The organism is Leifsonia sp. NPDC102414 (assembly GCF_044765685.1).
Lineage (GTDB): Bacteria > Actinomycetota > Actinomycetes > Actinomycetales > Microbacteriaceae > Leifsonia.
Map to the genome: position 1 here is coordinate 1505865 of NZ_JBIWKN010000001.1, position 56428 is coordinate 1562292.

Sequence of the window (56428 nt, forward strand, 5' to 3'; positions counted from 1 at the left end):
ACGGCCAGCATCACGGTGTCGCGAAGCGAACGGGAGAGGCGGTGGTCGTCGCGGGTGGTGTCGCGGTCGGCGCCGTGGTCGGCGGCTCCGCGGTCGTTGGTGTCGTCTGGTGTGCTGTTGTCAGGCATTGCGCCTCCTCAGTTCGATCCCGGCCGCTGCGACGCGACGCAGGTGCTTCTTGTGCACGGCCTGCCTGGTGACGCCGAGCGCGTCGGCGATCTGGGTCCAGGTCCAGCCGTCGCGCAGGGCGCGCTCGACTTCGGCGTCTTCGAGCCGGTCGGCGAGCTCGCGGAGGGCCACGACGGAGGCGAGTCCGTCTGCTGCTCCGCCGATGGGTGCTGGTGTCGGTGTGGGTCCCATGAGAGCAACTTAGGTTGCTTATCCGTCGTTGTCAACTTAAGTTGCTAAAACGGTCTGGAGGGGAGTCGCGCGCGTGGCGGTTCCGTGCGCGAAAGCGCAGGACGACGCAGCAATCGTGCATCCCGCGCGACGTAGACTGAAGAAGTGACAGCGTACGTCTCGGCTTTCGACCTTTTCTCCATCGGCATCGGCCCATCGAGTTCGCACACCGTCGGCCCCCTCCGGGCGGCCCGCACGTTCGCCGAACGCCTCGTCACGGACGGCCTGCTGGATCGCGTCAGCCAGGTCACCTGCACCCTCTACGGATCGCTCGGCTCCACCGGGATCGGCCACGGCACTCCGGATGCGGTGCTCGCCGGCCTCGCCGGGCTCGAGCCGGAGACCTGCCGGCCCGAGGACGTCCACGGCGTATGGGCGGGACTGACCGAGGGCTCGACGCTGCTGCTCGCCGATCGCCGCGCCATCCCGATCGCGCGCGACGACATCGCCTTCGAGCCGCGCACGCGCCTCCCCGGCCACCCCAACGCGCTCACGATCACCGCCTGGGGTGCCGGTGACGACGGGACGGTGGATGCGTTCCCGCTGCTCGAAGAGACCTACTACTCCATCGGCGGCGGCTTCGTCCGACGCGATGGGGAGGAGGCGGAGCTCTCGGCGCGGGCCGCGCATCCCCTGCCGTACGACACCGCGGAAGAGCTGCTGCGGCTGTGCGAGGCGCTCGACATCCCGATCTGCGAGGTGGCACGGCGCAACGAGGCGGCGATCCACGGCGAGGACGCGACGAGGGAACGCCTCGACCTGATCTGGTCGGCGATGGCGGAGTGCGTCGCGAACGGTCTCGCCGGAGACGGCACCCTTCCCGGCGGCCTCGGCGTCAAGCGGCGGGCGGCCGCGATGCGCGAGCACCTGGAGTGCGTCGGCGACGAACCGGGCCGCGACACGTCGATCGAGTGGCTGCACGCGTTCGCGCTCGCGGTCAACGAGGAGAACGCATCCGGCGGTCGCGTCGTGACAGCGCCCACCAACGGCGCAGCGGGGATCGTCCCGGCTGTCGCCCACTACTACCTCCGCTTCGTTCCTGGTGCGTCGGCCGACGGCATCCGGAAGTACCTGCTGACGGCGACCGCCATCGGCTCGCTGTTCAAGGCGAACGCGTCGATCTCCGGCGCCGAGGGCGGCTGCCAGGCCGAGGTCGGCTCCGCCTGCGCCATGGCGGCCGGGGCGCTCTGCGCAGTGCTCGGCGGCACGCCGCGCCAGGTCGAGAACGCGGCGGAGATCGCGATGGAGCACCACCTCGGCCTCACCTGCGACCCGGTCGGCGGACTGGTTCAGATCCCGTGCATCGAACGCAACGCGATCGCATCGTCCACGGCGGTGTCCGCCGCGCGACTCGCCCTGCACGGAGACGGGTCGCACCTGGTCTCGCTCGACACGGTGATCGAAACGATGCGGCAGACCGGCCTCGACATGTCGACGAAGTACAAGGAGACCAGCGAGGGCGGCCTGGCGGTCAACGTCATCGAGTGCTGACCGCGGGCGCGGTGACCGGCGGGATCGGCCGCCGACGCGAGCGCGTTACGTCGCGTTGCGGGAAGGCTGCCTGGATGCGCGGCCCCTGGTTAGCGTTGTGCCGTGACTCGCGCATCCGGACCCATCGCATCCGTCGGCAACGCTGACGCACACACGGGCGCACGCGCCGGCGGCAACGCTGGTGCTACCGCCGCAGCCGGCACCGAGGCCAGCGCAGGCGCCGCCAGCGCCGCGACCTCCACGACCTCCACGACCGGCAGCGTGCTCGGCGCCGCCCTCGCCGGACCGCTCGTCTCGACTCAGTGGCTGGCCGATCACCTCGGCTCCGACGGCCTGGTGATCCTGGACGCGACGGTCGTCGCTTCCACCAGACCGGACGGATCGCCTGTCTCCATCAGTGGGCTGGACCAGTACCTCGTGGACGGCCACATTCCCGGCGCCGTGTTCGCCGACCTTCTCGACGTCTTCAGCGACCCACGCGGTGCATACCCGTTCACCCGTCCGAACGCTGCTGCGTTCGAGGCCGCGGCGGAGTCGGTGGGAGTCGGCAGCGACACCACTGTCGTCGTTTACGACGCGTCGGTCGGCCAGTGGGCCTCGCGCCTGTGGTGGCTGTTCCGCGCGTTCGGACACACGAACGTTGCTGTGCTCGACGGCGGCGCGGTGAAGTGGAGGGCCGAGGACCGCCCGCTCGAACGCGGGCACGTCGAGCCACGGCCGACGGACGGCTTCCTCGCCGAGGAGCGGCCGGGCGCGTGGGCGTCGAAAGAGGACGTGGCGGCGGTGCTCGACGGCACCGCGGATGCGACCCTCGTCTGCGGCCTGCCGCCGAAAGAGTTCGCGGGCGAGACCGGCAATCGCCGTCGCCTCGGCCGCATCCCCGGCAGTGTGAGCGCCCCGGCCGCGCGACTCGTCTCCCGCGAGACCAACGCGCTCCTGCCGGCGGCCGAACTGCTCCGGACGTTCGCGGACGTGCTCGCCTCCGACGCGCGAATCGTCACCTACTGCGCGGCGGGGATCGCCGCCGCGGCGGACGCGCTCGCCCTGGCGGTGCTCGGCAGGGACGACGTGTCCCTCTACGACGGATCGCTCAACGAATGGTCGGCCGACCCTGGCGCACCGCTGGAGACCGAGGCCGCGTAGTCCGGGCCCTCCGTTCCGAAGGAGATCGGGCGCGCGAGCGACCGTTTCTCCTTCCCGACGGAGAACGCGACGGCGTGTCGTCCGGGATCTCCGTCTGGACGGAGGTTCGGATACGAACCTGAATCCACGCTTCGGATTCACCGAACGTGCTTCGTGCGAACGGTATGCGTGCATAAGCTCGCATCATGAGTCTCACTGACATCCCCCTCACCACCATCGACGGTGAATCCACGTCTCTCGGGGCATACGACGGTCAGGTCGTCCTGATCGTGAACGTCGCATCCCGCTGCGGGCTCGCGCCCCAGTACGAGAAGCTCGAAGCGCTGCAGAAGACCTACGGCGACCGCGGTTTCACGGTCATCGGCTTCCCGAGCAACCAGTTCCTGCAGGAGCTGTCCACGACGGACGCGATCAAGGAGTACTGCTCGACCACCTGGGGCGTCACGTTCCCGATGATGGAGAAGATCAAGGTCAACGGCAAGTCGCAGCACCCGCTGTACACCGAGCTGACGAAGACCCCGGATGCGGCGGGCAAGGCCGGCAAGGTCAAGTGGAACTTCGAGAAGTTCGTCGTCCTCCCGAACGGCGAGGTGCACCGCTTCCGCCCGACCGTCGAGCCGGACGACCCGGCGATCGTCGGCCTCATCGAGGGCGCGCTGGCCGAAGCGGCCTGACACGGCTCGACGCGGCCTGGCGCTGCGTGGCCCAGCTCGGCGGGACCTGACGCCGCGCCGGTGCCGTCAACCGTCAGGCGCGCCGGAACCAGCGACCGCCGACGCGCTCGGTGAGGCGCCACGGCCCCGTATCGGCGAGGCTGTGGATGCGGTCCACCGCGTGCTCAGCGATCGGGATCGCCTGGTCGACGTCGTCCGCCATGAACCGCACCGTCACTCGAGCCTCGCGGGAGACCACATCGAGGCTGCTCGCTTCGACCAGGGTGAGTTCGGCCACCGCCTCTGCGGCAGCGGGGACGACGGCATCCGGCTGGACGCCGGGGTGGAGGAGACCGACAGCGACGATGACGCGGAACGATGGCATCTTTCGAGAGTACGCGAGCGCCGCATCCCGATTTTCCGGCAGTCGAGGCGTACCCTGTCCTCGATCGAACCGCGTGATGGGGGCGCAATGATGCGAATGGATGAAACGACGACGAACGTGAACGAACAGCGACTGCGGGGGCAGGACATGGATGCGCCGGACCACGGCCGCCACGGACACCGCCATGGCTCGGCCGGCTCGGGGGGCGCGACCGGCTCGGTTGGCGCAGTGGTCTCGGCGCCCGGCGATCTGAGCCGCGAGCAGATCGACGAGTTGGTCGACCTGCTGCGTGAGCGACGACGCGGCGATCAGGCGGAGGCGGAACGCCTCGCCGAATCACTCGGCATCGTGCTGTCGGCCCGCTCCGACGCGACCGCGGACGACGAGCACGACCCGGAGGGGCCGACGCTCTCGTCCGAGTGGAGCCGGTTGCAGGCGCTGCGCGGAGAGACCAGCGACGACATCACGGCGGTGGATGCGGCCCTCGACCGGGTGAGGCTCGGGACGTTCGGCTCGTGCACCCGGTGCGGCTCACCGATCGGCGTCGACCGGCTGCGGGCTCGCCCGACAGCCGAGCTGTGCATCGGCTGCGCCCTGGTCGTCGACAGCTAGGGCGCCGTCGACAGCTAGGGCGCGACGCTCACCGCGTGGTGCACATCCTTCGGCGCGAGCACCCTCTGCAAACCGGGTGCCCCACGCCCGCAACGCACGTCATCGCCACCGCACCGCAACACGCGTCAGCGCCGCCCAGCGCCCGCCCTCGCCGCGCGATAGACGGCTTCCGTGCGTGACGAGGCTCCGACCTTCCGGAGGATGCTGGACACGTGCACGCTGGCGGTCTTGGCGCTGATGTACAGGCGTTCGCCGATCTGCTTGTTGCTGAGGCCCTGCTCGATGAGGGCGAGCACCTGGGTCTCCCTGTCGGTGAGCACCGGTTCGGCCCCCCTCGCGGTGACGTGTCTGGCAGGAACGGCGGAGGCGACGAGGTGATCCGCCGCATCCACCAGCAGGCCGAACCCGAGAGCGTCGGCGAGCTGCCGTGCCCCGGCGGCCGCGTGCTCCGCCGCCGCTCGATTCCCCGCGACGGCGTTCGCCTGCGCCAGCCGGAGCAGGGTGTACGGGCGGAGATGCGCCGGGGCGCCTGCACCGCGTGCGGCATCGACCGCGTGCTCCCACGCCGCGACGACCTGCGCCGGCAGCTGGCCGAGCACTCCGGCGAGCTCCGCCTCGATGAGCGGCGCCCACACAGGGAAGGTGGGCCAGGTACTGAGTTCGGCGAGAACGGCGAGCAGCGCTCGCGCCGCAGACGGAGCGTCGACGACCGCGGGGCCGTCGCTGGCGACACCGCCAGGACCGGTGCCAGGACCGATGCCGGGACCGGTGCCGGGGACGCCGCCGGCACCGCTATCCGGCACACCACCGGGAGCTGTGGCCCCTTCGCTCGCGCCGAGCGCCGAGAGGGCACGGGCCGCCGCCGCGAGCAGCGGCAGGTCGTATGCGGGGATGGAGCGGCGTGCGTCCGAGAGCACGACGCTGGCGTCGCGCCACGCGGCCGCCGCGTCTCCGCGTGCGACCTCGATCTCGGCGGCGACGCGGGCGAATCCGAGGCGGGACTGCATCTCGATCTCGGCCTGGACCAGCATCCCTTTCCGCCAGCGGCGCAGCAGGTCTTCCGCGCGCTGAGTGTCGCCGCGCCAGAGCGTGAGCCAGAGCTTCATGCGCTGCAGGTGCACGCGGAACCCGGGCGGCGGGTCGAGTTCGAGAGCGGGGTCGAGCATGTTTTCTGCGAGGTCGAGCTTGCCGAGGGCGAGGAGCGGTTCGACCGTGTTGGAGGCCAGCATCACGCCTGAGGTGCGTTCGACTCCGCGGAGCTTCGCCTGCTCGACGCCGGCCTGGGCGATGCGCACGGCGTCGTCGAAGCGGCCGAGCAGGTTCATCACGTCGGAGGCGTTGACCGCGTTGCGCAGGAGCGGTCCGCTGTCCGTCCCCGCCAGCACGCGGGCGGTGTCGAGGTCGGCCAGCCCTTCCTCGATGGAGCCGTCGTTGACGAGCACGGTTCCCCGGATGGTGTGCGCCACAGAACGCCGGGCGCTCGCCTCGTCGGCGGCCTCCGTGATCGACAGGGTCGAGGTGCGGATCGCCTCGTCATAGCGGGCCTCCAGCATCAGCCGGCCGGCGACCTCGGCGAGGAGCTGCGCGCGCAGGCCGTCGCCGGGGTCGTGCGGAGCGATGGCGAGAGCCCGCTGCAGCAGGTCGACCGACCCCGGCCTGCTGAGGTTGGCGAGGTACTGCGCCTTGTCGCGCAGCAGCCGCGCGTGCCGGTCTGGGCTCAGGCCGTCCGCGTCGTCGAGCGCGACGTTGACGAGCGCGAGGGCGCGCTCGCTGTCTCCGGCGTTGCGCAGCGCCGACGCGGTGCGGGACAGGAGTTCCGTGCGGCTGCGCCCCGCGAGCTCCTCCGCACCGTCGACGCGATCCCACAGCTCGAGCGCCCTGTCGCCCATCGCGGCCGCAGCGCTGTACGCGTAGGAGAGCCGGGACTCCTCCATCGCTTCGAGCGAGGCGATGAACGCCCTCCGGAGGTCGTGAGCCGCCATCCAGTGATACGAGATCTGGCTGGCCGAGCCGCCGGCCTCCTCGATGGCGACCGCGTACCTGGTGTGGAATCGCGTGCGCTCCCCCGGAAGCAGGTCGGCGTGCACCGCCTCCCTGACCAGCGCGTGCCGGAACGAGTACTCGGTGGTGTCCGCGGCGAGGACATGCGCGACGACGGCCTCGCGGGCGGCCGCATCCAGGTCGTCGGCCGTTCCGTCGAACACCGCAGCCAGCAGGTCGTGCTCGACGCACACGCCGCCGGCGGAGAGCAGCCGGAGGAGTCGCTGCGCCGGCTCGCTGAGCCGTTCGTAGCGGGCGAGGAGGAGGTCGCGGAGCGTCTCTGGCAGGTCCTCCCCCGTGCCGAGGTGTTCGATGCCGATCAGCTCCTCGACGAAGAACGGCACCCCCTCGCTGAGCTGGTAGACCTTCTCGACCGTCGCAGCATCCGGTGCGCAGCCGAGGATCTGCTCCGCCTGCGTTGCCACCTGTGCACGGCTCAGTCGTCCGAGTTCCCAGCGGGTGGCGCGCCGGGTGCGATCGAGCTCGGGGAGGTAGGAACGCAGCGGGTGGCCGCGCAGGACTTCGTCGCTGCGATAGCTGAGCAGCAGCAGGAACCGCCCGCGCTCCATCATGCGGATGACGAACCGAATCAGCTCCAGGGTGGCGGTGTCTGCCCAGTGGATGTCCTCGACGGCGACGACCAGTGGATGCGCGGCCGACACGTTCTCGAACAGGACGGTGACGAGCTCGTACAGTCGCTCGGCGCCGGTGCGCGCTGGCACGGCGTCCGTCGAGGCGAGCTCGGGAAGCAGCACGGACAACACCCCTGCACCCTGTCCCGCGGCGGAGAGGACCGCATCCAGCCCGATCGCGTCGACCAGTTGGCGGAGGATCGCGGTGAACGGGGCGTATGGAGCGCCGTCGGTGCCCAGGTCGACGCTGCGACCGGTGAGCACCGTGGCCGTCGAGGCAGCGTCGGCGAGGAACTCTGCGATCAGCCGCGACTTGCCGATCCCGGCTTCGCCGCCCACGACGACCGCCCGCGGCTGCCCGTCGGCGACTGCGGCCAGCTCGTCGTGCAGCGCAGCGAGATCGGACTCCCGTCCGATCAACGAAGCGCTCGACGCCGGTGATCGCATGAACTGATCTTGCCATCGACCACCGACATTCGGAGGGGTCGCCGACGGGCGTTCGCGGGCGGCGGATTGCGGGGTGGGAAGGGCGGCGCTGGTCACCGGGCGAGGTGCTGGAGTTCGCGCTCCGTCTGGCGGGGTACGGCGTCCGGCTGCGTCGTGCTGGGCTGCGTCGTGCTGGACTGCGTCGAGCCGGGCTGCTGCGTGCTGCTCCGGGGCACGGCCGGGATGGCGGACGGCCGTGCCGCTCTGGCCTCAACCCGTTCCGCCTTTCGTGCGCGCGCCGCGTTGCGACGGGCCGACCAGCCCGTCTCCCTGGCCTCGCCGGGGGCGTCGGAACGCCGCGTGGCCTTCGCCCCATCGCCGTCCTGTCCGTCGTCTGCCGCGCGGATCACGCGCAGCAGTTCCAGCTCTCTGATGTGCGCCGCCGTCTCGGACGCCCGCACCCTGTCTGCCACATACTCTTCGAGCAGCATCGTCGTCTTCCCCTGTCTGCTGTCGTCTCTTTCTCGGTGGTTCGACTCTCGTCTCTAAGGCAGAGCGCGGACATCGGGAAGATGCCCTATTTCGGTTCGCCGTGGTCCTCGACAGACGGCAGAGGACGGGTGGATGCTGGGCACATGGCAACCATCAACGAGCTCACGCCGCCGTATCGGGTCGGCTATTTCGTGGGCAGTCTCTCGACGCACTCGATCAACAGACTGCTGGCCAAGGCGCTGATCGCCCTCGCTCCGGCGGATCTGACGTTCACCGAGATCCCGATCGGCGAACTGCCCCTCTACAACAGGGATCTCGACGGTCACTTCCCGCAGGTGGTGCTCGACTTCAAGGCGACGATCGCCGCCCAGGACGCCCTGCTGTTCGTGACGCCGGAGTACAACAGGTCCATCCCCGGTGCGTTGAAGAACGCGATCGACTGGGCGAGCCGCCCGCACGGCGAGAACGTGATCGCGCGGAAGGCGACGGCGGTGATCGGCGCATCCCCCGGAGCGATCGGAACCGCCGTGGCGCAGCAGCAGTTGCGCAGCGTGCTGAGCTTCCTGCAGGCGCCGCAGATGAACGCGCCCGAGGCGTACATCACGCTGCGGCCCGGCCTGATCGCCGAGGACGGGACCGTCACCGATCCAGGAACCGAGGCGTTTCTGAAGAGCTACATGGACGCGTTCTTCGAGTACATCGAGCGCGTCCTCACCGTGGTGCCGAAGGCGCGCTGACCCCGCGGCGGGCGGGCCGGATGTTGTCTCCCGCCCCCGGTGACAACCGCACGGCCTCGACGACGGAGCCGAGGGCCAGCAGTGCGATGATCACGAACGCTACCCGGTATGCCCCTGCCGGCTCCTGCAGACCGGTCAGCCGGGCGAGTGGTTCGCCGAATCGCAGCGCGACGGCTCCGACGGCCACGCCGAGCCCCGCGGCGATCTGCTGCACCGTCGACGCGAGCGTGTTGGCCGCGGTCATCTCGGCGGAGGGCACATCGGCGAAGGCGATCGTGTTGTACGCGGTGAAGCCGGTGGAGCGGGTCATGCCGCTGAACACGAGCAGCGTGACGACGAGGGCGATCGGCGTCAGCGGAGCGATGAACGCCGAGAGCAGCATGCTGAGCACGGCGCCCGCCGTCGACACGATGAGCACGCGCTTGAACCCCCACCGTACGAGCATCGGGGTGGTCGCCGGTTTGATGACGAGGTTGCCGACGAACAGGGTCAGGACGATGGCGCCGGCCTGAACGGGCGACCAGCCGAGCGCATCCTGGAAGAACAGCGGCAGCAGGAATGGCACCGCCGAGATGGTCAGCCGGAACAGCGACCCTCCCGCGTGCGTGACCCGGAACGTCTCGATCCGGAACGCCCGCAGATCCAGCAGGGGATGCGCTGTCCGCAACAAGTGCAGGACGGCCCACCCCGTCAGCAGCCCACCCGCGACGCCTGCGGCGATGGTCGCGACAGCGGGCGCGGCCGGGTCCGCCAGCAGGGCGCCGAAGACGACGACGCCGCCGACGCCGGTGAACGTCAGCGCGAAGCCCGCCCAGTCGAGCGGCACCCGCTGTCGTTCGGTCTCGCGCGGGGTGAGCCGGATGGCGGCGATGAAGGCGACGACGCCGAGCGGCACGTTGAGCAGGAAGATCCACTGCCAGCTCGCGAAGGTGACGAGGAGCCCGCCGACCAACGGGGCGACGATCGGAGCGGCGAGGGCCGGCCAGGTCAGCCACGCGATGGCGCGCACCAGGTCCTTCTTCTCGGTGACCCTGAGCACGGCGAGCCGCCCGACGGGCACCATCATCGCCCCGCCTGCGCCCTGCAGCACGCGCATCGCGGTGAGCTGCACAAGATCCGAGCTCGCCGCGCACAGCACGGATGCGACGGTGAACACGGCGATCGCGCCGGTGAACACTACGCGTGCGCCCAGCCGCTGGGTCAGCCAGCCCGAGATCGGGATGAGGACGGCGAGGGTCACGAGGTATGCGGTGATCGCCACGCCGACCGTCGCAGAGTCGATGCCGTACGCCCGCCCGATGGTCGGCGCTGCGGTCGCCAGGATCGTGCCGTCCAGGTTCTCCATGAAGAAGGTGCCGGCGACCAGCAGGGTCAGGGCGGGCTGCCTGCGCTCGTTCATGCTGAGTCGCTCGATTCGGAAGGAGAACCCGCACGACACGCCGCCGGCGGCTCCGTTCGGAAGGAGAAAGCGGCGCGCGGCGGCCGATTCTCCTTCCGGACGGTCGGGGTGGGGTGAAGGTGGGTGCGGTGAGGGTGGGTGGAGCGCGCGGGGTGGGCTGGGGTCACCGGCCGCCCTCGAGCTTGCGGTGGCGCTGGGCGATGGCGGGCGCGCCGTACGGGTAGTCGTCGGTGCGTGGAGCGCTCACGTCGGTGAGGGTGGCGACCTGGGCGTCTGTGAGGGTGAGGTCCGAAGCGGCGAGGTTGTCGGTGAGCTGGTCGACGGTGCGCGCGCCGAGGATCACGGACGTGACCGCAGGGCGGTCGGCCAGCCAGGCGAGCGCGACCTGAGAGGCGGACGCGCCTGTCTCCTTCGCGACGGCGGCGACCGCGTCGATGACCTCCCAGGTGCGAGGGTCTGCGTTGCGCTTGTCCCACGCCTCCATGCCACGCTTCGGGTCTTCGCCGAGGCGGGTGGCTCCGGTGGGGTTCTGATCGCGGGTGTACTTGCCGCTCAGCCAGCCGCCCGCGAGCGGCGACCACGGCAGCAGGCCGATGCGCGCATCCAGTGCTGCGGGAACCACCTCGTGCTCGATGCCGCGCACCAGCAGGTTGTACTGCGGCTGCAGCGTGACCGGCGCTGCCCAGCCGTTGGCGCGAGCGAGCTGGACCGCCTTGGTGAGCTGCCAGCCGAGGTAGTTGGAGAAGCCGTAGTACGAGATCTTGCCGTCGCGGACCGCCTGGTCGAGGAAGCCGAGCGTCTCCTCGAGCGGGGTCAGCGCATCCCACGCGTGCATCTGGTAGAGGTCGATGTGGTCGACGCCGAGCCGGGAGAGGGAGGCGTCGAGGGCCGCGCGGAGATGGGTGCGGGACAGGCCGATGTCGTTGGGCCCCTCCCCCATCGGGAAGCGGCCCTTGGTGGCGATGACGACCTCGCCGCGGCGGCCGGGGTTCTGCGCCAGCCAGCGGCCGATGATCGTCTCCGAGGTGCCTGCGCTGTAGACGTCGGCCGTGTCGATGAAGTTGCCGCCGGCATCCAGATAGGTGTCGATGAGGAGGTGGGAGGTCTGTTCGTCGGCTTCTGCGCCGAACGTCATCGTTCCGAGGGCGAATTCCGACACGATCGTGCCGCTGTTTCCGAGAGTGCGAAGTTCCATGGTTCGACGCTATTACCGTGGCACGCGTTTGCGAACCGTTTGCCGTGGACTGGTGGAGAAGTCCTCAGGATGGCGGGCTGTGGAGGGATCGGCACCGCACGTGCCACGCTGGACGTATGCCAGCGCCGCTCCGCCTCGTCCTCGTCTCCGACACCCACCTCCCTGCGCGCGCCCGCACACTGCCACCGCAGCTCCTCGCGGCGATCGACGACGCCGACGTCGTCATCCACGCCGGCGACTGGGTGGATGCGGCCACCCTCGACCTCCTGGAGGCCCGCTCGAAGCGCCTGATCGCCGTCTACGGCAACAACGACCACGGCGTGCTGCGCGAGCGACTCCCCGAGGTCGCGACGGCGGAACTCGGCGGCCTCCGGTTCGCGGTCGTCCACGAGACGGGACAGGCAACGGGCCGCGAGCTGCGCTGCGAGACGGCCTTCCCCGATACCGACGTCCTGGTATTCGGCCACAGCCACATCCCGTGGGACACGACGGCGCCGAACGGACTGCGCCTCCTCAACCCCGGCTCCCCCACCGACCGCAGGCGACAGCCGGAGTGCACGTTCATGACGGCGACCATCGCCGACGGGATGCTCGACCAGGTGCGGCTCGTCGCGATCCAGCGCTGACACCCCGTCGGCGACACTCCACCGGCATCATTCCACCGGCACCAGGAACCCGTCCACCACCAGCGCCCGCACCGCGGGCACCAGCTCCGCCGACAGCGCCCCCTCGTCCACCTCGAGCAACTGCGCGAGCGCAGCGACGATCGCCGCGACGCTCAGCTCGCCGTCGCACGCCCCGACCAGCGCGATCAGTCCCGTGTCGCCCTGCACCGTCCGGCCGAAGCCGCCGCCCTGGCGCAGCAGCATCGCCGTCGGGGCGTCGTCTCCCGGCCAGAAATGCCGCTCCTCCGTCACGTCCCCCGCCACCGCGTACCGGTGGGATGCGAACGCCTCGTCGCCGAGCGCGGCCTGCCAGTCGTGCGCCGCGAGGCTGTCGCCGAGGTGCACGCCGAGTCCTGCCTCGTTCGAGCCGAGCGCGCCGTGCCTGCGCTCCAGCCTGCGCAGCGTGGTCTCGCCGGCGATCGGGCGGCGCAGCAGCACGTAGCCGAAGCCGACAGAGCGCACGTTCCGCTGCTCGAAGTCGTCGAGCCAGGCGGAGGTGAGGCTGTCGAACGCGTCGGTGCCGTGCCTCGTCCCTCCGTCGCGGATCCAGGTCTCGGCGTAGCGGGCGGCGTCCTCGACGTCGCGCTCGATCACCCACGCATCCACCGGAACCTCCGACGCGTCGATCCAGCCCGAGACCCTGTCGAACGCGTCTCCCGCGCCATCCCCTCGGTACTCCCAGTTGGCGAGGAACTGCGCCACCCCGCCCGGCGCGAGATACGACCCCGCCGAGCGCACGACAGCCTCGACGAGCGCGTCGCCCACCATCCCGCCGTCGCGGTACTCGTACTGCGGCACGCCCCCCGCGCGCGGCGTGATGACGAACGGCGGGTTGGACACGATGTGGTCGAACGTCTCACCCTCGACCGGGTCGAACAGGCTCCCGAGGCGGAACTCGACGCCCTCGATCCCGTTCAGCTCGACGTTCAACGCCGCGAGCTCCAGCGCCCGTTCGGAGATGTCCGTGGCGACGACGTGGTTGGCGTGGCGGGAGGCGTGCATGGCCTGGATGCCGCATCCCGTGCCGAGGTCGAGGACGCGGTCGACCGGGTTCTGCAGCATCAGTCCGCTGAGGGTGGTGGATGCGCCGCCGACGCCGAGCACGTGGTCGACCGGAAGCGCGTGACCGAGGGCGAGCTCGCCCAGGTCGGAGACGATCCACCAGTCGGCGGGGCCGCGCGCGTCCACGAAACTGTACGGGCGCAGGTCGACTGCTGCGGAATAGCGTCCGCCCCCGGTCCCGCCCACCAGGCCGAGCGCGACCGCGCCGTCGACCCCGAGGGCGGGGAATGCATCCGCGAGGTCGGCCGTGTCGACGGGACGACCGAGCAGGAAGAGGGTGGCGAGCGTGGCCAGCGGGGTCGTCCCTGTGCGGCGTCGCTCGGCGTCGAGTGCGCGAGCGGCAGGGACGCGCTGACCGCGGTGCAGGGATTCTGCCGCCTCCGCTCCCCACAGTGCGCTGGTGGTGGAGACCGTGTACCCCGCAGCGGCGAGGTCGGAGCGGAGGGAGGCGATGGTGGATGCGGTCACCGGACTATTCAAACGCATCGCGCCGAAACGGATCCCACCTCGTGGCTCGCACCAGCCTGCGGAGCACAATGGAGGCATGGTCCGCAAGAGAGCGATCGTGTCAGGGTCCGTGCAGGGCGTCGGTTTCCGGTGGAGCGCCAGGGAGGCCGCCCACCGGCTGGGCGTCGCCGGGTTCGCCCGCAACCGGGCGGACGGCAGCGTGGAGGTCGAAGTGGAGGGGGACGACCAGCAGGTGCAGGAGATGCTCGACTGGCTGCGCACCGGCCCGCCGGGCTCCGAGGTGGTCGACGTCGCCGTGTCGGACGCGACGCCGGACGGAGACGACGCGTTCCGCATCCGTGAGAGCGTGTAGCGCCTGCACCTAGGGGCGCGGCGGCTGGAGGGTCACAATAGGAGCATGACCCGTGCCACGCTGCTGACCATCACCGCCCCGACCGGCCCTCGGGAGGCTGGTTCCCTGGATACCAGGGATGCAGGCTTCGTGCTCGCAGACTTCGACGCGCCGCAGGTGCGCATCACCGACCTGAGCGTGACCCGCGGAGACGGCGTCTTCGAGACGGTCGCCGTGATCGCCGGACACCCCCAGGCGCTCGAACCGCACCTCGCGCGGCTTGCCCATTCGGCGGAGCTGCTCGATCTGCCGTCCCCCGCGCTGGACGTGTGGCGTGCTGCGGTGCTGGCCGGGGTAGCCGACTACCAGCAGCGCAACGGCGGTGACGGCGAGCTATTCGCGAAGCTGATCTACTCGCGCGGCGTGGAGGGCACGGGAGCCCCGAGCGGCTGGATCTTCGTGGACGAGGGCGAGGACTTCTCCACCGCCCGCCGCGGCATCCGCGTGGTCACGCTCGACCGCGGATACCGGCACGACGTCGCGGAGACCTCACCGTGGCTGCTCCAGGGCGCCAAGACGCTGTCGTACGCCGTCAACCGCGCGGCCCAGCGCGAGGCCGTGCGACGTGGCGCAGACGACGTGATCTTCGTCAGCTCGGACGGCTTCGCCCTGGAAGGGCCGACGTCCAACGTCATCCTGCTCTCCGGCAACACGGTGCGGACCCCGCAGACCGACCAGGGCATCCTGGCCGGCACGACCCAGGCGAGCGTCTTCGAGTTCTTCGCCGCCCGCGGCTTCGACACGGTCTACGAGGAGATCGGCGCGGCGGAGCTGACGAGCGCCGACGCGCTCTGGCTCGTCTCCTCCGTGCGCCAGGCCGCTCCCATCACCGCGCTCGACGGCCAGACGTTCCCCGTCGACGCCGCCCTGACGGACGCTCTCAACGACTTCCTCCTCTCCCGCACCACCTGAACGGACGAGCTGCCACTGCCTGTCGCGAAACCCGCCGGCTCCGCGACAGTCACCGGCATTTCGCGACCATTACGGGCGAATTCCGGGGAGAGCCGCGCTGCGTTTAGGCTGTACGCACTGCTGTGGAGGGGAGGACGTACGTGGCAGGTCAGGTTCCGACGAGCATCGAAGTGCTGCGCCAGCAGGCGCGCGACGAGCTCTCCGCGATCATCGAGCACCGCTGCCGCGCCGGCGAGGACCCGTGGCAGTTCATCCCGGATCTGCCGAGCGTCGACCAGCAGGTCGTGATCGGCCTGCGCGCCAGCGCGATCGACCGGTTCGACCTCGCCGATGAGCAGTCCCGCGCGCACCACCCCTCGGCGGGACGTGCCGTGTTCGCCCGCTTCGAGTACGACGTGCTGCGCAGGATCGCGCTCACGCATCCCGAACTGAGCGAGGCGGTCTGGGAGCTGCTGGACCGGCTGGAACGGGCGTAGCCCCGCCCTGTTCAGCCCGGCCCGGACAGCCCGGCTCTGTCAGCCAAGCGCCTCGGCTGTCGTCACCGGCAGATCGCAGACGAAGTCGTGGCACAGGTACGCCGCAACCCTCCCCCCAGTGGATGCGCGCCCGGCGAACAGCTCGAACCCCTCTGCCGCGAACACCTCGGCCCCCGCATCCCCGACCACGGCCGTGAGCGCGGTGTCCCTGCGCCGCACGGCGCCGAGCAGGTCGGCACCGCCCGCATCCACCGTGTCCGGCAGCACGACCACCAGCTGCTCCGGCTCCTCGGCCAGCCGCACCATCAGCTCAAGCGCCGCGCCGAACGCGCTCGGCGTGGCGACCGCCTGGGCGGCGACCACGCGCATCCCTTCGCGGGCTGCTCGCTCGTAGCGGCGCTCCCCCGACAGCAGGAACAGGGTGTGCGCCGCCGTCGCCGCCGATGACAGACCGGAGGGGTATGCGCCCTCCGAGGGATCGACGCGGATGGCCATGCCGTTGCTCTGCAGCACGGGGTCGCCGCCGCCCGGCGTCTCGAACGCGCAGTCCGCGTCCCCCGCAGCGTCGATGCAGAGGTCGACGAGGTCGCGTGCCGCCGTCGCGTACTCGGCGTCTCCGGAGGCGAGAGCCAGGTCGAGCAGGCCGGAGGCCAGTCCCCCGTAGTCCTCGAGGGTCGCCGCCGCATCGGAGACGCGGGCGCCGAGGGAGGCCCGGACGAGCATCCCGTCTGCGCTGCGGTGCCGCGCGAGCAGGTCGTCCGCCGCCGTGCGCGCGGCGACCATCCAGGCGGGACGGTCGAGCGCGAACGATGCTCTGGCGAGCGCCCCGATCGCGAAGCCGTTCCAGCCGGTGAGCACCTTGGCGTCGATCGGCGGCGGGTCGAGCTTCGCCCGTTCGGCGACCGGCAGCCGGTAGTACGCGCCCTCGACCCTCGCTCCGTCGATCGTGCTCTCCGAATCCTGCGCGGACGCGAACCCGCCCTCCGGCCGCCGCAGCACGCCGAGCAGGAACGCGGCGATCCCGTCCGCCGCGGACTCCGCCCAGGCCGCTCCGGTCTGCTGCCAGGCCGTGGCGTAGCAGCGCAGGAGCAGCGCATTGTCGTAGAGCATCCGCTCGTAGTGCGGCTCGCTCCAGTCGCGGCGGGTGGCGTAGCGGAAGAATCCGCCGTCCACGGTGTCGCGCAGCGGCGACTCCGCCATCAGCCGCAGGGTGCGGGAGGCGAGCTGTCGGCCGCTCTGCCTGGCGAGCAGGAAGCCGAGCACGGGAGCGACGGGGAACTTGGGCGATGTCCCGAACCCGCCGAAGCGTTCGTCCTCGGCCGCGGCGAGCGCATCCACCGCGCCGTCGAGTGCGCGGGAGTCCGGCAGTTCTGAGACGGCTGTCGCTGCGGTGGATGCGGCGGCGAGCGCTGCCACGACCGCCGCCGCGTTGCTCTCCACCTCCGCACGGCGTTCCGTCCACGCATCCCACACCGCGTCGAGCACCTGCCGGAACGACGCCCGCCCCTCCATGGCCAGCGGAGGGAAGTACGTCCCTGCGAAGAACGCACGCCCGTCCGGGGTCGCGAACACGGTCAGCGGCCAGCCGAGGTTGCCGGTGAAGGCGCTCGCCGCCGACAGGTAGCCGGCGTCGACGTCAGGATGCTCCTCCCTGTCCACCTTGATCGCCACGAACCGTTCGTTGAGGAACGCCGCGAGGTCGGGGTCGCTGAAGCTCTCCCTGGCCATCACGTGGCACCAGTGGCAGGTGGCGTATCCGATGGAGACGAGCACGGGGACGTCCCGCCTGCGCGCTTCGGCGAACGCCTCAGCGCCCCACGGGAACCAGTCGACCGGGTTGTCCGCGTGGGCGCGCAGGTATGGGCTGATCGCATCCGTGAGCCGGTTCGCCATGCCGCCACCCTAGCCCCGCGCACGGCAGCGCGGGGCGCGCGATGTCGCACCCTGCTGCACGGCTTCCGGTTGCCTGTCAATGGGGATGCTCGTGCGGCGCGCGAGCGTATCCTGAGGGAAGTACCCCAGACCCTGGCACGCACATCCAGCGAGGAACGGGGTCATCATGGCGGCACGGATCGTGGCAGCGCCGATCGTGGCAGGGCCGGCGGGCGCGACGCACACGGGCGAGGCAGGCGACTACGGCGTTCTCGCCGCCAGCATCAAATCGTCCGGCCTGATGCGCAGGCGCTACGGCTACTACTGGACGAGGCTCATCGCCGTGCCCGTCGCGACGATCGCGGCCATCGCCGCGTTCATCCTGATCGGCGACACCTGGTGGCAGCTGATCGTCGCCGCGGCGTTCGCCTTCATCTTCACTCAGATCGCGTTCCTGGGTCACGATGCTGCGCACAGGCAGATCTTCCGCTCCGGACGCTGGAACGACTGGACGAGCCTGGTCGTCGGCGACCTGTTCGTCGGCATGAGCTACGGCTGGTGGCAGCACAAGCACACGCGCCACCACGCCAATCCGAACCGGGAGGGCGTCGACCCCGACATCGACCTGCCTGTCGTGGTGTTCACCCCCGCGCAGGCGTCGACGCGGCGCCCTCTCATGCTCTTCGGCGGCGCCGGACGGTGGGTGATGGGGCATCAGGGCTGGTTCTTCTTCCCCATCCTGCTGCTCGAGGGGCTGTCGCTGCACGCGTCGAGTGTGCGGCGGGTGCTCTCCAGGGAGCCGGTGAAGCGGCGCCCGGTGGAGCTCGCGTTCCTCTCCGTGCGCATCATCGGGTTCGTCGCTCTTGTGTTCTGGGTGCTGTCCCCCGGGATCGCCGCAGCGTTCCTCGGCGTGCAGCTCGGGCTGTTCGGCGTGTACATGGGCATGTCGTTCGCGCCCAACCACAAGGGGATGCCGATCGTGCCGCACGACGCCCGCCTCGACTTCCTCAGCAGGCAGGTGCTGACCAGCAGGGACATCCGTGGCAGCAGGACGCTCGACTTCCTGATGGGCGGCCTGAACTACCAGATCGAGCACCACCTGTTCCCGTCGATGCCGAGCATCCACTTGCGGAGGGCAGCGCCGGTGATCCGCGCGTTCTGCACGGAACACGGTGTCGGATACACCGAGACGGGGCTCGGCGAGTCGTACGCGATCGTGCTGCGCTACATCAACAGGGTGGGCCTGGGCGAGAAGGACCCGTTCGCCTGCCCGCTGCTGGAGCAGCGTGCGGCGATCACCGACCCGGCGTGGTCCGCGGCGGCGGCACCGGCGGCGGCGGCCGATACCCCCAGGCCGTAGCGGCGCGCATCCACCAAGGATGCGCGCCCGCCGCGCCCGCTATGCCCGTCGCGCCCGCTACGCCGTGCGCCTGGCCGCGTCGGCCACGTGCAGGTTCTCCGGCCTGGCGAGGCCGAGGTGGTCGCGGAGGGTCGTGCCGTCGTACTCGGTGCGGAACAGCCCTCTCCGCTGCAGCTCAGGCACGACCAGGGACGTGAATGCCTCGAACTGACCGGAGAGGAACGGCGGCAGGATGTTGAAGCCGTCGACGGCGCCGGACCCGAACCAGGCTTCCAGATGGTCGGCGACCTCGATGCCAGAGCCGACGACCGCGGCGGCGGGAACGGTGTGCGCCGCCAGCAGCTGACGGTACGTCACGGGATGCTCGCCCCCGATCCGCCTGCCGGTCCTGGTCTGCACGGCCTCGAGCAGCCGCTGCCCGCCCTCGGCGAACCTGCGGGCGACCCGCAGCGGCACCTCGTCGTCGAGCGGTGGCGTGCCGAGCGGCACCCCGACGATCCCGGACAGCGCCCTGATGGTCCTGTTCGGCGGGAAGTCCGGCGCCTGTGCCGCCTGGTCGTCCGCGAGCGGCACCAGCCGGAGGAGTTCGTCATAGACCGCCTGCGCCTCGGCCGTCGTCTCCGCGACGACGGGAAGGATCGGCGTGACGACGCGCGGCCCTCCGTCCGTTCTGCCTGCAGCGACGGCGCGGGCGGTGGTCTCTGCGCGCACGGCGGCGGCGTCGTCGATCGAGGAGACGGCGACGATGAAGACGTCGGCGAGCTCCCCCGCGAGCCGCCTGGCCCGCGAGGAGCCTCCGGCGTGCACGATCGGCGGATGTCCCTGCACGGGGCGGGGAGCAGTCAGCGGACCCGACACGCGGATGTGTGCTCCGACCGCGTCCGTCCTGTGCAGCAGCTCCGGGTCGATCAGCCTGCCCGACGCCCTGTCACGCAGGAACGCGTCGTCCTCCCAGCTGTCCCAGAGCAGCCGGAGCGCGCGCAGGTATTCGTCGGCCTCGTCGTAGCGCGGTTCGGCTCCGCCGAGCGGGTCGCGCCCGTGGTTGGCCGCCGCTCGTGGGTCGGCGCCGGTCACGAGGTTGATGCCGGCGCGTCCGGCGCTCAGCCGGTCGATGGATGCGGTCTGCCTCGCCAGCGTGAACAGGTCGTAGTATCCCGTGTTCGCCGTCGCGATGAGGCCGATGCGCTTGGTGACACCCGCGAGGTACGAGACGGCGCTCAGCGGGTCGATGCGCGCCAGCAGATCCGGGTCGCGGAACTCGAGGTCGGCCCCTGTCGCGAGCCACTCCCCGAAGAAGAGGTAGTCGAACTTCGCCGCCTCCGCCGTACGCGCGGTGCGGCGCAGGATCGCGGGGTCGCGCAGCGGATCGTTGTGCGCCCCGGGGTACCGCCAGCCGGACGGGAACGCGCCGAGCGCGCGGAACACGGCGCCGAGGATGAGCTGCCTGGTCATCGGCGCGTGCTCTCGCGGCGCGGTCTGGGTCCCGTGGCGGCCGCCATCAGCGTCCCAGGTACTTGGCGATCGACTCCGCCTCTGCCACATTGCTGCGGATGAGTGGAATGGCGCGGGCGACCGCCAGGTCGATGCGCTCGTGCAGATCGAGGCTCGTGACGGCGCCGTTGGTGAAGTCGGAGTCGTTCGCGTAGATCCCGATGGGCAGTGTGAGGGCCTGGAAGAACCCGAACAGCGGCCGGAACTGGTGCTCGATGATGAGGGCGTGCCGGTCGGAGCCGCCCGTCGCGGCGAGCAGGACGGGAGTGTCGACGAGCGCGTACTGGCCGACGAAGTCGAACAGGTGCTTGAACAACCCGGTGAAGGATGCGCGGTACACCGGGCTGGCGACCACCAGCAGGTCGGCGCCCTCGATGCGCTGCAGCTCGGTCTCGACCGACTCCGGCAGCTCGTCCCTGCGCAGCGCGCCCGCGAAGTCCGGCCCGATCTCATTCACGGCGATGAGGTGCGCGTCGATCGGAAGCTCGCGGCCGAACGAGGCCAGGATCTCGCCGACGAGCGCTGTGGTCTTCGACGGCGTGTGCAGGCTGCCGGACACGGCGACGACGCGCAGCGGGCGGCTGGACGGGAGCGACGGGTGCGACGGGATCGACGAGAGCTGAGACATGCCTGCGACGCTAAGCCCGCGCATCCTGGAATACCAGGGCGCGCGTCATGCGACGTAAACCTGCGGCGCAACACGGCGTCATCTGCACGATTCAGAACCGGCGGCGCTGAATCCATCACCGACGGCGGTTGGATCGGCAGAACGTCAGGGATTACCGTAGAGGAATGGTTGCAAACGCAAATATCCCCACCCTGGAACTGAACAACGGCACGGAGATCCCGCAGCTCGGCTTCGGCGTCTTCCGCGTCGAGCCCACGGAGACCACCCGGATCGTCACCGACGCGCTCGAGGTCGGCTACCGCCACATCGACACCGCGGCGATCTACGGCAACGAGACCGGCGTCGGCGAGGCCATCGCCTCCTCCGGCATCGCCCGCGACGAGCTGTTCGTCACCACCAAGCTGTGGAACGACCGCCAGACGGACGCGCAGGCCGCCTTCGACGAGTCGCTCGAGAAGCTGGGTCTCGACTATGTGGACCTGTACCTCATCCACTGGCCCACCCCGGAGAAGGACACCTTCGTCGAGGCGTGGAAGTCGCTCGAGAAGATCTACGCCACCGGCCGCGCGAAGGCGATCGGCGTCTCCAACTTCCTCGTCCCGCACCTGGAGAAGCTGCTGGCTAACACGGACATCGTGCCCGCCGTGAACCAGATCGAGCTGCACCCGGCGCACCAGCAGCCCGAGGTCACCGCGTTCGCCCGCGAGCACGGCATCCACATCGAGGCCTGGGGTCCGCTCGGCCAGGGCAAGTACCCGCTCTTCGACGCCCCGGAGGTCTCCGCTCCCGCCGCCGCGCACGGCAAGACGCCCGCCCAGGTCGTCATCCGCTGGCACCTGCAGACCGGCAACATCGTCTTCCCCAAGTCGAACCGCCGCGAGCGCATGGCCGAGAACTTCGACGTCTTCGACTTCGAGCTCACCGCCGACGAGGTCGCCGCCATCACCTCGATGGAGCGCGAGGGCCGCGTCAGCGCCCACCCCAACGAGGTCAACTAGCCCCGCGTGGATGAGCGGCCCCCGGATCGAAGGATGCGGGGGCCGCTTCGCGTGCGGCGCTGGGCTCGACCGTTAGGCTCGCCGTGTGCGCATCGTGACGATCACCGGGAAGATCATCTACATCGTCGGCGGCTACGGGCTGCTGCTGGTGCTGAACGTGTTCATCTTCCAGCAGCTCGTCAACGCGACCATCGACGTGCTGATCGTCGCGATCCTCAACATCGCATACGTCACCATCGGCGTCCGCACGTTCCGCGGGATCGAGGAGAACAGGGAGGACCCACGCGTCTGGTGGCGCGCGACCGCCCGCCCTGCCGCCGGGTTCTGGATCGGGGCCGGGCTCGCGGTCGCCGCGGGAATCGCCCTGCTCGGCGCACTCGCCTCGAAGCCGGCCGACGCGTTCGTCCCCACCGTCGCGTGCGTGGTCTACGCCGCCCTCGCCGCGTTCTACCTGCACTCGTCGTACCGGTTGCGCACGCTCGACACCGCGCCGTGACGGGTCGGCGCATCCTGTGCGGCCGCCCTGTGCGCTAGCGTCGACAGCATGACGACGCGCGAGCAGGTCGACGCACTGGCCGAGGCCCTTCTGGCCGCGAACGGCGACCGGTTCGCCGCGGTGCGCGACCGGATGTTCACGCTGATCGACGCTGCAACCGCCGACGGGCATCCGCAGTCCACCGAACCCATCGCCGTCGCATCGCCAGAGCGCGCCGACGTGCTGTGCGTGTTCGCCTGCACCTGCATCGGCGCAAGCGAAGGACAGCCGATCACCCTGATCGCCACCAAGCTCAGCGCCGTCGCCCGCGACGAGGAGAGCACGGCGCCGACCGACGCTGAAGCGCTCGCGTTCTCGCTCGCGCTGCTCGGCGACGCCTGGTTCTCCCAGTCGCTCAGGGATGCGGCGGAGATCGCCGACCCCGCGCGCCCGACCAAGGGCGTGCGGCTCTACCTCTCCGGCGATTTCCAGCCCGGCGTCCCCGAAGTGTTCAGCGACTCGGTGGTGCCCACCGTGTCCACGCTGGACTAGGCCGCGCTCGACCAGGCCACGCTCGACTAGGGACGTGCCGCGGCCGCCCCCTCCGCTTCGAACCGCGCCACCAGCTCGCGTTTCAGCACTTTCCCGCTCGGTCCGAGCGGCAGCGCCTCGAGGATCTCCACGCGCCGCGGATACTTGTATGCGGCGATGTGCTCCTGTGCGAATGCGACCAGGTCGTCGCCGTCCGCGCTCATCCCCGGCATCACCGTGACGACGGCCATCACCTCCTGCCCGTGCGTCTCGTGGCTCACCCCGAACACCGCGACCATCGCGACAGCGGGATGCGTCGACAGCACCTCCTCGACCTCACGCGGGTACACGTTGTAGCCGTTGCGCACGATCATGTCCTTCTTGCGATCCACGATCGTGATGTAGTCGTCCTCGCTCTTCGTCCCGAGGTCGCCGGTGCGGAACCAGCCGTCGACGACCGCCTCCGCATTGGCCTCCGGCAGGTGCAGGTAGCCCTTCATCAGGTTGTGCCCGCGCACCACGATCTCGCCGAGCTCCCCGCGCGGCAGCAGCTCGATCCTGTCGTCGACCTCTGCATCGGCGATCTCCACATCCACGCCCCAGATCGGCGTGCCGACCGTGCCGACCCTGGTCGGGCGGCCCCGGTGGTTGAACGAGGCGACGGGCGAGGTCTCGGTGAGGCCGTATCCCTCGTGCACGTCGATGCCGTACACCTCCTTCATCCGCTCGATGACGGCGACGGGGATGGCGGCTCCTCCGGACATCCCGTAGCGCAGCGGCGGCCGCTCCGGGTTGGACTTCGCCGCTTCGAGCAGCGCGATGTACATGGTCGGCACGCCGGTCATGATCGTGCACGCGTTGGCGTTGAGGAGCGCGAGCGCCGTCGCGCCGTCGAACTTCGGCACGAGCACGATCGCGGCGCCTGCACGGAAGCCCATGTTCATCACGCAGGTCTGGCCGAACGTGTGAAACAGCGGCAGACAGCCGAGGATGCGGTCGTCCTGGCCGATGTCGAGCGTGCCGGCCAGCAGCACGTTCACCTGCTCGACCAGCGAGAAGTGACAGCCCTCCGCGCCTTTCGGCTTGCCGGTGGTGCCAGACGTGTAGAGGATGGTGGCGGTGTCGAGCGGGTCGCGGGGCACGTAGGTGTCGACGGGCTCCGCCTCCCGCGCTTCGTCCTCGAGCCTGGCGAACGGCAGCTCGGCCGTCTTGTCGTCCGGCACCAGCACGGACAGGGTCTCGATGCCGGCGAGCGCTGCGCCCTTCGCTCCCTCCGCGAGCAGGGGCGCCGCGCAGATCAGCAGCTTCGCTCCGCTGTCGCGCAGCACGTAGGCGATCTCCTCCGCCTTCAGCAGCGCGTGCACGGGCACGACGACCGCTCCGAGCGCGAGGACGGCGTAGTAGGCGCGAGGGAAGTCAGGCACGTTCGGCAGCAGCAGGGCGACGGCGTCCCCCTCCCCGATGCCGCGGGAGCGCAGCGCTCCCGCGTAGCGGCGGGTCTGCTCCCAGAGTTCGCCGTATGCGATCTGCTGATCGCCGAAGATCAGTGCGACGTTGTCCGGCATCCGGTGTGCCGTCTCTGCGAGGATGCTCGCGACCGACATCGTGGCGAATCCGTGGCTCATGCGTGTGCTCCCTGTCTCCATTGACAAAAGAACCCATTCGGGTTGCTACGAAACCTACTCCCGCAACCCCGCGCATCCCCTGCGAATCCGTGCACGGACTGCGCGTGTCCTGGCCGGCCGGGATGCGGCTCAGGGAGCGAGCAGGGCGCGGAGCGCTGTGGTGTAGTCCTCGAAGGCCCGGCGGCCGGTGCGGGAGAGGCGCAGGTAGGTGACGGGCGTGCGGCCTCGGTGCGTCTTCTCGACCTCCACGTACCCGGCGTCCTCCAGCTTGCGGAGGTGCGTGGAGAGGTTGCCCGCGGTGAGGTCGAGCAGCTCCTGCAGCCGGGGGAAGGCCATGCTGTCGCCCGGCGGCATGGTCGCGAGCGTCGCCGTGATCTTCAGCCGCACGGCCGGGTGGATGACCGGGTCGAGTTCGTCCACCTGCGTCACTTCCGCACGCGCGCGACGGTGACCGCTGCACCGACCAGGAAGGCACCACCGCCGACGACGGCCATCACGAGCAGGTTCCACGGAACTCCGGCGAACGGAGCCGCCCCACCGAGAGCGAGCAGGACCACGCCGATGACGAGCTGGATCCTGTCCTGCCAGATCGCCGCGCCGCCCAGGTAGAGGGCGCCGCACATCAGCGCGTACGCGCTCGGGAAATAGAGCGACGAGAGGTCGTCGGACAGCCCGTTGACCACCAGGCCTATCCCGAGGGCGGCGAAGGCGATGGCGCAGGCGCTCCATGAGACGCCGTAGACGATGCCGGAGAACGTGGACGGGCCGCGCATCCCCCTGCCGATGCGGGAGCCGATGAGGGCGGATGCCACGATCGAGCCGACGATGAGGACGGCGAAGACGATGCCGGCGAGCGGACCGGGGATGGTTCCGCTGAGTGGTCCCGTCGCAAGCCACAGCACGAGGTAGCCGATCAACCAGGCGAACCCCCACACTGCGTACAGCCAGACCACCGGACGTTCGAAGTCGCGGTCGACGCGGCGCTGCTGGTCGTCGATGATGTCGAGCCTGCTGCGCGGGTCTTCGGACTTCTCGTGCTGAGATTGTGTGTCCATATCGACTTTGTAGAACAAAGTAGTTTGCGAGCGCAATAGAAACTGGGAGTTTGCGCCGGGAACATGGGAGGATGGAAGGCTCATGTCTGCCACGATCACCTTTCCTCCCGAGCTGCCGGTCAGCCAGAAGCGGGACGACATCGCCCGCGCCATCCGCGACAACCAAGTGGTCATCGTCGCCGGGGAGACCGGCTCGGGCAAGACGACGCAGCTGCCGAAGATCTGCCTGGAGCTCGGCAGGGAGAACATCGGCCACACCCAGCCCCGCAGGCTCGCCGCTCGCACCATCGCGGAGCGCATCGCGGAGGAGCTCGGCGAGGAGGTCGGAGCCACCGTCGGCTACCAGGTGCGCTTCACCGACCGCGTCTCCTCCGACACCCGGATCAAGCTGATGACAGACGGCATCCTGCTCAACGAGATCCACCGCGACAGGATGATCCGCAAATACGACACGATCATCATCGACGAGGCACACGAGCGCAGCCTCAACATCGATTTCCTCCTCGGCTACCTCAAGCAGCTCCTGCCCAAGCGGCCGGACCTCAAGGTCATCATCACGTCGGCGACCATCGACCCGGAGAGCTTCGCCGCGCACTTCGCCTCCGCGGACGGCACCCCGGCGCCCATCGTCGAGGTCTCCGGCCGCACGTACCCGGTCGAAGTGCGCTACCGGCCTCTGGTCGCCGATGCGCTGACAGACGACGACAGCGACGAGGACGCCGACCCCGTCCCGTCCGCAGACCGCGACTACCTGCAGGGCATCAACGACGCCATCGACGAACTGTCCCGCGAGGCGCCGGGCGACGTGCTGGTGTTCCTGTCCGGCGAGAACGAGATCCGGGATGCCGCAGACGCCGTCCGTGGACGCAATCTGCCTGGCACAGAGGTCCTCCCCCTCTACGGCCGCCTGTCGTCAGCCGAACAGCACAGGGTGTTCCAGCCGTCGACCATGCCTGGCATCCGTCGCCGCATCGTCCTCGCCACCAACGTGGCGGAGACCAGCCTCACCGTGCCTGGCATCAAGTACGTGGTGGATGCGGGGACAGCGCGCATCAGCCGCTACAGCGTGCGCGCCAAGGTGCAACGCCTCCCGATCGAGGCCATCTCGCAGGCGAGCGCCAACCAGCGCTCCGGCCGCTCCGGCCGCACCAGCGACGGCATCGCCATCCGGCTGTACTCGCAGGAGGACTTCGAGAAGCGTCCGGAGTTCACCGAGCCGGAGGTGCTGCGCACCAACCTGGCGGCGGTCATCCTGCAGATGATCTCGCTCGGCCTCGGCGACATCGCGGCCTTCCCGTTCCTCACCCCTCCGGACTCGCGCGGCATCAAGGACGGCCTCGACCTGCTGGCGGAACTCAACGCCGTGACGAAGACCAAGGACGGCGACAACGCTCTCACCAAGGTCGGCCGCCAGCTCGCCCAGCTCCCCATCGACCCCCGCTTCGCCAGGATGGTCGTGGAGTCGAAGCGGCACAGCACCTCCCGCGAGGTCATGGCGATCGTCGCGGGGCTCACCATCCAGGACCCGCGCGAGCGCCCGGTCGAGCGCCGCGGCACCGCGGACGAGCAGCACGCCCGCTTCGCCGATCCGACCAGCGACTTCCTCACCCTGCTGAACCTCTGGAACTACCTGGAGGAGAAGCAGAAGGAGCTGTCGTCGAGCGCGTTCCGCCGGATGTGCAAGGCCGAGTTCCTCAACTTCTTGCGGGTTCGGGAGTGGCAGGACGTCTACCGGCAGCTCCGCCAGCTCGCCAAGCCGCTCGGGCTCACCATCGGATCGCCTGCCGTCAACCCGGATGGGATCCACAAGTCGCTCCTCGCCGGTCTGCTCTCGCACATCGGACTGAAAGACCTCACGGCCTCCGGTAACAAGGGAGGAGCCCGCGGTGCCCGCTCCTCCGAATATCTCGGCGCCCGCCAGACTCGCTTCGTGATCTTCCCTGGATCCACCCTGGCCAAGAAGCAGCCGAACGCCCTGATGAGCGCGGAGCTCGTGGAGACGAGCCGCCTGTTCGCGAGGATGAACGCATCCATCGACCCTGCCTGGGCCGAGCCGATCGCCGGCGACCTCTGCAAGCGCAGCTACAGCGAGCCGCACTGGGAGAAGAAGCAGGGCGCCGTCGTCGCGTATGAGCGGGTCACCCTGTACGGCGTGCCGATCATCCCCCGCCGTCGTGTGCAGTACGCGCGCATCGACCAGGAGCTGTCGCGCGAGCTGTTCATCCGGCACGCCCTGGTCGAGGGCGAGTGGGACTCCCCCCAGGCGTTCGATCGCGCCAACCGGAAACTGCGCGCCGAGCTGCGCGAGCTGGAGGAGCGCACCCGCCGCCGCGACATCCTCAACGACGACGAGGCCGTCTTCGAGTTCTACGACAAGCGCATCCCCACCGATGTCGTCTCGACGCGCTCGTTCGAGGGCTGGTGGCGCACCGCCCGGAACGAGACCCCCGATCTGCTGACCATGACGCAGGAAGCGCTGCTGGATGCGGACTCCGCGCCTGTGGACGACGATGCGTTCCCTCCGGTCTGGCGCCAGGGCGACCAGCAGCTCACCCTCCGCTACCGCTTCGAGCCGGGAGCGGAGGACGACGGGGTGACCGTGCAGATCCCGCTGCCCCTGCTGGCCGGGCTGCTGCCCGACGGCTTCGACTGGCAGGTCCCCGGTCTCCGCCACGACCTCGTCACCGCCATGATCAAGGCGCTCCCCAAGGCGATCCGCCGCCAGGTGGTGCCCGCCGCCGACTGGGCCTCCCGGCTGCTCGGGGAGCTGAGCGGCACGGCGGGTATGCACGCCCACGATGGAGAGAAGCCCGCTGCGACTCTCGCAGACACCCTCGCGGCGACGATCAGCCGGATGACGGGATCGCGGGTGAGCGGCTCCGACTTCGAGCGGGAGCGCATCCCCGCCCACCTGTCGCCGACGTTCCAGGTGGTCGGAGAGCGCGGCCGCCCGATCGCGTCCGGCAAAGACCTGGCGGCGCTCCAGGACCGCCTGCGCACGCGCGCCCGCGACTCGGTGGCACGCGTGGCGGAGGCGCGCACGCCGAACGCGATCGAGCGGTCCGGCCTCACGACCTGGGACATGGACGAGCTCCCGCGGTTCCTCGACAGCACCCAGGAGGGCCCTGGCGGATCGAAGAACGTGATCCGCGCGTACCCGGCACTGGTCGACGACGGCGACAGTGTGAGCATCCGGCTGATGGGCACGCCGGCCGACCAGGCGAAGGCGATGCCGGGCGGGGTGCGCCGGCTGCTGCTGGCGAGCATCCCGTCTCCGGTGGCGTACGTGCAGCAGCACCTCACGTCGAACGAGAAGCTGACGCTCGCCGCGAGCCCGTACCCGAACACCAAGGCGCTGTTCGACGACTGCCTGCTCGCGGTGATCGACAGCGTGCTGTATCGGATGAAGCCGGACGGCCAGGTGTTCATGCGGGCCGAGTTCGAGGCGGTCCGCGACCGCGTCTCCGGCATCGTGATGGACTCGATGTTCACCACCGTCGCCCTGGTCACGCGCATCCTGACCGCCGCCCGCGCCGCGGAGAAGGCGATCAGCGGGGCGACCAGCCTGGTGTTCCTCTCGGCGCTCAACGACGCGAAGGCGCAGCTCGCCGGCCTGGTCTACCCCGGCTTCGTCTCGGCCACCGGCCTCGACCAGCTGCAGCACCTCCCCCGCTATCTCAACGGCATCAGCCAGCGCATCGCCGCGCTGCCGGTGAACCCGGGCCGCGACCGGGCCTGGCAGACGCAGGTGGAGACGGCCGTGGCGCTCTACACCGAGGCAGGCGGCCGCATCCCGCTCGCGCCGCACTCACCCGAGAACATCGTGCACGCCAGGTGGATGCTCGAAGAGTTCCGCGTGAGCCTCTTCGCCCAGTCCCTCGGCACCGCCGAGTCCGCCTCCATCCAGCGCCTCCGCAAGATCCTGGGCGCCTGACGACGCCATCGAGCCGGGACTTGTGCACGCGACACGCCGTGTCGGAGTGTGCACAAGTCCCGGCTCGATTGCTTGGGGGACGGGGCGAGGGGGCTAGAGCACCTTGGAGAGGAAGGCCTGGGTGCGCTGGTGCTGGGGGTTGGCGAGGACCTCGCGCGGGTCCCCCGACTCGACGACGACGCCGCCGTCCATGAAGACCAGCTCGTCGGCGACCTCGCGGGCGAAGCCCATCTCGTGCGTGACCACGATCATGGTCATACCGGATGCGGCGAGCCCCTTCATGACGTCGAGCACCTCACCGACGAGCTCGGGGTCGAGCGCCGAGGTCGGCTCGTCGAACAGCATCAGCTTCGGGTCCATCGCCAGCGCCCGCGCGATGGCGACGCGCTGCTGCTGACCTCCGGAGAGGTGCGCAGGGTAGTGATCACCCTTGGTGCCGAGCCCGACCCTGGTCAGCAGCTCCTGCGCGCGGGCGACGGCCTGCGCCTTCGGAACACCCTTGACCCTGATCGGCGCCTCGATCACGTTCTCCAGCGCCGTCATGTGCGGGAACAGGTTGAACCGCTGGAACACCATGCCGATCTCGCGGCGCTGCTTCGCGGCCTCCTTGGGCTTCAGCTCGTAGAGCTTGTCGCCGTGCTGCCGGTAGCCGACCAGCTGGCCGTCGACCGACAGGCGTCCGGCATCCACGCGTTCGAGGTGGTTGATGCAGCGCAGGAAGGTCGACTTGCCCGAACCGCTCGGGCCGACGATGCACAGCACCTCGCCGGGGTTGACCGACAGCGAGATGCTCTTCAGCACCTCGTTGGAGCCGAAGCTCTTCGAGACACCGTCGGCGAGGACCATCGGGGTCCCCGGCGTCGAGGGGGAAACGCGGTCGCTCATCCTTTACCTCCCAGGTCGTTGCCGGGCGCGCCTGCGACGGGAACGGCGCCGGTCAGGGCGGCTCCGTCGCCGCGGTCCGGCCTGCGTGCGTTCACTCCGCGCGAGAACCGGCGCTCGAGGAAGTACTGCCCCACCATCAGGATCGAGGTGAAGAGCAGGTACCAGCAGGAGGCGACGATCAGCAGCGGCACCGGCGTGTATGTGACGGCGGAGATGTCCCGCGCGACGCCGTACAGGTCGGTGGTCAGCGGGATGGCCGCCACCAGCGATGTGGTCTTCAGCATCGAGATCACTTCGTTGCCTGTCGGCGGGATGATGACGCGCATGGCCTGCGGGATGACGATGCGGGTCATCGTGCGGCCCCAGCCCATCCCGAGCGCTGTCGCCGCCTCTTCCTGGCCGGAGTCGACCGAGAGGAGCCCGGCGCGCACGATCTCGGCCATGTACGCCGCTTCGTTGAGCGCGAGGCCGATGATGGCGATGATGAACGCGTTCTGCATGAACGCCAGGTCGAAGGACACGCCCCAGTCCGTCCACGGCACGCCGAGGAAGATCTTGGGGTAGATCAGCGAGAACAGGCCCCAGAACACCAGCTGGACGTACACGGGGGTGCCGCGGAAGATCCAGAGGTAGAGCCAGGCGATGGACTTGACCACCGGGTTCGGCGACAGCCGCATCACGGCGAGGCAGAGGCCGAGGATCACGCCGATGATCATCGAGTAGACGGTCAGCTGCAGGGTGACGAGCGCGGCGGCGCTGATGCGCTTGTCGAAGATGTACTTGCCGACGTACTGCCAGCCGTACGCCTCGCGCTGGGACGCGTCGATGATGAACCAGACGACCAGCAGGATGAGCACGACGGCGAAGACGATCCGCCACGGGTGCTTGAGCTTGATCGCCTTGATCGGCTCTGACGTGGGAGGAGCGCCGGCCGGCGACGGGATGGAGCCCGTCGCCGGCCGGTCCTGGTTGCCCAGGGACATGTCACTCAGCCCTTCGAGGCGGCGTTGAGGTCGGCCGTGGTGACTGCACCGTCGGAGACGCCCCACTTGTCGAGGATCTTGCCGTACGTGCCGTCGTCGATCAGAGCCTGGACCGTCTTCTGGAGCACCTTCGTGAACTTGGAGTCCTTGGCGACGGGCAGACCGTACGGGGCGACCTCGAAGGCCTTGCCGGCTGCCTGCAGCTTGCCGCTGGACTTCGAGATGGCGTACAGGGTGACGGGCGAGTCGGCGCTGAGGGCGTCGGCCTGACCGAGGACGACGGCGTTGGTCGCCGCATCCTGGGTGTCGAAGCGCAGCGCCTGGATGGCGGGCTTGCCGGCGTCCGTGCACGCCTTCGACTTGGCGGGGACCTCGTCGGTGTCCTCGTAGGTGGTGGCCTGGACGGCGACCTTGAGGCCGCAGGCGTTGTCCGGGTCGATCGTCTTGCCCTTGGCGGACGCCCACATGATGCCGGCGGTGTAGTAGTTCACGAAGTCGACCTGCTTCTCACGCTCGGTCGTGTCGGTGAACGACGACATTCCGAAGTCGTCCTTTCCTCCGACGACGCTCGGGATGATGTTGTCGAACTTGGCGATGGCGTAGTTGATCTTGAGTCCGAGCTTGGCGCCGATGGCGTTGGTCAGCTCGACCTCCCAGCCGGCGGGCTGGCCGCTGTCGTCCTTGTACTCGTTCGGCGGATAGGTGTTGTCCATGCCGACGGTGAGCACGCCGGCCTTCTTGATGTCGGCGGGCAGCTGACCGGCGAGGGCGTCGTCCTTCTTCACGCCGGACGCGCTCGACGGTGAGCTGCTGTCGGCCGGAGTGGAGTTGTCGACACAGCCGCTGAGCGCAAGCGCTGCAACGGCGGCGATGGCGGCCACGGAGGCCACGGATCGGATGCGCATAATGGGGTTCGTCCTTCTTCCTGTGCAGGAGATGCAGGTGCGGGTGATGGGAGCATACCTCAGCCGCGGGGCGGTTCATTCACACTAAATCACGCGTGCAACGCAGTTTTTCACGGAGATTTCCGGCAGGTTTCGGGATTTATTGCACTGATTCCGCAGCCAGACACACTTAACCACGACGAAGTCCGGGCCGGTGATGCACGAGACGCGCCTGCCGGGATATCGTCGTTTGGTGACCGAACACACTGCCGACTTCGCCGCATCCGCCGTCGTGCTCGTGACGACCCCGGACGACGCCCTCGCCGCCCCGCTGGTCGCCGAGCTGTCGCGGGAGTACGACGAGCGCTACGGGCTGAACGACGGCATCCCGTCGTCCGTCGAGTTGTCCCGCTACCCCGCCGAGCGCTTCGCCGCCGACCACGGAGGCACGTTCATCCTGCTGCTGGTGGACGGCGAGCCTGTCGCGGGCGGCGCGTTCATGCGCGAGGACGACGCGACCGTCGAAGTGAAGCGGGTCTGGACGCACTCGGCGTATCGCCGCCGGGGGCTCGCCAGGCGCGTGATGGCGGAGCTGGAGGCGGAGGCCGAACGGCGTGGCATCCAGAACATCGTGCTGACCACGGGCGCCAGGCAGCCGGAGGCGGTCGCGCTGTACCTCTCCCTCGGCTACGAGCCCCTGTTCGACATCGACGGCGACTGGGAGGCCGTCTCCTACCTGGCGTTCCGCAAGACGCTCTGAGCGGTCTCCGCGAGCGTTGCCGCGGGAAGAGCGTCGTCGACCAGCGCGGAGAGCGACGCCTGCAGCGCGCCCGTGCGCGCGCCCGTCGCCGTCGCACCGCCGACACCGAGCAGGTCGGTCGCGTGCAGGGCCTCGATCGCGAGAACCTCGCCGGTGAGCGCGAGCGAGCGCTGCGCGAGCTGGAGAGCGACCGGCGCGAGCGTCGCGTGGTCCTCGACGCCGGAGAGCGTGGTGATTCCGAGGGTCACCGGTGCCGCGAGCTGGCGGAGCTCCGCGACGGCGGCGGCTGCCGCGTAGAGCAGCAGGCCGGGGATGCGCGTCTCCCCCGCCGCGCGCGACGGCGCGAGCGCGAGCGAGTGCGCCGCCGTGCGCCGCTCCGACGCCGACGCGACGTGCGCGAGCACCAGCCGCAAGTTCTCGAGCGCGAGAGCGAGCGGCAGCGCCTGGAAGTTGCCGCCGGACACCATGCGACCGCTCGGCACGTCGACCACCGGATTCTCGCTGCGGGCGGCGAGTTCGAGGTCGAGTTCGGCGCGCAGCCGGTCGACGGCCTCGCGCAGCGCACCGTGGAGCTGCGGAGCCGTGCGGAAGGCCAGAGGGTCCTGCACGCTCACCGTGCGTCCTGGCCGTTCCAGGGCTCCGCCTGCGACAGCATCCCGGATGCGCTCCGCTGACGCCCGCTGACCGGTCCCGCCCCGTGCGTCGGCGACGACAGTGCTGTACGGGCTGAGGTTGCCGGCCGGCGATGCCGCGCCGACCGCTTCGAGCGACAGGGCCACCGTGAGGTCGGCCGCCTCGGCGAGTGCGGCGGCGTCAGAAGCGACAAGCGCACCGACGCCGATGCTGTACGCGTTCGCGCTGAGCACGGCGAGCCCTTCGTGCGGGGCGAGGGCGAGCGGGGCGAGGCCCGCGGCCGCGAGCGCTTCGGCAGCGGGAAGGGGCGGACCGTCGCCGCCAGCGCGGAGCACGAGGCCGTCTCCGGTGACAACGGCCGCCACCTCTGCGAGCACGGTCAGGTCTGCCGCCCCCACCGATCCGCGCCGCGGCACCACCGGATGCACGCCGGCGTCAAGCAGCGCGGCGTACGCCTCCGCCAGCTCCGGCCGCACTCCAGCGCCTCCGCGGGTGAACCCGGCGAGCCGCGCGGCGATCACCGCGCGCACCTCGCGCGCCGCCAGCGGCTCGCCCGTTCCGCCGCGATGGTTGGCGATGGTGCGGCGCTGGAACTCGGCGAACCCGGCCGGGTCGACCGCCGCATCCCGGCCCGCGCCGAGTCTGCGATTGAGACCGTAGACGGGCTCCCCCGCCTCGATCGCCCGCTCGACGACAGCGCGCGATGCGGCCAAGGCATCCCGCACCTCAGCCGAGAGCTCCACCGTCGCGCCGTCGGCGATGGCGACGATGTCGTCCGCCGTCGGCGCGTCCGTCGTGAGCACGATCACCCGGCGCGACATCAGACCATCCCCGTCAAAACGCGAGCAGGTTCTGCCGGAGCCCGCTGCCGCCGAACTCCGTGCGGATCAGCCCGCGGCGGCGCAGGGCAGGCACGAGCGCGTCGAGCGTGCGATGCACGTTCGCCGGGTGCACCTGGCCGGTGAACAGGAAGCCGTCGCCGCCGACCGCGGCGCCGAGCTCGCCGAGGTGGTCGGCGATCTCGTCCGCCGTGCCGACGATCGCCAGCCCGTCCTTGCGCGCTCTGGCCTGCAGGATCTCGCGCAGCGTCGACCCCTCCGGCGCCGACTTCACGAAGTTGTCGAGCGTGCCCTGATTGCTGTTCGTGCTCAGCTCCGGCAGCGGAGCGTCGAGGTCGAACGCTTTGAAGTCCACACCGCTCAGGTAGGAGATGGACTGCAGCGCCTCATCGATGGCCGCCTGCGTGAGCTCCGCCCTCGCCGCCTTGACGCTCGCGGTCTCCTCCGCGTTCGCCGTGACGATCGGGTTGACGACGAACAGCACCTTGATCGAGTCAGGATCGCGCCCGGTGGATGCGGCGACCTCGCGGATGCTGTCCCGGTACTCCCGCATCCGCTCAGGGGTGGACGCGAGCGCGAGCACCACGTCCGAGTTCTTGCCGGCGAAGTCGCGGCCACGCCCGGAGGCTCCTGCCTGCACCATCACCGGCTCCTCGGCGGCCGGTGCGGTGTTGAGCGGGCCGCGCACCTGGAAGAACCGGCCGTCGTGGTCGATGGTGTGCACCTTGCGGAAGTCGGCGAACACGCCGCGCTCCGTGTCCTCGAGGATCGCGTCCGGCTCCCAGCTGCGCCAGAGCTTGCGGACCACATCCACCCACTCGTCGGCCCTGTCGTAGCGGAGGTCGTGGTCGACCTGCTTGTCGAGACCGTAGTTCTGCGCCGCAAGGTCTGAGCCGCTGGTGACGACGTTGAAGCCGAGACGTCCTCCCGCGAAGTGCTGCAGGGTCGACAGCAGGCGCGCGGCGGTGAACGGCTCGTAGAAGCTGGCGCTGAGCGTCGGCACGATGCCGAGATTGCTCGTCGCCCCGAGCAGGTACGGCACCAGCGGAAGGGGGTCATGCTTCGGCACGAAGCGGGCAGCGGACAGGTTGACCTCCGCCGTGCCTCCGTAGGTGTCCGGGACGGCGACGCCGTCCTCGATGATGAACAGGTCGAACCCGCTCGCCTCGAACACGCGAGCGGCGTCCTGGTACACCTGCGGCTGCTTCCAGTCGTAGCCGATGCCGTAGCTGGGGTCGCCCCAGCCCTGAACACCGAACCCGGCGCCGAGGAACCAGCCGAAGTGGAGAAGACTCATGAGTGCTTTCTGTCAGTCAGCGCCCAGCCCGGACTCGGCAAGCCAGTCGGGGTCGAACGCTTTGGTGAGGTAGTTGATGCCGCCGTCCGGGGAGATGGCCACGACCACGGAGCCCGGACGCGCATCACGTGCCGTGCGGAGGGCGACGGCGACGGCGAGACCGGACGACGGCCCGAGCAGCAGCGCCTCCTCTGCGGCGAGCCTGCGGACGGTCGCGTAGACCTCGCGGTCGTCGATCGTGCGCACCTCGTCGAGGACGTCGGAGTCGAAGGTGTGCGGCCACCACTCGCGCGGCCACGCGGAGCCGACGCCGTCGACCAGGATGCGCCCTGGCGCCCCGCCCGCGTACGTCGAGCCGACCGGGTTCGCACCGATCACCCGCACGCCGCCCGAGCTCACGTCTTTGAGGAACCGCCCGGTGCCGCTGACGGTGCCTCCTGTGCCGATGGAGGCGACGAAGTGCGTGACGCTTCCCGCGGTCTGCCGCCAGATCTCCGGGCCGGTGCCCTGGTAGTGGGCAGCGGGATTGGCCGCGTTGGCGAACTGCGCAGGACGCCACGAGCCCGGCGTCTCCGCCGCGATCCTGTCGGCGACGGCCCGCGGGTTGGCCGGATCGTCCGGTCCGGCCTCCCAGTCGGCGACGACCAGCCGCGCTCCGTATGCCGTGAGCACCTTGCGCTTCTCGTCGGAGATGTCGCCGGCGTGCACGATGACGACAGGATGCCCGGTGAGGCGCCCGATCAGGGCGAGGCCGATGCCGGTGTTGCCGCTCGTCGCCTCGACGATCGTCCCGCCTGGCGCGAGCGCGCCGTCGGCCTCCGCTGTGCGGATCATGTTCAGCGCGATGCGGTCCTTGGACGAGCCGCCGGGATTGCGCCCCTCCAGCTTGACGAACACCCGGGATGCGAGACCGCGCGTGAGCGACCGCAGCTCCACCACCGGGGTGTTGCCGATGAGGGAGGCGACCGAGTCGAAGACCTCGCCGGACGCCGCGAGCGCAGCGTCCGCGCCTGCGGTGCCGATCGGCCCGGCTGGGCGCACATCCACGGTGGTCATGCAGAGACACTAGGCGCGCATCCCGTGGCCGTGCACGGCTGTTGCCGACTGTTACGTCACACGCCGTAGCATCCGACTCGGCCGGGGTCAGGCGCCCATCGCCACCGGCCGCTGTGCGTCGTTGGACCACGCGGAGAACGAACCGGGATACAGCGCTGCGCGGAAGCCGGCGACCTCGAGTGCGAGGATCTCGTGGGCGGCGGTCACCCCGGAGCCGCAGTACACGGCGACCGGCGCATCCTGGGTGACCCCGAGCGCCGCGAACCGGTCGGCCAGCACGTCGGCGGGCAGCAGCGTTCCATCAGCGGCGAGGTTCTCTGTCGTCGGCGCGCTCACCGCGCCGGGGATGTGACCGGCCCGCGGGTCGACAGGCTCCACCTCGCCACGAAAGCGCTCACCTGCGCGGGCGTCGAGCAGCACACCGGCCGCGGGGAAGCCGGCCGCGCTGTCGGCGTCGATCGTCGGCAGCGAGCCGTACGCGACGGTGGCCGTCCCCCGCTCCGGGATGTTCGCCGCCGTCTCCAGCGCTCCGCCGGCCGCGCGCCAGGCCGCCAGCCCACCGTCCAGCACGCGCACGCTCGCGAATCCGGCGTGCCTGAGCAGCCACCAGGCGCGCGCAGCCGAGGTGCCGGAGACATCGTCGTAGACCACGACCTCGTCGCCGTCGTCCAGCCCCCAGCCGCGCACCGCATCCTGGAAGTCCTCCGGCGTCGGCAGCGGGTGGCGACCATCCGTCGGCAGTCCGTGCCCGGCCAGCTCGGTGTCCAGATCGACGTATACCGCTCCGGGAATGTGGCCCGCTGCGTACTCCTGCGCGCCGGGAGGGCCGCCGAGCTTCCAGCGCACGTCGAGCACCCGCGGTGGCGTGGATGCGGTCAGGGCGGCAGCGAGGGAAGCGGCGTCGATCAGGTGCGTCATGCCTTCAATCCTCGCGCATCGCCCGGCGGCGGAGGAGCAGCGACCTGGCGCAGAGCGAGAACGGCGCCAGCGGATCACTCCCCTGGCGCCGTTCCGGCTGCCGTGCTCTGCGCCTCAGTGGCCGGTCGACGCCTTCGCGTTCGACTCGTACGAGGTGTTGGTGGACTCGAAGAAGTTCACCAGTTCGAGCGTGTCGTTCGCCGTCGCCATCCACTTGGCCGGGTTGGCGACCTTGTACTCGGCCTCGAAGCCGAGCTCTTCGAGTCGGCGGTCGGCCAGGTAGCGGACGTACTGGTTGATGTAGTTCGCGTTCAGGCCCAGGATGCCGCCGGGGAGGAGGTCACGGTTGTACTGCTCCTCCATCTCGACCGCATCCAGGATCATCTGACGGATCTCACCGGCGAACTCCGGGGTCTGCAGGTCCGGGTTCTCCTCGAGCACGGTCAGGATGAGGTTGATGCCGAACTTGAGGTGCAGCGACTCGTCGCGCACCACCCAGTCGATCAGCGAACCGAAGTTGCGCAGCAGGTTCCGCTGACGGAACGACAGCGCCACCATGAAGCCCGAGTAGAACCAGATGCCCTCGAGGATCACGTTGTACGCCACGAGGTTGCGGATGAAGTCCTGCTTGCCCTCTGTCGTCGTGATGTCGAGCGCCTGCTCGGTCATCCGCTTGATGAACCGGACCTCGAACTCCTCCTTGCGGGCCATCGACGGGATGTCCACGTGAGAGTTGTACGCCTGCTCGCGGTCGATCGGGAACGTCTCGAGGACGTACTCGAACGACATGCAGTGGTTCGCCTCCTCCCACATCTGCTTGGCGAGGTAGAGGTGCGCCTCCGCCGCGTTGATGTACGGGTATACCCCGAACGCGAGAGCCTTGTTCACCAGGAGCTCGTTCGGGTTGAAGTAGCTCATCAGGAAGGTGACCGCGTGACGTTCCTCGTCGGTCATCTTCTTGAAGTCGGCGATGTCCTCGCCGAGCTGGATCTCGTTGGGGAACCACGTGTTCGCCACGGCCTGGTCGTACAGGTCCATCGCCCACTTGTACTTCACCGGCTTGAGCAGCAGGCCCTCTTCGATTCCCGTTCCCAGGATGCCCATCGTGTTTCTTCTCTCTCTTTCGGGTCAGCCGGCTACTGGCAGGATTCGCACTGCAGGTCGTCCATCGGGTCGACCGGAACGTAGTACTCCTCGATCTTGGTGGTGTTCATTTACTTCTCACCACCCGTCGACAGTCCGCCGAAGCCGAATCCGCGGCGAGCAGGTGCTGCCGGCGCTTCCGCCTTCTCCGTGGATGCGGCGGGTGCGCCTGCACCCACCGTTGCGAAGCCCTTGCGGCCGCCGGAGATCTCCTCGGCCTTGTTGACCTTGACGGTCGACTGCTCTGCCTGGTGGCGGGGCTTCATGTGCAGGTAATAGGTGGTCTTGACGCCACGCTCCCACGCTGCGTAGTAGATGTCCATCATGTCGCCGATGTCCCTGGTCTCCAGGTACATGTTGCGGCTGATGGCCTGGTCGATCCACTTCTGGGCGCGGGCTGCGACCTCGAGGAACGCGTACGGCGAGAGCTGGAAGCTCGTCTTGAACGCGGCCTTCAGGTCGTCCGGGATCTCTGCGACGTTCTGGATGTCGCCCTGCGAGCGCAGGATCGACTCGCGCGTGGTCTCCCACAGGCCGCGGGCCTGCAGCGCCTCAACCAGGTTGCGGTTGACCTCGAGGAACTTGCCGGACGATGTCGAGCGGCTGAAGATCTGCGAGAACTGCGGGTCGAAGCCGGGCGTGGTGCCGGCGACCAGGCCGATGGATGCGGTCGGTGCGATGGCCATGAGGGTCGCGTTGCGCATCCCGCCCTTGACCTTCTCGCGCAGGCTGTCCCAGTCGAGGCGGGTGGTGCGGTTGACCTTGATCGGAACGCCGCGGTCCTGCTCGGTGAGGGCGATCGAGTCGAACGGGACGAGCCCCTGCGACCAGCGCGATCCGTCGAAGTTCGGGTATGCGCCGCGCTCCTTGGCCAGGTCGGCGCTCTCGTCGATGGCCGCGTACGAGACGTGCTCCATGATCTCGTCGATCAGGTCGTACGCCTCTTCGCTCTCGTAGCTGAAGCCGAGCCGCTCGACGATGTCGGTGAAGCCCATCACGCCGAGGCCGATGGCGCGGTTCTGCTTGTTGGAGAAGTCGGCCTCGTCGACGCTGGAGATCGTGATGTCGATCAGGTTGTCGAGCTGGCGGACGGCGCTGCGGGCGCTCTCCTCGATGCGGGCCCAGTCCATCTTGCCGTCGACCAGGTGGCGCGACAGGTTGATCGACGCCAGGTTGCAGACGGAGACGTTGTCGCGGTCCTGCGGGAGGGTGATCTCCGTGCAGAGGTTGGACAGGTGGATGGTGCCGGTGTTGTTGTTGAGGGCACGGTTGTTGATGGTGTCCTTCCAGGTCAGCCACGGGTGGCTGGTGGTCTGGAGGCTCATCAGGATGTCCTTGAACTGCGAGCGGGCGCTGATCTTCTTGAACATGTGCAGGCGACCGGCCTCTGCCTCGCCCACGTAGAACGCGTAGCGCTCGGAGAACTCCTTGCCGTACAGCTCGTTGAGGTCGGAGACCTCCAGCGGGTCGAAGAGGTACCAGTCGCCGTCGTTCTGCACGCGCTTCATGAACTCGTCGCTGATCCAGACCGCGGTGTTGGCGGTGCGGGTGCGGCGGTACGGGTCGCCGGAGTTCTGACGCAGGTCGAGGAACTCCGGGAAGTCCATGTGCCAGTTCTCCATGTAGAAGCAGAGGGCGCCGAACTTCTTTCCACCCCGGCTGACCGCGCGCAGCACGGAGTCGATCGTGTGCATGAACGGGATGGGGCCGGTGGAGGTGGTGTTGTTGGAGCGGATGGGCGAGCCCTGGGCGCGCAGCTTGGTGACGGAGAGGCCGATGCCGCCCGTTCCCTTGGTGAGCCACATGACGTCGCGGACGCTCTTGGCGATGTGCTCGATGTCGTCCTGCATCTCCATGACAAAGCAGTTGGAGAGCTGCGGGTACGCGGTTCCCGCGTTGACGAGGGTGGAGCCGGCCGCGAGGTATTCGAGCCGCGACATCTTGTCGTAGAACGCGAGAGCGTGGGTGGTGGGGTCCGCCTCATTGAGCGACAGGCCCATCGCGATGCGCATCCAGAAGTACTGCGGGACCTCGAGGGTCTCCCCGTTGCGCGCCTTGATGCCGTAGCGGTTGTTGAGGGTGACGACGCCGATGTACTTGAGCAGCCCGTCGCGCGACGGGTCGAGGTGGCCGGCGAGGCGGTCGAGGTCGAAAAGGTCGGTGAAGCGCGGCTCGAGGAGCTGCTCGGAGACGCCGCGCTCGATGTATGCGCGGAAGTGGCTGGCGTGCAGAGCAACGAGCTCGTCCTGGCCCTCGTAGTCGCCGAGGACGCGCTTGTAGATCGTCTTGAGCAGGAGGCGGGCGGCCACGGTGTCGAACGCGGGGTCGTCCTTCACGTTCTGCAGCGCGACCTGGATGACGGCCTCGTCGAGCTGCTGGGTGGTGATGCCGTCGAACAGCGTCAGCTCGAGCTCGCTGGCGATCTGGGTGACCCAGGTGATGTTCTCATCGAGGCCCTGCGCGGCGCTCTCGATGGCCAGGTTGATCTTGTTCGCGTCGTACGGCTCCCGTTCGCCGTTGCGCTTCACGACAGTGATGGCCACTTTCTCTCCCTCTCAATGTGCCGCTCTGCCTGAGCGGCGAAGTCTGCACTCCCCGCGGGCGCGCACGGCGCGCTCGCAAAAACCCCTTGTCACGGCCGAAATCCGCTGGGCGAGACCCGCAGTGCGTTTCGGCGTGTGACCACTATATAGCGGGGGTCCGACATTTATCGAACCCCATATCTAGTGGGCGTGTCATCCACAGGTGTGCATAACTTATGCACTTTTCCACAGCCTGTCCCGCCCCTTGGCGAAGCGCATCCCACCGATAGACTTGACCTCTTGTGAGCACGTATTCGAGCCTTCTCAAGACGCCGGGCGTCACGCGGATCATCGCTGCCCAGCTCCTGGCCAGGTTCCCGTTCGGGATGCTCTCGCTCGCGTTCCTGCTGCACATCGAGCATGTCCACCACTCCTACGGCGCAGCGGGGCTCGTGCTCGGCGCGATGAGCATCGGACAGGCCATCGCCGGGCCGATGACGAGCCGCTTGATGGGCATCCTGGGGATGCGCGTGGTGCTCTGGACCACCCTGATCCTGTGCGCGGCGGCCGTCGCCGCGATCGGCGTCTTCGTCATGCCCATCCCGGTGACGATGGGCGTGGCGTTCTTCGCCGGGCTCAGCATGCCGCCCATCCAGCCTGCCGTCCGAACCATCTACCCCAAGATGGTCAACTCGCGTCAGCTCACCCCGCTGTTCTCGCTCGATGCGTCTGCGCAGGAGATCATCTGGATCGCCGGCCCCGTCGCCATCACGTTCGTCGCCACCCAGATCGGCACGGTGCAGGGCATCCTGATGTCGGTGGCGATCATGCTGCTCGGCGGTCTGTGGTTCATCTCGTCGCCCGAGGTCGGGAGGGTGCGCATCCCGCGCAGCAAGCGCCGATTCGGCGTGGTGCTTGCCCGTCCTCCCGTGCTGCTGGCGACAGTGGTCGGCTTCCTCCTGATCGGCTCGTGTGCGGCGATCGAGGCCGGTGTGGTCGCGAACTTCGGCGAGGGTTCGCCGTTCGCAGGCATCGTGTTGGCGATCTGGTCGCTCGGCTCCCTCGTCGGCGGCCTGGCCTTCGGGCACGTCCCGATCGGGCCGTGGGCGACGGCGCGGCGCATGTTCATCGTCTTCGTGGGTGTCGTCATTTCCACGTTCATGCTCGGCTCCTGGTGGGGCCTCTCGCTCACGCTCATCGTCGCCGGCCTCGGCATCGCACCGGCACTGGCCGTGCTGTTCGCGATCGTCTCGGCGAGCGTGAAGTTCTCCGACACGGCGGAGGCGTACGGCTGGGTGGGCACCGGCCAGCTCATCGGCGCCGCCCTGGGTTCCGCGCTCGCGGGCTTCCTCATCGACGGCAGCGGAGCGATCGGTGCGTTCTGGGTGGCCGGCGCCTTCGCGCTCGTCGGCTTCATCGTGCCAGCGCTCGCCCACCGCATCCACCCCGACCTCCGCGGCCGCGACGCCTCTCCCATCCCGGACACCGAGCCGGTCCCCGTCCAGCCCTCCTGACCGCGCACGCCGCGCTTGCGCGCCCGCCGGCTCTCCGTCTGGACGGAGACCCGGCGCGCCACGCCGCCCAATCTCCGTCGTTACGGAAACCCAGCGCCACGCCGCCGGAAACTCCTTCGTTACGGAGAACCAGCGCCACGCCGCCCAAATCTCCGTCCCAACGGAGAGGGGGCGCGGCGTGTCGCCGCGTTCTCCGTAACGACGGAGAACGCCGCAGACGGCCGCCCTACCAGCGCGGGTGCACGACGGCGCGGAAGCGGCGGTCGTAGATGTCGCGGACCGCGGCCTCGAACGGGGCGCCGAGCGGCGCGGCGGAGCCGGCGGCCGCGTTGGCGCGCGCCTGCTCAGGCGACCGTGCGCCAGGGATGACGGTGGAGACGCCGTCCTGCTGGGCCACCCAGGCGAGCGCTGCCTGCGCCGGCGTCAGGCCGGACGGGACCAGCGCCGCGAACTCGCGCGCGGCGCCCACGCCCTCGTCGAAGTCCACGCCGGAGAACGTCTCTCCGACGTCGAACGCCTCGCCGTGGCGGTTGTACGCGCGGTGGTCGTCGGCGGCGAACACGGTGTCGGCCGTGTAGCGACCGCTCAGCAGCCCGGACGCGAGCGGAACGCGGGCGATGATGCCGACGCCGGTCTCCCGCGCCGCCGGCAGCACCTCGTCGAGCGGCTTGAGGCGGAACGCATTGAGGATGATCTGCACCGTCGCCGTGCCTGGCCGCGCGATCGCGGCGAGTGCCTCGTCGCAGGTCTCCACGCTGACGCCATAGTTCGCGATCGCCCCGTCTGCGACGAGCGTGTCGAGGGCGTCGTAGACCGCATCCATCGAGAACACCGGGGTGGGTGGGCAGTGCAGCTGCACCAGATCGAGCGTGTCGACGCCGAGGTTCGCGCGCGAGCGGTCCGTCCACTCGCGGAACTTCGCCAGCGTGAAGTTGTCAGGGTCCTGCGCCTCGCGGCGGCCCATCTTGGTCGCGACAGTCAGCGGCGCCTCGGGATGTGCGGCCCGGTATGCGCCGATCAGGCGCTCGCTGCGCCCGTCGCCGTAGACGTCCGCCGTGTCGAAGAAGGTGACGCCCGCCGCGACCGCCGCGTCGAGGACGGCCAGGGCGTCCTGCTCGCTCACGTCGCCCCAGTCCGCTCCGAGCTGCCAGGTGCCGAGTCCGATGACGGAGACCGTGCGGCCCGTCCTGCCGAGTGTGCGCTGTTGCATACCGCCAGGCTACGCGAATCACTCGTGCCGAATCGCCGTGCGCCCCAGGCTGTCACGGCGATCCGGCACGACCGGCTGCGGAGCCGCTCAGGCGAGCTGGAGTACGTGCTCCTCCTCGTGCTCCGGCACCGCGGCCGCGACGACCTCCTGGTTGCGGAAGTGCCCCGCGATCATCGCGACCACCCCGACCAGGCTCCACCCGACGAGCACCAGCCACGGGAACAGGGTGTCCGCATCCGGGAAGTACGACAGGTCGCGCACCAGCGTCGCCGACGCGCCTGGCACGAACCATTGCCCGATCGCACCCCACGGCGCCGCCATGAACTGGATGGGCTGAGCGGCGGACGACAGCGGGTTGCCGATCAGCATTGTGAGCACACCGCCGACGGCGATGCCGGCGCGCCCGATCAACGCGTTCATCCCGACGATGAACGACGCCGTGGCGAACATGGCGAGCCCGACGGCGAGCGCGTTCACCCAGAAGTCACCCTGCAGCACGCCGAACCAGCCCTGCATGATGCCGACGATCCCGAATCCGCCGACCACACCGTATGCGGTCACCGCGGCGAGCCGTCGCCAGCTCCCAGCGACCAGGAAGGAGATGAGGATGCCGCCGACCAGGCCGCCGAGGACGAGGGGGAACGCCGCGGCGGTGAGTCCGAGGCCGCGCGCGTCTGTGGAGGCGAGCGGCACGACGTCCGTCACCGTGACCGTGATGGTCGGCGCGACCGTTCCCTGCGGGGCAGCGCCGGCAGCGACGGCCTTCTGCACGGCCGCGGCGGCCTGCGCGTTGGCCTGCGTCTGCAGCTGACCGGCGAGCTGGCCGAGGAGCTGGCTGACGGCTGCTCCGTTGGCGGATGCGGTGAGCACCTCCGGTTGCGCCCCGAGCACGATGGCGCCGTACGCATCCCTGGTCTGGATGCGGTCGACGGCCGCGGCGCGGGAGTCCACCGTCGTCACGTCGAAGACCCCGTGCGCGTTCGTGTCGAGCGTGGTCCGCACGGCGGCGACCTGCGCGCTGTCGCCCGCGATCGCGATGGGGACGTCTTTCACCGACGAGGTCATGGTGGGCCAGACGAAGGCGAGGAGCACGACGCCGACGATCACGGCGGCCGCGACGGCGATGGCGATGGCACGACCCCACGGGGTGTGCGGGATGCGGATGGGCTGCTGCGTGGACGTGGTCACGACGACCTCCAAATAAAAAGAATGTTCGTTCTTTATTGTGAGCCCGCCATCGGCTACTGTCAAGAACGAACATTCTTTTTTCGAGGAGAGCGAGCAGACGATGCCGAAGGTCAGCGAGGCCCACCGCACGGCCAGACGCCACGAGATCGCCCAGGCCGCGCTGCGCTGCTTCGCCAGGAACGGCTTCCAGGGCACCTCGATGGCCGACATCATCACCGAGTCCGGTCTCTCCGCCGGCGCCATCTACGGCCACTACAGCAGCAAGAACGAGCTCATCCATCTGGCGATCATGGAGGTGCTCGACGCCCGCTTCCTCGAGCTCGCGGAGGCCAGAGCGCACTCTCCGCTCCCCTCGCCGGGCGAGATCATCGGTCTGCTGCTCACCGGCATGAAGGCGCAGGTCGGCGAGCTCGGGATGCTCGTGCAGGTCTGGGGCGAGGTCGCGCACGAACCGGAGCTGCGCGCCATGACAGACGCGATCGGAGCCAGGGTCAGCGGGATGCTCACCGACTACCTCCGCGCCTGGTACGCCCACTCGCTCGGCGCGGACGCCGAGGAGGCCGGGCGCCTCGCGGAGAAGTACACGTCGCTCTACGTCGGGATCGTGCAGGGCTACGTCACGCAGTCGACCCTGTTCAGCCACTTCGACGGCGATGCGTACCTCGCGGCCGCATCGAGCATCCAGCCGGCCTGAGCGCCGCCACGCCGGCCGTCGGCGTCACCCGCAGGCGGCGGCCACCACCCGCGCCATCCTCTTGCGGATGATGTGGTCGTTCGCCTCCACCCTGTGCATCGTGACGTGCCGCATCGCCTCGACGACGGCGAGACTGCCCGGCGCGATGAACGCATCCAGGGTGCCGTAGACCACCTGCACCGGCACGCGCACCCGCGCCAGATCGCTGACGACGGTCTGCGACTCGATGCAGTTCTGCAGCGACAGGACGAACGGCGTCCAGTTCTTCTCGGTGATCTCGAAGACCCCTTTGATCGGCAGCAGCCTCGCCAGCATCCCGGCGTTGCGGATCGTGAACTCCTTGTTGTTCCGCAGGAACTCGTACGCGCGCAGGTAGGCGCTCACCCTGCTGCGCACCCGCCGGTCGCCGATCTCCGCCGGGGTGCCGTAGATCGGCAGGCCGACCAGCACCAGCCTGGTCAGCGCATCCGGATGCTCGGCCGCGTACCGCGCGACGATCAGGCTGCCGAGGGAGTGCCCGACCAGAACGAACGGATGCGCGATCTTCAGTGACCGCAGCGTGGCGTGCAAGGCGTCGACGTGCTCCTCCAGCGTGTACGTCGCGTCCGGAGGGGTGGGCGAACGCCCGAAGCCGAGGATGTCGATCGAGATGACCCTGTGCGTCGGTTCGAGCAGCGGCACCAGGTTCTGGAAGGTGACGGACGACGACGCGATGCCGTGCACGAGCACGACGACGGGGCCGGTGCCCTCGTCGCCCGCGACATGCAGGAGCGGAGCGCGGCGGAAGATCCGCCCGACCGCGTCAGCCACTCTCCCCATGCGCCCCACCCTCTCACACGGTTCCGGTGGCGTTCTCGGCAGAGCTGTCCGCCGCGGCGCTCCCCGCCGGCGCTGCGGCCGCGCGGTTCGGCCACCAGGCCGGCCGGACGCGCGCGAGCACGTCGAGCAGCGCATCCACATCCCTCGGCCGTTCGCTGTCGAGCCAGACGTCGATCGCGCCGATGGTGCCGTCCGCCAGGTAGCGCGCGATCATCCGGCGCTCTGCGGCGTCTGCGGCGGGGACGGTGAGGCTGTGCTGGTCGAGCAGTAGCTCGATCGAGCCCTGGAAGTGCGCGCTCAGCATCGCGTGCAGACTGGCGGAGCCGCTGTCCGGCCCGAGGCCGCGGCGGTAGATCGTGTCGTGCTCGTCGACGTGCACCAGCACGGCGCGGGTGACGCCGACGACCGCGGCGAAGGCGTCGTCCGGGCCGACGTCGACCAGGTAGCCGGCGCGAAGCACATCGAGTTCGCCGCGGAGCACCTGCTGCAGAAGCTCGGTGGGCGACGGCGCGTACGTATACACGGTCGAGCGGTGCACCCCGGCGGTGCGGGCCAGCTCGGAGACGGTGACCTCGGTCACCGGACGCTCGGTGGCGAGCTCAAGGATGGCGTCGCTCAAGCGGGCGATCGTCTTCTCTTGGCGTGCATCCATGTTTCGATCGTACAATTGAGTTATCCGACAGGTGTCGGATAACTGAAAGGAGATTCACTCATGGCTCAGTACGACGTCGCAGGCCGTTCCGCGATCGTGACGGGAGGAGGCTCCGGCATCGGACGCGCTGTCGCTCTCACGCTGGCGGCGAGCGGCGCATCCGTGCTGGTCACCGACCTCAACGAGGCCAACGCCACCGCTGTCGTCGGCGAGATCCAGGCAGCGGGCGGCACAGCCGCCTCGCTCGTCGGAGACGTGACAGACCCCGAGTTCGCCGTCGCGAGCGTCGCTGCGGCGAACGAGCTGGCGCCGCTGCGCATCGCCGTCAACAACGCGGGCATCGGCGGGGAGGCCAACAAGGTCGGGGACTACTCGCTCGACAGCTGGCGCAAGGTCATCGAGATCAACCTCAACGCGGTGTTCTACTCGCTGCGCCCGCAGCTCGACGCGATCGCGGCCAACGGAGGCGGCTCGATCGTCAACATGGCGTCCATCCTCGGCAGCGTCGGCTTCCCGAACTCGTCCGCATACGTCACCGCGAAGCACGGACTGCTCGGTCTCACCCAGAACGCCGCGCTCGAGTACGCCGACCAGAAGGTGCGCGTCACCGCGGTCGGCCCCGGCTTCATCCGGACCCCGCTGGTCGAGTCGGCCATGGATGCAGACGCGCTGCACTTCCTCGAGTCGAAGCACGCCCTCGGCCGCCTCGGCGAACCGGAGGAGGTCGCCGCGCTCGTCGCGTTCCTCGCCTCCGACGCCGCCAGTTTCATCACCGGCAGCTACCACCTGGTCGACGGCGGCTACACCGCCCAGTAGGGCACTCCCCGTCCGGCTTGAGATCGGACGGAGATCGGCCGACCGCGCCCGGTCGCGCTCCCCTAGGCTGGGGAGCGTGACCGAGCACATCCCGTTGCTGAGCGACGAGCTGCTGGCGCGCATCCGCTCCCGCGCCGCCGGCTACGACGCCGAGAACGCCTTTTTCGCGGACGACTTCACCGAACTGGTCGAAGCCGGATATCTGAAAGCCCTGGTGCCGGCCGAGTTCGGTGGTGCGGGGCTCGGCCTCGAACAGGTCGCCCGCGAACAGGTGCGGCTCGCAGGAGCCGCCCCAGCGACCGCCCTCGCCGTGAACATGCACCTGGTCTGGACCGGCGTCGCCAAGGTCCTGCACGACCGTGGCGACGCCTCCCTCGACTTCCTGCTCCGCGAGGCCGGCGCAGGTGAGGTGTTCGCGTTCGGCCTGAGCGAGGCGGGCAACGACCTCGTGCTCTTCGGCTCGACGACGGATGCTCGCCCTCAGCCGGACGGCTCGTACCGCTTCCACGGCACCAAGATCTTCACCTCCCTCTCCCCCGCCTGGACCCGCCTCGGCACGATGGGCCTTGACACCACCAGCGCGGACGCACCAAAGATCGTCTACGGCTTCATCGAGCGCGACGGCGGCGGCTTCACCATCCGCGAGGACTGGGACACCATCGGGATGCGCGCCAGCCAGTCGAACACGACCGTGCTCGACGGCGCAGCCTCCCCCGCCGACCGCATCGTCCGCCGCCTCGACCCTGGCCCCAACCCCGACCCGCTTGTGTTCGCGATCTTCGCCAACTTCGAGATCCTGCTCGCCGCCGTCTACACCGGCATCGGCGCCCGCGCACTCGACCTCTCGGTCGCAGCAGCCCATCGCCGCACCAGCCTCAAGAACGACGGCCGCAGCTACGCCGGCGACCCCGACATCCGCTGGCGCATCGCCGACGCTGCCATCGCCCAGGACGCACTGCTTCCCCAGCTCGACGCCATCGCACGGGATGTGGACACGCTCGCCGACCACGGAGCCCATTGGTTCCCGAAGCTGGTCGGGATGAAGGTGCGCGCCACCGAGACGGCACGGCAGGTGGTCGACCAGGCCATCCGCGTCTCCGGCGGCTCCACGTACTTCGCCGGCAGCGAGCTCGGACGCCTCTACCGCGACGTGCTGGCCGGGATCTTCCATCCGTCCGACGACGAGTCGGCGCACTCCACCGTCGCGAACGCGTGGCTCGGCCCGGCGGAGGAACCCGCGAAAGGCACCGAATGAAGCAGCTCTCCGCCGACGACTTCTCCGAGCGCCTGAACCGCGGAGCGCGCAGCGCGGCCGCGGCGGGGTTCGACGGTCTGCTGATCGCACCCGGCCCCGACCTCGCATACTTCGCCGACTACCTCCCGATCGCCACCACCGAGCGCATCACCCTGCTGGTCGTCCCCGCGGACGGCGACCCCGTCATGATCGTGCCGATCCTGGAGCACGACAGCGCCGCCGCCTCGCGCGCGGCAGACGCGTTCCGCATCGTCGACTGGTCGGACGGAACGGACGAGTACGTCCCGACCGCCGCGCTCCTGAAGCCGGACGGCCGCTACGCCATCTCCGACGCCGCGTGGGCGATGCACCTGCTCGCGCTGCAGCAGAAGCTCCCGGATGCCCGGTTCGAGTCCATCTCGCACGCGCTGCCCATGCTCCGCGCCGTGAAGGGCGCTGACGAGGTGGACCGCCTCGCCGCAGCCGGCGCGGCAGCGGACGCGACCTTCGAGCAGATCCTCAGCGTGCGATTCGCGGGCCGCACGGAGAACGAGGTCGCCGCCGACCTCGCCAGGCTGCTGCGCGAACACGGTCACTCCGAGGTCGACTTCACCGTCGTGGGCAGCGGCCCGAACGGGGCCAACCCGCATCACGAGGCTGGCGACCGCACCATCGAGCACGGCGACATGGTCGTGCTCGACTTCGGCGGCATCATGGACGGCTACGGCTCCGACACCACCCGCACCGTGCACGTCGGAGGGCCGACGGACGAGGAGCGCACCGTGTTCGAGACGGTGAAGCGCGCCCAGCAGGCCGCGTTCGAGGCCGTCGCGGTCGGCGTCGCCTGCCAGGAGATCGACAGGGCGGCGCGGGCGGTGATCCAGGATGCGGGCTACGGCGCCTACTTCATCCACCGGGTCGGCCACGGCATCGGGATGACCACGCACGAGCCGCCGTACATGGTGGAAGGAGAGGAGCGCCCGATCGAGGACGGGATGTGCTTCTCGATCGAGCCCGGCATCTACCTGCCGGGCCGGTTCGGCGTGCGCATCGAGGACATCGTCGTCGCCACCGCCTCGGGAGCGAAGCGCCTCAACAACACCAGCCGCGAACTGCACATCGTCCAGTGACCTCCGCCACGCGCATCCTGAGCCCGTCCGATGCGGAGCGTCTGCTGGCGCTGCGCAGAATGAAGCTGATCGCGACCGGCCTGTTCGTGCTGATGGCGGTGATCTTCGTGGTCGCGTTCACCCTGCAGGGCAGGTTCCCGTGGCTCGGCTACGTGCGCGCGGCCGCCGAGGGCGGCATGGTGGGAGCGCTGGCGGACTGGTTCGCGGTGACGGCGCTGTTCCGGCATCCACTCGGGCTGCGCATCCCGCACACCGCGATCATCCCGAACCGCAAAGACGAGATCGGCGCGAGCCTTGGCGAGTTCGTGGAGACGAACTTCCTGTCGGACGAAGTGGTCGCCAGCAAGCTCGGCTCGATCGACATCGCCGGTGCACTCGGCGCGTGGGTGGGCAGGCCGGAGAACGCCAGGCGTGTGGTCGCCGAGGCGTCCACGGCGGTCCGCGGGCTGGCGACGATGCTCGACGACGAGACGATGCGCGACGCCATCGAGGCCGTGGTGCGCACCCACCTGGTCGAGCCGGAGTGGGCGCCGCCGATCGGCAGGCTCGGGGCGCGCATCCTGGACTCCGGCGGCCACCACGAGGCCGTCGATCTGCTGGTCGACCGGCTGGACGACTGGGTCGCCGCCAACCCGGAGGCGTTCGGCGCCCTGGTCTCCGCCCGGCTGCCGTCCTGGCTGCCGTCGTTCGTCGACCGGCTGGTGGACGACCGGGTGTACACCGAGGTCCGGCGCTTCCTCGCCGACGTGCGCTCCGACCCGCAGCACAAGCTGCGCGTCGCCATCGACGGCTACCTCGGCGAGCTGGTCGACCGTCTGCAGAACGACCAGGCCACCATCGCGAAGCTCGAAGCAGCCAAGCACCACGCGTTCGACGACCCGCGCGTGCGCGAGCTGACCGGCTCCGCCTGGCAGGCGGCGAAGACCGCGGCGGTGGATGCGCTGGCCGACCCGGAGAGCGAGCTGCGGAAGCGCGCGGAGGCGGCGCTGGCGGATGCGGGCGCGCGCCTCGCAGCCGACCGCGAGCTGGGCGCCAAGGTGAACGTGTGGATCACCGACGCGGCCGTGCACCTCGTCGCCACCTACCGGCACGACATCGCGAGCGTGATCGGGGACACGGTGACCGCGTGGGACCCGAAGGAGACCACGGAGAAGATCGAACTGCAGGTGGGAAAAGACCTGCAGTTCATCCGCATCAACGGCACCGTCGTCGGTTCGCTCGCCGGGCTGGCGATCTTCACGATCGCCACGGCCCTGCTCCCGCGCTGAGCGCGCGGGTCAGCGGGCGAGCGCGCGGCGGCGACGCCGCACGAGCGGGATGGCGGCCACCCGCCAGCCGACCAGGAACACGCCGAGCACGATCGTCGCGACGACGATGAAGCTCGGCTCGATGCCCTGCCCCACCGACGTGCGGATGAGCATCCCGAGCGCGACGGTCATCAGCCAGACCGGGATGCCCGGCCAGAGGATCGCGAGCGGACGCCGCCACGCGACGGTGACCAGCCACCCGGCGAGCAGCCCCACCAGGAACGGCCAGTACGTGTCGACGATCCCGGTGAAACTCGCCGACTCGCCGTGGCTGCGGCGGCCGATCAGCACGAAGACCAGCACGAGCGCAGCGTCGACGACGAACGCCAGCAGGGCAGTCCTCCAGGATTTCACGGGTAGATGCTACGCGCGCGCACCCGTGCGTTGGCTGGTAGCGGGCTGGTCGTCAGTAGACTGTCGACACCCTGACGCAGAGCCCTGGAGTCCCCCGTGCCGAACTTCGACTTCCTCGCCCAGCCATCGCTTCCTCGGCCAGACGTGACCGGCGACGACGCCACCGCGATCGCCGCGGAGCACTACGGTCTCACGGGCACGGTGACCGAGCTCGGCAGCCAGCAGGACCGCAACTTCCTGATCGACACGGGGACGGCCCGCTACGTCCTGAAGCTCGCCAATCCGGTGTTCTCCGCCGACGAGCTGCACGCCCAGAACGCGGCGATGGCGACGCTCGCGCGGTCGGGGGTGAGCATCCCCGAGGTGATGACGGCGACGGACGGCAGCGACCTCATCGCGGTCGACGTGCGAGGGGTCAGGCTGATCGTCCGGCTGCTGGGCTACCTCGACGGCGAACCGCTCACCGGCGTCGCAGATCCGTCCGCCGAGCAGCTGCGCACTCTCGGCACACTCGCAGGCACTGTGGCCGCCGGGCTGGCCGCGCTCCGGCACCAGGGGCTCGCGCGCACCACCCAGTGGGATGCGCGGATCGGCGGCGAGGTCGTCGACCTCCTCATCGACCACGTCGCCGACCCGGCCAAGCGCCGCGTGGTGCGCGAGACGGTGGATGCGGCGCTCGCCAGGCTGGCCCCGCTGCGCACGCGACTGCGGGTGCAGGCGGTGCACGGCGATGTGACGGACGACAACATCGTGCTTGGGACGGGCGGCGACGAGGCCGGCGGCGAGGCAGGCACTACGGCAGGCACCGGGGCCGGCGTGATCGACTTCGGCGACGTGGCATACGGCTGGCTGGTGGGTGAGCTGGCCGCGACGGTCGCCAGCGCGCTGCACCACGTCCCAGCGGCACCGTTGGCGGTGCTCGACGTCGTGGAGGCGTTCGCGGCCGTGTCGCCGCTCGACGACGCCGACATCGCCGCGCTCTGGCCGCTCGTCGTGCTGCGCGGGGCCGTCCTCGTGGTGAGCGGGGAGCAGCAGGTCGCCCTCGACGGCGACAACCGGTACGCGGACGAGAACCGCGCCCACGAGTGGCTCGCCTTCGACGTGGCACGACGCATCGACGCCGCCGAGTTCGAGGCGGTACTGCGGTGGCGGCTGGAGAACGCGGCAGCCGACGCCGCCTCACCCGTCGGCGGCGCTCCCACCACCGGCTCGCCCATCGTCGGGCTCCGCACAGCGGAGCACCACCTCGCCGACCTCTCCGTGACATCGCACGCCCTCGACGCCGGCCGCTGGCTCGATCCGGCCGCCGAGGCCGGCGTGCTCGCCGCCATCTGCCGGGAGCACGGGCACGCCGTCACCCGCTACGCGGAGCACCGTCTCACGCGGGCGTCCATCGACCGGCGCGCAGCCTCGGCCACCCGTGCGCTCTCGGTCACCATGGATGCACCGGGCGGCGTCGACGTGACCGCCCCGTTCTCCGGCGAGCTCGCCATCGTCGACGGCTCGTGGCGGCTGCGCGGCGACGACGTCGATCTGTGGCTCGACGGGCTGAGCCGTCCGCTCACCACCGCGCACGTCGCGCAGGGCGAGACGATCGGCGCGGCCGTCACCCTCACCGTGCAGCTCAGCCGCGTGCGCGGCCGACGGCCTCCGACGTTCGTGACCCCGAGCATCCCGCGGTCGGTGTGGGAGCAGGTCTCGCCTGACCCGTCCGCCCTGTTCGGCGCCGACCTCGCCGCTCCGGAGAGCGACGCGGCGCTCGCGCTCTCCCGGCGCGACGACACGTTCGCCGCCGTGCAGGAGCACTACTTCGCCGAGCCGCCGCTGATCGAGCGCGGCTGGCGGCACCACCTCGTCGACACCGCCGGGCAGACGTACATCGACATGGTGAACAACGTCACGGCGGTCGGGCACGCGCATCCGCGCCTCGTCTCCGCCGTGCGCGACCAGTGGGCGCTGCTCAACACGAACTCGCGGTTCCACTACGAGGAGCTCGCGCGCTTCACCGAGCGGCTGGCCGGGCTCGCCCCCGCGCCGCTCGACACCGTGTTCCTCGTCAACAGCGGAAGCGAGGCCGTCGACCTGGCGCTGCGGCTGGCGCAGACCCACACCGGCCGTCGCACGATCCTGGCGGTCACTGAGGCGTACCACGGCTGGACGGTCGGGGCGGATGCGGTGTCGTCGTCGATCGGCGACAACCCGCGTGCGCTGGAGACCCGTCCCGACTGGGTGAAGCTGGTGGCGTCGCCGAACACCTACCGTGGGCGCCACCGCGGCGCAGCCTCCGCGCCCCCGTACCTGGCCGACCTGGATGAGGACCTCGCCGCGCTCGACGCCTCCGGCCAGGCCGTCGCGGGGCTCATCGCGGAACCGGTCTTCGGGAACGCGGGTGGGGTCATGCTGCCGGACGGCTACCTGCGCGGCGCGTACCAGCGCATCCGGGATCGCGGCGGCGTCTGCATCGCCGACGAGGTGCAGGTGGGCTACGGCAGGCTCGGGCACTACTTCTGGGGCTCGGAGCAGCAGGGCGTCGTGCCGGACATCATCACCGTCGCCAAGGCGATGGGCAACGGGCACCCGCTCGGCGCCGTGATCACGACGAGGGCCATCGCCGACTCGTTCGCGGCGGAGGGCAGCTTCTTCTCGTCGGCGGGCGGCAGCCCCGTGAGCGCCACGGTCGGGCTGACGGTGCTCGACATCATGCGCGACGAGGAGCTGCAGCGGAACGCCGCAGAGGTCGGCGACCACCTCGCTGCCCGGCTGCGCGACCTCGGCCGGCGCCACGCACTGATCGGCGCGGTCCACGGGCTCGGACTGTACCTGGGCGTCGAGCTCGTGCGCGACAGGGAGACGCTGGCTCCTGCGACGGAGGAGGCCGCAGCGGTCTGCGACAGGATGCTCGCGGAGGGCTGTGTGGTGCAGCCGACGGGAGACCACAAGAACGTCCTCAAGATCAAGCCGCCGCTGTGCATCACACGGGAGAGCGCCGACCGGTTCGTGGAGGCGCTCGACCTGGTGCTGGCGACGCTCTGACGGCGGTCGCTCTACCGGGGTTCTGACGCTGAGACGTGTCGGCGGTGCGGCGTACGCTCGGCTCATGGCCGCCACTCCTTCCGTCTCGTTCACCGAAGCCGAACCGTTCCGCATCGCCGTGCCGGACGACGACATCGCCGATCTGCACGAGCGGCTTGACCGCACGCGCTATCCGGCGCAGACGCCCGCAGCGCCCTGGGCTGCCGGCGTCGACCTCCCGACCCTGCGCGCGCTGATGGACGAGTGGCGCGACCGCTACGACTGGCGAGCGGCAGAGGCGCGCCTGAACGCCGTGCCGCAGTACACCTCGGTGATCGGCGGCGACCTGGTGCACTTCGCCTACCTGCGCGGGCAGCGCAGGGCCGGCGCGGCAGACCCCATCCCGATCGTGCTGAGCCACGGCTGGCCGTACTCCTTCATCGAGATGCTGCCGCTGGCAGAACTGCTCAGCACGGACGACGGCTCCGGGCAGACGTTCGACGTGGTCGTGCCGTCGCTCCCCGGGTTCGGCTTCTCCGCGCCGATGGGAGTGCCGTTCACGTCGGATGCGGTCGCGGAGCGCTGGCACACGCTGATGACCGACGTGCTCGGCTACCAGCGCTACGCCACCTACGGAGAGGATGTCGGCACCTGGACCAGCGACCGCCTCGCTGCCCTGCACCCCGACGCGGTACTCGGCCTGTTCGCGACGCACGCGGCGTTCCCGCCGAAGGAGCGCGCCGCCGACCTGACCGACGACGAGCAGGCGTTCGTCGCGTGGCTCGACAGCAAGTGGGCGAGGGCGAGCGCATACTCTGCCCAGCAGTCGACGCGCCCGGACACCCTCGCTGTGGGCCTCACCGACTCCCCGGCCGGCCTCGCCGCCTGGCTGCTGGAGAAGTTCCGCGAGTGGAGCGGCTCCGACGACGTGCACACCTGGTGGACCACGGACGAGCTCCTCACCACCATCGCGCTCTACTGGTTCACCGGTTCGATCGGCACGTCGTTCCGCGCGTACTACGACGACGCGC

At 69.9% G+C, this 56428-nt stretch carries 50 protein-coding genes and 1 pseudogene (2 of these 51 only partly in view); 23 read left to right on the top strand and 28 right to left on the bottom strand.

What is annotated here, in order from left to right; all coding sequences use genetic code 11:
* Together ACIRCZ_RS07175 and ACIRCZ_RS07180 are read right to left on the bottom strand one after the other, a co-directional pair.
* A protein-coding gene (locus ACIRCZ_RS07175) for a Clp protease N-terminal domain-containing protein (protein ID WP_402851141.1) crosses the window boundary here: on the bottom strand, positions 1 to 128 show its 5' end (the start). Its footprint begins 436 nt before the window's first position; 128 of the gene's 564 nt are visible here — the first part of the coding sequence; it begins with the start codon at positions 126 to 128; its stop codon lies off the left edge, out of view.
* Positions 121 to 360 (bottom strand): helix-turn-helix domain-containing protein, encoded by a 240-nt coding sequence (locus ACIRCZ_RS07180; RefSeq protein ID WP_055895431.1) that lies wholly within the window; start codon positions 358 to 360, stop codon positions 121 to 123. Before ACIRCZ_RS07180 ends, ACIRCZ_RS07175 begins: the two co-directional genes overlap by 8 nt.
* 144 nt (positions 361 to 504) lie before the next feature.
* On the opposite strand from ACIRCZ_RS07180, the gene ACIRCZ_RS07185 reads away from it, so the two are divergent.
* The 3 genes from ACIRCZ_RS07185 (at position 505) to ACIRCZ_RS07195 (ending at position 3707) form a co-directional block, all read left to right on the top strand.
* On the top strand, positions 505 to 1890 hold the full coding sequence (locus ACIRCZ_RS07185) for an L-serine ammonia-lyase (protein WP_402851144.1): 1386 nt from the start codon (positions 505 to 507) through the stop codon (positions 1888 to 1890).
* A gap of 102 nt (positions 1891 to 1992) precedes the next feature.
* Positions 1993 to 3033 (top strand): sulfurtransferase, encoded by a 1041-nt coding sequence (locus tag ACIRCZ_RS07190; RefSeq protein WP_402851147.1) that lies wholly within the window; start codon positions 1993 to 1995, stop codon positions 3031 to 3033.
* 185 nt (positions 3034 to 3218) lie between these two features.
* Positions 3219 to 3707 (top strand): glutathione peroxidase, encoded by a 489-nt coding sequence (locus tag ACIRCZ_RS07195; protein WP_402851150.1) that lies wholly within the window; start codon positions 3219 to 3221, stop codon positions 3705 to 3707.
* Between the two features lie 73 nt (positions 3708 to 3780).
* Here the strand turns inward: ACIRCZ_RS07195 and ACIRCZ_RS07200 are convergent, their stop codons facing one another.
* Positions 3781 to 4071 (bottom strand): hypothetical protein, encoded by a 291-nt coding sequence (locus ACIRCZ_RS07200; RefSeq protein WP_402851153.1) that lies wholly within the window; start codon positions 4069 to 4071, stop codon positions 3781 to 3783.
* A 96-nt stretch (positions 4072 to 4167) separates the two neighbouring features.
* Here ACIRCZ_RS07200 and ACIRCZ_RS07205 point away from each other — a divergent pair, with 96 nt between their 5' ends.
* Positions 4168 to 4683 (top strand): TraR/DksA family transcriptional regulator, encoded by a 516-nt coding sequence (locus tag ACIRCZ_RS07205; protein ID WP_235500482.1) that lies wholly within the window; start codon positions 4168 to 4170, stop codon positions 4681 to 4683.
* Positions 4684 to 4808: 125 nt separating this feature from the next.
* On the opposite strand, the gene ACIRCZ_RS07210 is transcribed toward ACIRCZ_RS07205, so the two are convergent.
* Positions 4809 to 7802 carry an AAA family ATPase gene (locus ACIRCZ_RS07210; RefSeq protein WP_402851158.1) on the bottom strand — a complete coding sequence of 998 codons (2994 nt, stop codon included), beginning with the start codon at positions 7800 to 7802 and terminating at the stop codon, positions 4809 to 4811.
* Positions 7803 to 7894: 92 nt separating this feature from the next.
* The gene (locus tag ACIRCZ_RS07215) at positions 7895 to 8272 is read right to left on the bottom strand and encodes a hypothetical protein (protein WP_055895417.1); all 378 of its coding nucleotides are present in this window, start codon (positions 8270 to 8272) and stop codon (positions 7895 to 7897) included.
* A 144-nt stretch (positions 8273 to 8416) separates the two neighbouring features.
* Here ACIRCZ_RS07215 and ACIRCZ_RS07220 point away from each other — a divergent pair, with 144 nt between their 5' ends.
* On the top strand, positions 8417 to 9010 hold the full coding sequence (locus ACIRCZ_RS07220; protein ID WP_055895414.1) for an NADPH-dependent FMN reductase: 594 nt from the start codon (positions 8417 to 8419) through the stop codon (positions 9008 to 9010).
* On the opposite strand, the gene ACIRCZ_RS07225 is transcribed toward ACIRCZ_RS07220, so the two are convergent.
* Positions 8985 to 10409, bottom strand: a complete 1425-nt coding sequence (locus ACIRCZ_RS07225) for an MFS transporter (protein WP_402851162.1) — start codon at positions 10407 to 10409, stop codon at positions 8985 to 8987. The genes ACIRCZ_RS07220 and ACIRCZ_RS07225 overlap by 26 nt on opposite strands.
* A gap of 163 nt (positions 10410 to 10572) precedes the next feature.
* Positions 10573 to 11604 carry an aldo/keto reductase gene (locus ACIRCZ_RS07230; RefSeq protein WP_055895410.1) on the bottom strand — a complete coding sequence of 344 codons (1032 nt, stop codon included), beginning with the start codon at positions 11602 to 11604 and terminating at the stop codon, positions 10573 to 10575.
* A 116-nt stretch (positions 11605 to 11720) separates the two neighbouring features.
* On the opposite strand from ACIRCZ_RS07230, the gene ACIRCZ_RS07235 reads away from it, so the two are divergent.
* Positions 11721 to 12230: a metallophosphoesterase gene (locus ACIRCZ_RS07235; RefSeq protein ID WP_055895408.1), complete on the top strand. Its 510-nt coding sequence runs from the start codon at positions 11721 to 11723 to the stop codon at positions 12228 to 12230.
* 27 nt (positions 12231 to 12257) lie between these two features.
* On the opposite strand, the gene ACIRCZ_RS07240 is transcribed toward ACIRCZ_RS07235, so the two are convergent.
* A complete protein-coding gene (locus ACIRCZ_RS07240) occupies positions 12258 to 13817 on the bottom strand; it encodes a methyltransferase (protein WP_402851166.1) in 1560 nt (519 codons plus the stop codon).
* Positions 13818 to 13875: 58 nt separating this feature from the next.
* Here ACIRCZ_RS07240 and ACIRCZ_RS07245 point away from each other — a divergent pair, with 58 nt between their 5' ends.
* The 3 genes from ACIRCZ_RS07245 (at position 13876) to ACIRCZ_RS07255 (ending at position 15578) form a co-directional block, all read left to right on the top strand.
* A complete protein-coding gene (locus ACIRCZ_RS07245; RefSeq protein WP_055895403.1) occupies positions 13876 to 14151 on the top strand; it encodes an acylphosphatase in 276 nt (91 codons plus the stop codon).
* 45 nt (positions 14152 to 14196) lie between these two features.
* The gene (locus tag ACIRCZ_RS07250; RefSeq protein ID WP_402851170.1) at positions 14197 to 15102 is read left to right on the top strand and encodes an aminodeoxychorismate lyase; all 906 of its coding nucleotides are present in this window, start codon (positions 14197 to 14199) and stop codon (positions 15100 to 15102) included.
* Between the two features lie 140 nt (positions 15103 to 15242).
* Entirely contained in the window at positions 15243 to 15578 is a 336-nt protein-coding gene (locus ACIRCZ_RS07255) for a hypothetical protein (RefSeq protein ID WP_055895399.1), read from the top strand.
* Positions 15579 to 15617: 39 nt separating this feature from the next.
* Here the strand turns inward: ACIRCZ_RS07255 and ACIRCZ_RS07260 are convergent, their stop codons facing one another.
* Positions 15618 to 17471 (bottom strand): thioredoxin domain-containing protein, encoded by a 1854-nt coding sequence (locus ACIRCZ_RS07260; RefSeq protein ID WP_055895396.1) that lies wholly within the window; start codon positions 17469 to 17471, stop codon positions 15618 to 15620.
* A 166-nt stretch (positions 17472 to 17637) separates the two neighbouring features.
* Between ACIRCZ_RS07260 and ACIRCZ_RS07265 the strand changes: the two genes are divergently transcribed.
* Positions 17638 to 18810, top strand: a complete 1173-nt coding sequence (locus ACIRCZ_RS07265; RefSeq protein ID WP_055895394.1) for an acyl-CoA desaturase — start codon at positions 17638 to 17640, stop codon at positions 18808 to 18810.
* 57 nt (positions 18811 to 18867) lie between these two features.
* On the opposite strand, the gene ACIRCZ_RS07270 is transcribed toward ACIRCZ_RS07265, so the two are convergent.
* Both ACIRCZ_RS07270 and msuE read right to left on the bottom strand, forming a co-directional pair.
* The gene (locus tag ACIRCZ_RS07270; protein ID WP_402851174.1) at positions 18868 to 20262 is read right to left on the bottom strand and encodes an NtaA/DmoA family FMN-dependent monooxygenase; all 1395 of its coding nucleotides are present in this window, start codon (positions 20260 to 20262) and stop codon (positions 18868 to 18870) included.
* A 46-nt stretch (positions 20263 to 20308) separates the two neighbouring features.
* Positions 20309 to 20929 (bottom strand): FMN reductase, encoded by a 621-nt coding sequence (msuE, locus tag ACIRCZ_RS07275; protein WP_402851177.1) that lies wholly within the window; start codon positions 20927 to 20929, stop codon positions 20309 to 20311.
* A 164-nt stretch (positions 20930 to 21093) separates the two neighbouring features.
* Between msuE and ACIRCZ_RS07280 the strand changes: the two genes are divergently transcribed.
* From ACIRCZ_RS07280 to ACIRCZ_RS07290, 3 genes are all read left to right on the top strand, one after another.
* A complete protein-coding gene (locus tag ACIRCZ_RS07280) occupies positions 21094 to 21927 on the top strand; it encodes an aldo/keto reductase (RefSeq protein ID WP_402851180.1) in 834 nt (277 codons plus the stop codon).
* Positions 21928 to 22012: 85 nt separating this feature from the next.
* Complete coding sequence (locus tag ACIRCZ_RS07285; protein ID WP_055895385.1) at positions 22013 to 22423, top strand: hypothetical protein; 411 nt, start codon at positions 22013 to 22015, stop codon at positions 22421 to 22423.
* 48 nt (positions 22424 to 22471) lie between these two features.
* Positions 22472 to 22954, top strand: a complete 483-nt coding sequence (locus ACIRCZ_RS07290; RefSeq protein WP_055895382.1) for a hypothetical protein — start codon at positions 22472 to 22474, stop codon at positions 22952 to 22954.
* A 26-nt stretch (positions 22955 to 22980) separates the two neighbouring features.
* Here the strand turns inward: ACIRCZ_RS07290 and ACIRCZ_RS07295 are convergent, their stop codons facing one another.
* From ACIRCZ_RS07295 to ACIRCZ_RS07305, 3 genes are all read right to left on the bottom strand, one after another.
* Positions 22981 to 24558 (bottom strand): long-chain fatty acid--CoA ligase, encoded by a 1578-nt coding sequence (locus ACIRCZ_RS07295; RefSeq protein WP_402851184.1) that lies wholly within the window; start codon positions 24556 to 24558, stop codon positions 22981 to 22983.
* Positions 24559 to 24687: 129 nt separating this feature from the next.
* Positions 24688 to 24978, bottom strand: coding sequence for a winged helix-turn-helix domain-containing protein (locus tag ACIRCZ_RS07300; protein ID WP_402851694.1), 291 nt, complete (start codon positions 24976 to 24978; stop codon positions 24688 to 24690).
* 5 nt (positions 24979 to 24983) lie between these two features.
* Positions 24984 to 25613 carry a hypothetical protein gene (locus ACIRCZ_RS07305; RefSeq protein WP_055895378.1) on the bottom strand — a complete coding sequence of 210 codons (630 nt, stop codon included), beginning with the start codon at positions 25611 to 25613 and terminating at the stop codon, positions 24984 to 24986.
* 79 nt (positions 25614 to 25692) lie between these two features.
* Between ACIRCZ_RS07305 and hrpA the strand changes: the two are divergent.
* Positions 25693 to 29547: pseudogene (gene hrpA / locus ACIRCZ_RS07310) on the top strand (ATP-dependent RNA helicase HrpA); the annotation flags it as partial.
* A gap of 93 nt (positions 29548 to 29640) precedes the next feature.
* Here the strand turns inward: hrpA and ACIRCZ_RS07315 are convergent.
* Genes ACIRCZ_RS07315 through ACIRCZ_RS07325 form a run of 3 tightly spaced genes read right to left on the bottom strand, consistent with a single transcriptional unit; the run spans position 29641 to position 32320 of the window.
* Positions 29641 to 30393 (bottom strand): amino acid ABC transporter ATP-binding protein, encoded by a 753-nt coding sequence (locus ACIRCZ_RS07315; protein WP_055895373.1) that lies wholly within the window; start codon positions 30391 to 30393, stop codon positions 29641 to 29643.
* 35 nt (positions 30394 to 30428) lie between these two features.
* Entirely contained in the window at positions 30429 to 31415 is a 987-nt protein-coding gene (locus tag ACIRCZ_RS07320; RefSeq protein WP_055895371.1) for an amino acid ABC transporter permease, read from the bottom strand.
* Between the two features lie 5 nt (positions 31416 to 31420).
* Positions 31421 to 32320 (bottom strand): ABC transporter substrate-binding protein, encoded by a 900-nt coding sequence (locus ACIRCZ_RS07325; protein WP_055895369.1) that lies wholly within the window; start codon positions 32318 to 32320, stop codon positions 31421 to 31423.
* Positions 32321 to 32552: 232 nt separating this feature from the next.
* On the opposite strand from ACIRCZ_RS07325, the gene ACIRCZ_RS07330 reads away from it, so the two are divergent.
* Positions 32553 to 33059, top strand: a complete 507-nt coding sequence (locus ACIRCZ_RS07330; RefSeq protein WP_402851189.1) for a GNAT family N-acetyltransferase — start codon at positions 32553 to 32555, stop codon at positions 33057 to 33059.
* Here ACIRCZ_RS07330 and ACIRCZ_RS07335 read toward each other — a convergent pair.
* The 6 genes from ACIRCZ_RS07335 to ACIRCZ_RS07360 form a co-directional block, all read right to left on the bottom strand.
* Entirely contained in the window at positions 33032 to 34513 is a 1482-nt protein-coding gene (locus ACIRCZ_RS07335) for an aromatic amino acid lyase (protein WP_402851192.1), read from the bottom strand. The two genes, ACIRCZ_RS07330 and ACIRCZ_RS07335, sit on opposite strands and share 28 nt — an antisense overlap.
* A gap of 13 nt (positions 34514 to 34526) precedes the next feature.
* Positions 34527 to 35828 (bottom strand): NtaA/DmoA family FMN-dependent monooxygenase, encoded by a 1302-nt coding sequence (locus ACIRCZ_RS07340; protein ID WP_055895364.1) that lies wholly within the window; start codon positions 35826 to 35828, stop codon positions 34527 to 34529.
* A gap of 12 nt (positions 35829 to 35840) precedes the next feature.
* Entirely contained in the window at positions 35841 to 36884 is a 1044-nt protein-coding gene (locus tag ACIRCZ_RS07345; RefSeq protein ID WP_402851197.1) for a PLP-dependent cysteine synthase family protein, read from the bottom strand.
* An 87-nt stretch (positions 36885 to 36971) separates the two neighbouring features.
* Positions 36972 to 37802 (bottom strand): sulfurtransferase, encoded by an 831-nt coding sequence (locus ACIRCZ_RS07350; protein ID WP_402851200.1) that lies wholly within the window; start codon positions 37800 to 37802, stop codon positions 36972 to 36974.
* Between the two features lie 114 nt (positions 37803 to 37916).
* On the bottom strand, positions 37917 to 38906 hold the full coding sequence (locus ACIRCZ_RS07355) for a ribonucleotide-diphosphate reductase subunit beta (protein WP_055895360.1): 990 nt from the start codon (positions 38904 to 38906) through the stop codon (positions 37917 to 37919).
* 110 nt (positions 38907 to 39016) lie between these two features.
* Positions 39017 to 41488, bottom strand: a complete 2472-nt coding sequence (locus tag ACIRCZ_RS07360) for a ribonucleoside-diphosphate reductase subunit alpha (protein ID WP_200949636.1) — start codon at positions 41486 to 41488, stop codon at positions 39017 to 39019.
* 281 nt (positions 41489 to 41769) lie between these two features.
* On the opposite strand from ACIRCZ_RS07360, the gene ACIRCZ_RS07365 reads away from it, so the two are divergent.
* Positions 41770 to 42981, top strand: coding sequence for an MFS transporter (locus ACIRCZ_RS07365; protein WP_055895358.1), 1212 nt, complete (start codon positions 41770 to 41772; stop codon positions 42979 to 42981).
* A 226-nt stretch (positions 42982 to 43207) separates the two neighbouring features.
* Here the strand turns inward: ACIRCZ_RS07365 and ACIRCZ_RS07370 are convergent, their stop codons facing one another.
* The gene (locus ACIRCZ_RS07370) at positions 43208 to 44191 is read right to left on the bottom strand and encodes an aldo/keto reductase (protein WP_402851205.1); all 984 of its coding nucleotides are present in this window, start codon (positions 44189 to 44191) and stop codon (positions 43208 to 43210) included.
* 87 nt (positions 44192 to 44278) lie between these two features.
* The gene (locus ACIRCZ_RS07375; RefSeq protein WP_402851208.1) at positions 44279 to 45379 is read right to left on the bottom strand and encodes an ABC transporter permease; all 1101 of its coding nucleotides are present in this window, start codon (positions 45377 to 45379) and stop codon (positions 44279 to 44281) included.
* 100 nt (positions 45380 to 45479) lie between these two features.
* On the opposite strand from ACIRCZ_RS07375, the gene ACIRCZ_RS07380 reads away from it, so the two are divergent.
* Positions 45480 to 46073 carry a TetR/AcrR family transcriptional regulator gene (locus ACIRCZ_RS07380; RefSeq protein WP_055895351.1) on the top strand — a complete coding sequence of 198 codons (594 nt, stop codon included), beginning with the start codon at positions 45480 to 45482 and terminating at the stop codon, positions 46071 to 46073.
* Between the two features lie 24 nt (positions 46074 to 46097).
* Here ACIRCZ_RS07380 and ACIRCZ_RS07385 read toward each other — a convergent pair whose 3' ends face one another.
* On the bottom strand, positions 46098 to 46892 hold the full coding sequence (locus ACIRCZ_RS07385) for an alpha/beta fold hydrolase (protein WP_055895349.1): 795 nt from the start codon (positions 46890 to 46892) through the stop codon (positions 46098 to 46100).
* A 13-nt stretch (positions 46893 to 46905) separates the two neighbouring features.
* Positions 46906 to 47544 carry a TetR/AcrR family transcriptional regulator gene (locus ACIRCZ_RS07390; protein ID WP_055895347.1) on the bottom strand — a complete coding sequence of 213 codons (639 nt, stop codon included), beginning with the start codon at positions 47542 to 47544 and terminating at the stop codon, positions 46906 to 46908.
* A 60-nt stretch (positions 47545 to 47604) separates the two neighbouring features.
* Here ACIRCZ_RS07390 and ACIRCZ_RS07395 point away from each other — a divergent pair, with 60 nt between their 5' ends.
* The 4 genes from ACIRCZ_RS07395 to ACIRCZ_RS07410 all read left to right on the top strand — a co-directional run bounded on the left by ACIRCZ_RS07395 (position 47605) and on the right by ACIRCZ_RS07410 (position 51992).
* Positions 47605 to 48360 (top strand): SDR family NAD(P)-dependent oxidoreductase, encoded by a 756-nt coding sequence (locus ACIRCZ_RS07395; protein ID WP_055895345.1) that lies wholly within the window; start codon positions 47605 to 47607, stop codon positions 48358 to 48360.
* A gap of 76 nt (positions 48361 to 48436) precedes the next feature.
* Entirely contained in the window at positions 48437 to 49615 is a 1179-nt protein-coding gene (locus ACIRCZ_RS07400) for an acyl-CoA dehydrogenase family protein (RefSeq protein ID WP_402851214.1), read from the top strand.
* Positions 49612 to 50724, top strand: a complete 1113-nt coding sequence (locus ACIRCZ_RS07405; protein ID WP_402851217.1) for a M24 family metallopeptidase — start codon at positions 49612 to 49614, stop codon at positions 50722 to 50724. Before ACIRCZ_RS07400 ends, ACIRCZ_RS07405 begins: the two co-directional genes overlap by 4 nt.
* Positions 50721 to 51992, top strand: coding sequence for a DUF445 domain-containing protein (locus ACIRCZ_RS07410; protein ID WP_402851220.1), 1272 nt, complete (start codon positions 50721 to 50723; stop codon positions 51990 to 51992). Before ACIRCZ_RS07405 ends, ACIRCZ_RS07410 begins: the two co-directional genes overlap by 4 nt.
* Positions 51993 to 52001: 9 nt before the next feature.
* Here ACIRCZ_RS07410 and ACIRCZ_RS07415 read toward each other — a convergent pair whose 3' ends face one another.
* Positions 52002 to 52385: a DUF3054 domain-containing protein gene (locus tag ACIRCZ_RS07415; protein WP_402851223.1), complete on the bottom strand. Its 384-nt coding sequence runs from the start codon at positions 52383 to 52385 to the stop codon at positions 52002 to 52004.
* A 96-nt stretch (positions 52386 to 52481) separates the two neighbouring features.
* On the opposite strand from ACIRCZ_RS07415, the gene ACIRCZ_RS07420 reads away from it, so the two are divergent.
* Positions 52482 to 55418, top strand: a complete 2937-nt coding sequence (locus tag ACIRCZ_RS07420) for an aminotransferase (protein WP_402851226.1) — start codon at positions 52482 to 52484, stop codon at positions 55416 to 55418.
* A 64-nt stretch (positions 55419 to 55482) separates the two neighbouring features.
* Positions 55483 to 56428 carry the 5' portion of an epoxide hydrolase family protein gene (locus ACIRCZ_RS07425; RefSeq protein WP_402851229.1) on the top strand. Its footprint extends 215 nt past the window's final position, so only the first 946 of its 1161 coding nucleotides appear in the window; it begins with the start codon at positions 55483 to 55485; the stop codon falls past the right edge of the window.

Coding starts and splice junctions, on each gene's coding strand:
- ACIRCZ_RS07180 (WP_055895431.1), bottom strand. CDS start 360: ATGGGACCCACACCGACACCAGCACCCATCGGCGGAGCAGCAGACGGA.
- ACIRCZ_RS07195 (WP_402851150.1), top strand. CDS start 3,219: ATGAGTCTCACTGACATCCCCCTCACCACCATCGACGGTGAATCCACG.
- ACIRCZ_RS07200 (WP_402851153.1), bottom strand. CDS start 4,071: ATGCCATCGTTCCGCGTCATCGTCGCTGTCGGTCTCCTCCACCCCGGC.
- ACIRCZ_RS07205 (WP_235500482.1), top strand. CDS start 4,168: ATGGATGAAACGACGACGAACGTGAACGAACAGCGACTGCGGGGGCAG.
- ACIRCZ_RS07210 (WP_402851158.1), bottom strand. CDS start 7,802: ATGCGATCACCGGCGTCGAGCGCTTCGTTGATCGGACGGGAGTCCGAT.
- ACIRCZ_RS07215 (WP_055895417.1), bottom strand. CDS start 8,272: ATGCTGCTCGAAGAGTATGTGGCAGACAGGGTGCGGGCGTCCGAGACG.
- ACIRCZ_RS07220 (WP_055895414.1), top strand. CDS start 8,417: ATGGCAACCATCAACGAGCTCACGCCGCCGTATCGGGTCGGCTATTTC.
- ACIRCZ_RS07225 (WP_402851162.1), bottom strand. CDS start 10,409: ATGAACGAGCGCAGGCAGCCCGCCCTGACCCTGCTGGTCGCCGGCACC.
- ACIRCZ_RS07230 (WP_055895410.1), bottom strand. CDS start 11,604: ATGGAACTTCGCACTCTCGGAAACAGCGGCACGATCGTGTCGGAATTC.
- ACIRCZ_RS07235 (WP_055895408.1), top strand. CDS start 11,721: ATGCCAGCGCCGCTCCGCCTCGTCCTCGTCTCCGACACCCACCTCCCT.
- ACIRCZ_RS07240 (WP_402851166.1), bottom strand. CDS start 13,817: ATGCGTTTGAATAGTCCGGTGACCGCATCCACCATCGCCTCCCTCCGC.
- ACIRCZ_RS07245 (WP_055895403.1), top strand. CDS start 13,876: ATGGTCCGCAAGAGAGCGATCGTGTCAGGGTCCGTGCAGGGCGTCGGT.
- ACIRCZ_RS07250 (WP_402851170.1), top strand. CDS start 14,197: ATGACCCGTGCCACGCTGCTGACCATCACCGCCCCGACCGGCCCTCGG.
- ACIRCZ_RS07260 (WP_055895396.1), bottom strand. CDS start 17,471: ATGGCGAACCGGCTCACGGATGCGATCAGCCCATACCTGCGCGCCCAC.
- ACIRCZ_RS07265 (WP_055895394.1), top strand. CDS start 17,638: ATGGCGGCACGGATCGTGGCAGCGCCGATCGTGGCAGGGCCGGCGGGC.
- ACIRCZ_RS07270 (WP_402851174.1), bottom strand. CDS start 20,262: ATGACCAGGCAGCTCATCCTCGGCGCCGTGTTCCGCGCGCTCGGCGCG.
- msuE (WP_402851177.1), bottom strand. CDS start 20,929: ATGTCTCAGCTCTCGTCGATCCCGTCGCACCCGTCGCTCCCGTCCAGC.
- ACIRCZ_RS07280 (WP_402851180.1), top strand. CDS start 21,094: ATGGTTGCAAACGCAAATATCCCCACCCTGGAACTGAACAACGGCACG.
- ACIRCZ_RS07290 (WP_055895382.1), top strand. CDS start 22,472: ATGACGACGCGCGAGCAGGTCGACGCACTGGCCGAGGCCCTTCTGGCC.
- ACIRCZ_RS07295 (WP_402851184.1), bottom strand. CDS start 24,558: ATGAGCCACGGATTCGCCACGATGTCGGTCGCGAGCATCCTCGCAGAG.
- ACIRCZ_RS07305 (WP_055895378.1), bottom strand. CDS start 25,613: ATGGACACACAATCTCAGCACGAGAAGTCCGAAGACCCGCGCAGCAGG.
- ACIRCZ_RS07315 (WP_055895373.1), bottom strand. CDS start 30,393: ATGGTCCTCGCCGACGGTGTCTCGAAGAGCTTCGGCTCCAACGAGGTG.
- ACIRCZ_RS07320 (WP_055895371.1), bottom strand. CDS start 31,415: ATGTCCCTGGGCAACCAGGACCGGCCGGCGACGGGCTCCATCCCGTCG.
- ACIRCZ_RS07325 (WP_055895369.1), bottom strand. CDS start 32,320: ATGCGCATCCGATCCGTGGCCTCCGTGGCCGCCATCGCCGCCGTTGCA.
- ACIRCZ_RS07335 (WP_402851192.1), bottom strand. CDS start 34,513: ATGTCGCGCCGGGTGATCGTGCTCACGACGGACGCGCCGACGGCGGAC.
- ACIRCZ_RS07340 (WP_055895364.1), bottom strand. CDS start 35,828: ATGAGTCTTCTCCACTTCGGCTGGTTCCTCGGCGCCGGGTTCGGTGTT.
- ACIRCZ_RS07345 (WP_402851197.1), bottom strand. CDS start 36,884: ATGACCACCGTGGATGTGCGCCCAGCCGGGCCGATCGGCACCGCAGGC.
- ACIRCZ_RS07350 (WP_402851200.1), bottom strand. CDS start 37,802: ATGACGCACCTGATCGACGCCGCTTCCCTCGCTGCCGCCCTGACCGCA.
- ACIRCZ_RS07355 (WP_055895360.1), bottom strand. CDS start 38,906: ATGGGCATCCTGGGAACGGGAATCGAAGAGGGCCTGCTGCTCAAGCCG.
- ACIRCZ_RS07370 (WP_402851205.1), bottom strand. CDS start 44,191: ATGCAACAGCGCACACTCGGCAGGACGGGCCGCACGGTCTCCGTCATC.
- ACIRCZ_RS07380 (WP_055895351.1), top strand. CDS start 45,480: ATGCCGAAGGTCAGCGAGGCCCACCGCACGGCCAGACGCCACGAGATC.
- ACIRCZ_RS07385 (WP_055895349.1), bottom strand. CDS start 46,892: ATGGGGAGAGTGGCTGACGCGGTCGGGCGGATCTTCCGCCGCGCTCCG.
- ACIRCZ_RS07390 (WP_055895347.1), bottom strand. CDS start 47,544: ATGGATGCACGCCAAGAGAAGACGATCGCCCGCTTGAGCGACGCCATC.
- ACIRCZ_RS07395 (WP_055895345.1), top strand. CDS start 47,605: ATGGCTCAGTACGACGTCGCAGGCCGTTCCGCGATCGTGACGGGAGGA.
- ACIRCZ_RS07405 (WP_402851217.1), top strand. CDS start 49,612: ATGAAGCAGCTCTCCGCCGACGACTTCTCCGAGCGCCTGAACCGCGGA.